This is a genomic window from Pseudomonas sp. NFACC46-3 (genome assembly GCF_900114515.1).
Lineage (GTDB): Bacteria > Pseudomonadota > Gammaproteobacteria > Pseudomonadales > Pseudomonadaceae > Aquipseudomonas > Aquipseudomonas fluorescens_Q.
In genome coordinates this window covers 1-51,435 of record NZ_FOTH01000037.1, presented here as the reverse complement: position 1 = coordinate 51,435, position 51,435 = coordinate 1, and the positions used below count along the sequence as shown (strand labels likewise).

The window sequence follows — 51,435 nt, the reverse complement described above, 5'->3', positions numbered from 1 at the left end:
GATCTCCCAGGGTAATTCGCGCGACCTTCCTGCTTATGCCTGTCGGATCTACGTCACAGCGTTCCGTGCAAGTATTGGGCTTTGGCAATTTTGGCTACCTTACCCCGCTGCACCGCCTAATCCGCTTCCTGTTCGTCAGGCCAGCATTTTGCCTCGGGCTTCCTTCAGATTCGCAGTCACCCGCGACACCCTTGCCTCTGGCTAACACTTCCCCTTGCCGGGTGTGTAGAGGACTTTCACCTCCAAGTCACCAGCGTGACCACCACAGCCAAGCTGGTTGCGCTTGCGCGCAACGCGCCATGCCTGGCGCACCAAAAAAAGCCCCGCGTCCAAATGAACGCGGGGCAAAGAATTGGTTGGTTGCGGCCAACCAAAGGAGCTCGGTTGAGCAGGGCGGGTCAGTTGCTGGCAACGGTTTCCGGTTTCCAGCCGCCGCCCAGGGCCTTGTAGATCGCGACGATGCCGCGGTACAGGTCCACTTCGGCCTGGGCCTGGGTGTCTTCGGCGGCCAGGCGTTCGCGCTGGGCGTCGAGCAGCACGAGGAAGTCCACAGTGCCTTCGCGGTAGCGAATCTCGGCCAGGTCGGCGGCGGCACGGCTCGATTCACTCTGGCGGATCAGCGAGATCAGCCGTTGTTGGCGCTTGCCGTAGTCACTGAAGGCGTTCTCCGATTCTTCCAGGGCCAGCAGTACTTGCTGTTCGTAGGTCGCCAAGGCGCCGTCCGCCTCGGCGTCGGCACCGCGCAAGCGAGCCCGCACGCTGCCCAGGTCGAAAGCGGCCCAGGTAATGCTCGGGCCCAGCGCCCAGGCGTTGGCCGCCGAGGAGCCGATCTGCGAACCGCGTCCAGCCGTGAAACCGAGGAAACCGCTCAGGCTGACCCGTGGGAACAGGTCGGCCTTGGCCACGCCGATGCGCGCCGTGGCAGCGGCCAGTTGGCGTTCGGCACTGAGAATGTCCGGGCGTCGTTGCAGCAGTTCACCCGGGTCGCCGATGGGCAGGGCCTTGGCGATGGCTGGCAACTGTTTCGGGCTCAGGTCCACGCTGAGTTTGTCCGGGCGCTCGCCCAGCAACGTGGCGATGCGATTGCGTTGGCGCACCTGTTCGGCCTGCAACTGCGGCACGCTGGCTTCCACCGAGGCCAGGCGCGCATCGGCGCGAACCACGTCGAGCTGATCACCGACGCCGGCATCGCGCAGGCTTTCGGTGATCTTGCGCGAATCCTGCTGGTTCTTCAGGTTCGCCAGGGCGATCTTTTCCCGTAGTTGGGCGCCGCGCAGTTGACCGTAGGCATCCACCAGCTCGGCGATCATCGTCACCTGCAACTGATAGAGATCGGCTTCGGCCGCCTGCTGATCGGCGTCGCTGGCTTCCAGGTTGCGCTGGATGCGCCCGAACAAGTCCAGCTCCCAGGCCATGTCCAGGCCAAGGTCGTAACGCTCGGTGTTGACTCGTTCGTCTGTCTGCCCCGTTGGGATCTGGCCTTTGCCCAAGTTGCTGCTGGCACGGCTGGTGATGGTCGGCATGGCGTCATTGCTGGCGTCATCGCGAATCGCCCGGGCGGCCCGCAAACGGGCGAAGGCCACGCGCAACTCGCGGTTGCCTTCCAGGGAGCGGGTCACCAACGCGTTAAGGGTCGGGTCATCGAACTGCTGCCACCAGATGCCTTCGAACCGGGCACGGTCGAAATTCTTCTGGCCGGCGGCGCCGTCGGTGGCGGTGGTGATATTCGCCGCCTCCGTTTGCGGGGCCTTGTAGTCCGGGCCCACGGCGCAGGCACTCAAGGCCAATACCAGCAAGCTCGGCACGAACGCTTTCAAACTCATTGTTGCGCCTCCAGTTTCAAAGCCCGGGCCGCCTTGCGGGCCTCGCTGCGCTCGACGAAGTTGCGGATCAGTACATAGAACACAGGGGTGAGCAGCAGGCCGAAGAAGGTCACGCCGAGCATCCCGGAGAACACCGCCACACCCATGGCATGGCGCATTTCCGCACCTGCGCCGCTGGAGAACACCAGGGGCACCACGCCCATGATGAAGGCGAAGGAGGTCATCAGGATCGGCCGCAGACGCAGGCGGCACGCTTCGAGGACCGCCGCCAGCGGGTTCATGCCTTCGAGCTGTTTATCCTTGGCGAACTCGACGATCAGGATCGCGTTCTTGCAGGCAAGCCCCACCAGTACGATCAAGCCGATCTGGGTAAAGATGTTGTTGTCGCCGCCGGAGAGAATCACCCCGGTAATGGCCGACAGCAGGGTCATCGGTACGATCAGGATCACCGCCAATGGCAGGCTCCAGCTTTCGTACTGTGCCGCGAGCACCAGGAACGCCAGCAGTACGCAGAGCGGGAACACGAACAGCGCGGTGTTGCCCGAGAGGATCTGCTGGTACGTCAGGTCGGTCCACTCGTACGTCATGCCGTTGGGCAATTCGTCCTTGAGCAGCTTCTCGATGGCTTTTTCAGCCTGGCCGGAGCTGTAGCCCGGGGCGGCGGCACCGTTGATTTCAGCGGTGATGAAGCCGTTGTAGTGCATCACGCGATCTGGCCCCGAGGTGTCGCTGACCTTGATGAAGGTCGCCAGCGGGATCATTTCGCCACGGTTGTTGCGCACCTTGAGCTGGCCGATCTGGTCCGACTCGAGACGGAATTGCTGCTCGGCCTGGACGTTGACCTGGTAGGTGCGACCGAAGCGGTTGAAGTCGTTGGCATACAGCGAACCCAGGTAGATCTGCAGGGTGTCGAAGATGCCGCTGACGGCCACGCCGTGAGTCTTGGCTTTTTCACGGTCGATGGCGGCATCGACCTGGGGCACGTTCACGGTGTAGCTGGTGAACAACCCGGCCAGTTCCGGCACGCTGCGGCTCTTGGTGATGATGTTCATGGTTTCTTTGTACAGCTCGTCGTAGCCCAGGTTGCCCCGGTCTTCGATTTGCAGGCGGAAACCACCGATCGTGCCCAGGCCCTGTACCGGCGGTGGCGGGAAGATCGCCATGTAGGCTTCCTGGATCCCGGCGTACTGGCCGTTCAAGGCGCCGGCGATGGCACCGGCCGACATGCTCGGGTCCTTGCGCTCATCGAAAGGCTTGAGGGTCACGAACACGATGCCGGCGTTCGGGCTGTTGGTGAAACCGTTGATCGACAGGCCCGGGAAGGCCACGGCGCTTTCCACGCCCGGTTGCTTGAGGGCCAGGTCGGACATGCGCTTGATCACGTCTTCGGTACGGTCCAGGCTCGCGGCGTCCGGCAGTTGGGCGAAGGCCACCAGGTACTGTTTGTCCTGGCCGGGCACGAAACCGGTCGGGGTGGTGGAGAAACCGAAGAAGGTCAACACCATCAGGCCTGCATAGAGCACCAGGGCGATGCCGCTGCTGCGAATCACTCGAGCGACGGTGCCCACATAACCATGACTGGCGCGCTCGAAGAAACGGTTGAACGGACGGAACAGCCAGCCACCGAAGACCTTGTCCAGGAACTTGGAGAAACGGTCCTTGGGCGCGTCATGGCCCTTGAGCAACACCGCGGCCAAGGCTGGCGACAGGGTCAGGGAGTTGATCGCCGAAATCACCGTGGAGATGGCAATGGTCAGGGCGAACTGTTTATAGAACTGCCCGGTCAGGCCGCTGATGAATGCCGCCGGAACGAACACCGCGCACAGCACCAGGGCGGTGGCGATGATCGGGCCGGTCACTTCGCCCATGGCGCGCTTGGTCGCTTCCACCGGGGTAAGCCCCAGTTCGATGTTTCGCTCGACGTTCTCCACCACCACGATCGCGTCGTCCACCACGATACCGATCGCCAGTACCAGGCCGAACAGCGAGAGGGCGTTCAACGAGAAGCCGAACAGGTGCATCACCGCAAATGTACCGATCAGCGAAACCGGCACCGCCACCAATGGAATGATCGAGGCGCGCCAGGTCTGCAGGAACAGGATCACCACCAGCACCACGAGAATCAGTGCTTCGAACAGGGTATGTACCACCGCCTCGATGGAACCGCGGACGAAGATCGTCGGGTCATAGACGATGCTGTAGTCCATTCCCGCCGGGAAGCCTTTCTTCAGTTCTTCCATCTTGGCGCGAACGTCGTTGGAGATCTGGATAGCGTTGGAACCCGGGCGCTGGAAGATCGGGATCGCCACTGCCGGCTGGTTGTCCAGCAGCGAACGCAGGGCGTATTGGCTGGAACCCAGTTCGACCCGGGCGATGTCCTTCAGACGAGTGATCTCACCGTTGGCACCGGAACGAATGATGATGTTCTCGAACTCTTCCTCATTTACCAGGCGCCCCTGGGTGTTGATAGACAGCTGGAAAGCCTGGGCATTGGGCGCTGGCGGTGCGCCCAGGGCGCCGGCAGCCACCTGGCGGTTCTGTTCACGGATCGCGGTGACCACGTCGGTGGCGGTCAGGTTGCGTGAAGCGGTCTTGTTCGGATCCAGCCAGACCCGCAGGGAGTAGTCACCCATGCCGAACAGTTGCACATCACCCACGCCGCCCAGGCGCGCCAGCTCATCCTTGATGTTGAGCAGGGCGTAGTTGGACAGGTAGAGCATGTCGTAGCGTTTGTCCGGCGAGGTCAAGTGCACGACCATGGTCAGGTCGGGCGACGCCTTGTCCACCGTGATGCCGATCCGGGTCACTTCTTCCGGCAGCTTGGGCTCGGTTCGGGTGACGCGGTTCTGCACCTGCACCTGGGCGTTGTCCAGGTCGGTGCCCAGGGCGAAGGTGATGGTCAGGGTGATCTTGCCGTCAGCGGTGGATTGCGAGGACATGTACAGCATGTTCTCGACACCGGTGATGGCCTGCTCCAGGGGGGCGGCCACGGTTTCGCCGATGACCTTGGGGTTGGCGCCCGGGAAGTTGGCGCGCACGACCACGGTCGGCGGCACGACTTCCGGGTATTCGCTGATCGGCAATTGGAACAGCGAGATGGCGCCGGCGATCAGGATCAGCAGCGAAAGCACTGCTGCGAAGATCGGCCGCGAAATGAAGAACTGGGAAAATTTCATCTTGGATTCAGTCCCTTAACCGCGTGGGGTCGCAGCGGCCAATTTGCCAGCCGCCCCTGACGCGTCCTTGGATGGCGCGACTTGGGGCAGGTTGCTGGCTTCGAGCGCTTTACGTTGTTGTGCCAGGGCGGCAATGGTTTCGTCGCTGGCCATCGGCACGGTTTCAGGCGTGACCGGTGCCCCCGGACGAGCCCGTTGCAGCCCCTTGACGATGATGGTGTCGTTCTTGCTCAGGCCGCTGCGCACGATACGCAGGCCTTCGATTTTCGGACCCAGCTCGACGGCGCGGTAGGCCGGCTTGTTCTCGGCGTCCATCACCAGCACGAATTTCTTGCCCAGGTCGGTGCCGACGGCTTCGTCGTTGATCAGCACGGCGGCGTAAGTACCGCTGCCCACCAGCTTCAGACGGGCATAGAGGCCTGGGGTGTAGGCGCCGTCCTTGTTGTCGAACACGGCACGACCACGGATGGTGCCGGTCTGCGGATTGACCTGGTTGTCGACGAAGTTCATCTGGCCCTGGTGCGGGTTGCCGTCTTCGTTGGACAGGCCCATGTAGACCGGCGTGGCCTGGCCGCGCTGGCCCTGGCGGGCGAGTTGGGTGTACTTGAGGAAGACACGTTCGTCGGCGTCGAAGTAGGCGTAGACCTTGTCCGTGGAGACCACGCTGGTGAGCGGGGTGACGTCGGCGGTCACCAGGTTGCCGGCGGTGATGGCCGCCCGGCTGACGCGACCGCTGATGGGCGAGGTCACCCGGGTGAAGCTCAGGTTCAGCTTGGCCAGGTCCAGTTGCGCCTGGATGGCCGCGGCGGCGGCGCGGGCTTCCTGGGCGGCGCTGGTGCGCGAGTCTGCCAGTTCGGCGGAAATGGCGTTGCTCAAGCGCAGGCGTTCGCCACGCTGGGCTTCGTTTTCGCTGCGGGTGGCAGTGGCGCGGGCCTGGGCCAGTTGGGCTTCGAGACGACGTACTTCAGCCTGGAAAGGGCGCGGGTCGATCTGGAACAACAGGTCGCCTTTCTTGACCAGCGCGCCTTCGGTGAAGGCCACTTCGTCGATCTGCCCGGAAACCCGTGGGCGGATCTCGACGGTTTCCGGCGCCTCGAGTCGGCCGGTGAACTCATCCCATTCGTTGACAGGTTGCTCCAATACCTTGGCCACACTGACTTTGGCCGGCGGCATGGACGCTGCCGTGTCGGGAGTCTTGCCGCAGGCGCTCATCACCAGCACCGCCAGCAGCGCGAGGGGAAAACGCAGTTTTGAAAGTGAATGTTCCATGGATAGCATCCGCCAATGTATTGAGAATGGGCGGATGATGCGTGGCGCAAGGCAGAGGAACGAATCGAATGAAGCAAAGGTAACTATCATTCGGAATGATATAAGCCATCGATGAGGGCTCTAGTTCAGCGATGCTATTCATTCGATGTTGAACTGCATGTGGCGAGGGGATTTATCCCCGCTGGGTTGCGAAGCAACCCTGAATCCAGCCACCGCGTCATCTCAGGTTGGTTGCACCCTGCCTTTGGGGCTGCTACAGCCCAGCGGGGATAAATCCCCTCGCCACAGCCTACTGCGGCAAATAGAGGTCATGGATATGCTTGACCGTCCCATCCGCGCGAAGCGCTTCAACCGCCTCGCGCAAATCCTCGACCATTTTTGGTGAGCATTGCTTCGAGCAGGCCAGGTAGAGATCGGCGCTGCTGCCGACCGAGCTCATGAGCAGTTTGCGTTTAGACACCTTCGGCCAGATGTAACGACTCTCCGGCACTCCGTTGAACCAGGCATCGATACGCCCCATCAACAGCATCTGGGCGGGATTGTCGCCGATGGCCAACGGATAGATCTGTTCATCGCTGAAGCCTTCGCTGCGCAGGATATCTTCCTGTGCACTGCCCAGGCCGACGCCGATCTTGCGGTAGGTCTCTTTCGCTTGGGCGAAGCTGCTCACCCGTCGTTCGAGGCTGAAAAAGGCACGTTCCATGGGCATGATCGAGGCAATCCAGGTGAAGCGATCTTCACGAGTTGGGATGCGCGACAGGGGGGTGATCAAGTGGTCATGTTCTTCACTGACATGCTTTTGTGCCCGGGCCCAGGGAAGTACATGGACCTTTACGGTGTACCCGGCCCTGGTCATCGCCGCCACGGCGACATCGCCCACGATTCCGTGACCCCTGGGGTCGTTGACGAACGTCAGCGGCGGTGCGTCAGGAAAGTGCAGTTCAATGACCGGAGATTCGGCGCTCGCTCCATGGCTAGCCAGCAGCGGCAGTAACAGGCAAAGCCGGTAAAGCGCTTTGGTTGATGCGTTCAAAACGCGTGTAGTCGGGCTCATGGACGATACTTCAGGCATTGAAAGGGGGGCGCCAATTCCGGCGTACGAGGCGCCGGAAACAACGTCTACAGGCCAGCTTTTTTTATGATGCGGCGCATGATGCAGCGATCCGGCAGGATTCGCCAGAACCGTTCCATCCCATCATGTCAGTGCCGCCTTGGTCTGACTGTGTGCTTCTGAAGGTATAGTTCATTTGCTCGGCTAAAGCGGCTAATTTGGATGTGTACCTGCACGACGGGCCTGCGGTGCATGAGCCAGCCGCGAAAACTCGTCGCTCCCGGTGTCGCTTGGACACGGTCTGTAGGGTTTTCTTGCCGCAAGCGCGGCGCTACGATGGCCCAACCTCACACGTTAAGAGGATTCTCGATGAGCCTTTCTCCATTCCACCTGGCGATTCCGGTCTACGATCTTGCCGCCGCCCGTACGTTCTACCGTGAAGTGTTTGGCCTGGAAGAAGGCCGTTCCAGCAGTCAGTGGGTCGACTTCAATTTCTACGGTCACCAACTGGTGATTCATGAGCAACCCAAGACCGCTTTCCAGGAAAGCGCCCAGAGCAATCCGGTGGACGGGCATGATGTGCCGGTCCCGCACTTTGGTGTTGTTTTGGCTTGGGAGGCGTGGGAGGCACTGGCTGAACGATTGAGATCTTTCGGCACGGAGTTTGTGATTGAACCCTACGTCCGCTTCAAAGGGCAGGTTGGCGAGCAAGCCACGATGTTCCTGTTCGATCCTTGTGGCAATGCCCTTGAATTCAAGGCGTTCAAGGATATGAGTCAGCTTTTTGCCAAATGACACGGACAAATCGGAGCCCTCGTGACGAGGGAGCAAGGTGCGTGTAACGGACGAACGGCTGTTTTGTGACTATATTCATTGGTGGTCACAAGTTGTCATCCCTCGCAGGGATGCGTAAGCTGCTCCCATGAATCAGCCAACATCACCTTCGCCCAGCACTCGCGGCCCAGCCGATCATGACATTCGCGACCAGATTGTCGCGGCGGCCAACGAGCATTTCAGTCAATACGGCTACGCCAAGACCACCGTGTCTGACCTGGCCAAGGCCATCGGCTTTTCCAAGGCGTACATCTACAAGTTCTTCGATTCCAAGCAGGCGATTGGCGAAGCCATTTGCTCCGGCTGTCTTGCGAAGATCGTTGCGGCCGTGGAGGAGGCCATCGGCGAGGAAGGGCTCTCTTCGACCGAGCGCTTTCGCCGCCTGGTCAAGACCCTGATTACCACGGGGGTCGACCTGTTCTTCAATGATCGCAAGCTCTACGACATTGCCGCATTCTCCGCGTCGGAGCACTGGCCCAGCTCCCTGGTGTATGACGCACGGATCAAGCAATTCGTGGTGCAGGTCGTACGGGAAGGGCGCGAAAGCGGTGAGTTCGAACGCAAGACGCCCTTGGATGAAACCGTCGAAGCGATACACCTGACCCTTCGACCTTTCGTCAATCCTCTATTGCTGCAGTACAGCCTCGATCATGTCGAGGTGGCGCCGACGCTGACCGCCAACCTCATCCTGCGTAGCCTGATGCCCTGAGGGACGGCTGCGACGAGCGGCCGCCCCGATTCAGAAACGACTTCCTTGCCTTCGGGTTGTACCTGACCGAGCGGTCTCTTTTTGCCTATTTAGTGACTGTTGACAATAATGGTCACATGAATGAGTATGGCGTCGACTTTCAAGTGATCCTTCTTGCGATGCTTCTGCGGGTTCACGTTCAGGCCGTCGGAGGACGTCTAAATGACCAGTTTTGCTCAGGTGCTGGCGCAGTTTGATCCGAGCGTGCCGTTCGTTGCTCCAGCCAATTGGCAGCAGGGCCGGACGATCTTCGGTGGTCTTTCGGCGGCGTTGTCGTTGGAAACGGTTCTGCGCGAGCGCCCACAGGGCTTTCCTCCGTTCAAGTCTGCGCAGGTTTCATTCATAGGTCCGGTCACGCAAGCCCAGACATTCGATACAAGCGTGTTGCGCGAAGGGCGATCCGTGACTTCGGTGTCTGTCGACTGCAAGTCGGGCGATGAGCTGGCGTTGCGCACGACCTTGCTGTTCGCTCAGCCACGCGCCAGCAGGATTACCCATGAGGCATGGGGATGCCCGTTGGTGGAGCAGGCGTCGCGGTACGCCACGCTGGCGCTGGACAACACCATTGCGCCTGCCTGCGCCTTCAACTTCGAAATGCGCCCTGCGGGTGGGTCATTGCCGGTGTCCGGGGCTACAGATCCCGAGTTGCTGATGTGGGTACGTCACCTGGATGCCCAGGGGGTAGACCCGGCGGTGGCTTTGATCGCCCTCGCTGACAGTCTGCCGCCCGCCGCGATGACCTGCTTCACAGAGCCGGCAGCCATCAGCTCGGCTTCCTGGACAATCGATCTGCCGCAGCCCGCCGTGGCCGGCGAATGGTTTCTCATCAGCGCCTTCAGCCAGCAGGCTTCGGAGGGCTACTCCTTGCAAGATATGGAAATCTGGGACGAAAGCGGTCGGCGAGTGCTTTGGGCGCGCCAGACCGTGGCGATTTTTACCTAATAGAAAAACAAACCGTTCCATCCCCCAGCAATTGTTCCTAGAGTCCTAATAATGAAAAGAATCTTGCTCAAGACCCCCATGAGTCTCGCCGTTGCGCTTGCAACGTCCCAAGTGTTTGCCAGCGGCTTCGCGCTGAACGAACAAAGTATCAGTGGGATGGGCGCGGGTTTTGCCGGGCGGTCCTCTTCCGCTGAAGATGCCAGTACTGTCTTCGGCAACCCGGCGGGCATGTCTCGCTTGAAGAAAGAGCAGGTCAGCCTGGGCGCTGCGACACTGTTTACCCAGAGCGATATCAGCCAGACCCGCAGCACTTTCGGTGGCCGAGAGGACGGTGACATGGTGCCGACCACCACGGTGCCGATGGGTTACTACGTCAAGCCGGTGGATGAGCATTGGGCTGTCGGCGTTGGCTTTTATGTGCCATTTGGTTTGATCACCGATTATGGCAGCGACTTTGCCGGGCGTTATTACGGCAATAAAAGCGAAGTGACGACGCTGACTTTCCAGCCTACCGTCAGCTATGCCTTCAACGACAAGGTGTCGATCGGGTTTGGTCCGACCATCAACCGGATCAGCGGTGAGATCTCCGGGATGGTGCCCAATCCCCTCAGTCCCGGCAGCAACGATGGGAAGCTGAAAAGCAACGGCGACGATACGGCGCTCGGCTTCAACGCCGGCATCCTGGTGCAGGCGACGGACCAGACTCGCCTGGGGCTGACTTACCACTCCAAGGTCAGTTACCACCTGGATGCCAAGTCCAAGCTCACGGGTGGCATTTTCAGTGTGTTGGGGGTAAGTGGCCGCAGCTATGACGCGTCGTTGGACGTGGATACTCCGGAGTCAGTGGACATCTCGCTCACTCATCAGCTCAATGACGACTGGACGATGTACCTGGGAAGTACCTGGACGCGCTGGAGCCGCTTCAAGGAGCTGACCATCGAGAACTCCGGCTTGCCTGCGCTGCTGAGCGGCGCGCTGGGCACCGTCAGCGAAGAACAGGACTGGCATGACACTTGGGCCCATGCCATCGGTGCCGCGTATAAACTCAACGATCAATGGGTCTTGCGCGCGGGCTTGTCGGTCGACCAGTCGCCCGCCAACAACACCAACCGTGGGCCTCGGATACCAACCGGCGACCGCACGGTGCTCAGCTTCGGTGCCGGCTGGACGCCTGTGGAAGAGGTGACGATCGACGTGGCTTACTCCTACTTGCAGGAAGAGAGCGTGCGCATCAACGAAACCTCGTCGACCCGTGGCGCATACAGTTCCAAATACCGGAACAGTGCCAGCGGTTTTGGTACTTCAGTCAGCTATCGCTTCTAGCGCAATAGGGCGTGTGCCGGGAGCCCTTGCAGCTCCCGGTCCTTCACCGCATCGCATTCATCCCCCCATGACATTCGCCATGAGACGCTGGTGAAATCGGCGTGGTGTGGCCCAGGTCAACACCGTGAGCGCCTTGTTGCCGAAGCCGGGCACCACACTCATGCGCCCGGCTTGCAGCGCGCGGATGCCTGCGCGAACCACTGGTTGGGGTTGCATCATCACCATTTTCAGCGCTGGGGTGAGGGTCTGGTTGGCACTCTGCGCAAACCCGGTATCCGACATGCCTGGGCACAGCGCGGTCACGACGACACCGTCGCCCTTGAGTTCCTGGTGCAGCGCCTCGGAGAAGCGAAGCACGTAGGCCTTGGCCGCTGAATAGACCGCGAAATTTTTCACGCCTTGATAGGAAAGCAAGCTGGCGACCTGCAAGATGTGGCCGCGGCGGCGGATGCGCATGTCCTGGGCAAAGAGGCGAGTCATGGTGGTCAGGCTGGCGATGTCCAGATCGATCATTGCCAGGGATTGGTCAATGGCGTGGTCCAGGAACGGGCCCTGCAATCCATGGCCGGCGTTGTTGATGAGCACATCGACTGCAATACCCTGTTGAACCAGTCGCTTGTGCAGGTCGATGACTGCCGGAATCGACGACAGGTCGACTTGTTCGGTGATCACCTCGGTGCCGAAACGCTCGCGCAGTTCTTTTGACAGCGCTTCCAGTTTGTCCAGCCTGCGGGCTACCAGAACGAGGGATTTTCCCTGTGCTGCGTATTGCCGGGCGAACTCCTCGCCAAAGCCGCTTGAAGCACCCGTGATGAGCACCCAGGAATTCTCGTTGGTTTTCATGTGGCTGGACTCCGGTTGTAAAGATTGAAAATAGTGGTGATTGCCTGATCATCGGCTCGCTACCGGCTGCGGTGGCTGTGGCGCTTGCCAGCCGCCACCGAGGGCTCTGAATGCTGCGACCGCCGCCCGTGCCGATTCCGTCCGTGCTTGTGCCCGGGCATCGGATGCCTGGAGCAGTGTCTGGTCGGCGTTGAGGACATCGATCAGGCTGGCCGTGCCTTTCTGATAGGCAATAAAGGATGATCGACGCGCCTCGCTCAATGACGCTTCGCCTGTGGTGAGTGTCGTGGCCTGGGCTTCTCGGTTGACCAAGGCGGAGAAGGCATTCTCGACATCCTCGGTGGCGCGCAACGCGGACTGGCGATAAGCAGCCAGCGCTTCGGCTTCCTGTCCCTTGGCCTGGTCGATCTGGGCGTTGATCCGGCCAAAATCGAACAGCCTCCAGCGCAGTCCCAGCGCGCCCGACGCCTGGCTGGCGCCGCCGGAGAAAAGGTGCCCGGCAGAGACCGCAGTGGCGCTGCCGAGCAACGCGCTGAGGGAAAATTTCGGATAGTACTCGGCGACGGCTTCGCCGATACGGGCATTGGAGGCGGCGAGACGGCGCTCGGCGACGATGAGGTCTGGCCGGCGGCGCAGTAGATCAGCCGGCGTACCCATCTCGCTGATTTGTGGGGGCAGGGGGATGCTACCCGTCTCGGTCAGTTGCGGGCGGTGAGTGCCTGGCGGCGTGCCGAGCATGACATCCAGCGCATTCATGGCGGCGTCCAGCCCGGTTTGCAGGACCGGTACCGTTGCCTGGACCTGGGCAAGCGCGCCTTCGGTCTGGCGGACCTGATAGCTGGCGGCGAGCCCTTTGCTGTAGAGCAACTGGACTTTTTCCAGCAGGTCCTGCTGGGTCTTGACCTGGTGGTTCGCAATATCCAGCCGCGCTTGCAAGCCGCGCAGGGTGATGTAGATGTCAGCGGTCTGCGCGGCCACGGCCAGCCTTGTCGCCGCGGCTCCGGCCTCGGAGGCCTGGTATTCGGCCAATGCAGCTTCGCGTCCGCGTCGCAGGCCGCCAAAGACATCCAGTTCCCAGCTCGCGCCGAGGTCCAGCTCGTAGCTGTTCCCGTACCGATCAAAACCAGGGTTCGAGTTGAGCAATTGGCCCTGCGGCGTCTCGACGGATTGATAGGCGCGTGCGGCCTGGCCACTGATATTTCCCGAGGGCAACAAGGCGGCGTTGGCTGCACCAAGGCCGGCCCGCGCCTGAGCAACGCGCGCCGACGCCTGGGCGAGGTCAAGGTTCTGCTCCAGGGCTTTGGCGATAAAGTCGCTCAGCACCGGGTCGCCAAACCCCTCCCACCAGGTGGTGAGGCTGGCCTGTGTTGTACCGCTCCTTTGCTCGACAGAAGGCTGGCCCAGGAAACGATCCGACAGGACAGCGTTGGGACGCTGATAGTCCGGACCGACCGCGCAGCCGGCCATCAAGCTGACGCTTACTAATAAAGCAAGGGGGCGGAGGGGAGGCATTGCGGTTTCCTCGGGATCGACATTTGTGACCATATTATATAATGGTCACAGTCTGTCAATTGGTTATGAAGTCCGCTTCGTGGATCCAAGGCCCTTTGTTTATCAAGGATTATCCGTGAGCCAAAAGGGCCAAAAACAAAACTTCAATTGGTGACCATTGACAGTATTGGTCACGAGCGCAAGAATGGGTTCCCCATCCTCTGTCCAGTAAAGGGAACCTATGCTCCGGCTCCGACCTGTCACCCTTGCCGCTTGCTTGTTGCCTCTTGTCCTCACGGCGTGCGGCGACTCATCCACTGCCACCGATCCGCGCACGCTTGCTCCTCTGGTGAGGGTTGCGCAGGTGCAGGGTTCCTCCGTCGGCGCTCGCTCTTTCACTGGCGTCGTGGCGGCCCGCGTCCAGAGCGACCTGGGTTTTCGTGTGTCAGGCAAGGTCCTGGAGCGGTTGGTGGATGCCGGTCAGGCGGTCAAGAAAGGCCAGCCGCTGATGCGTCTGGACCCCATCGACCTGGGCTTGCAGGCGCGAGCCCAGCAAGAGGCTGTCACGGCCGCGCGCGCCCGGGCCAAGCAGACCGCGGACGATGAAGCTCGATATCGCGAACTGGTGGCCGCCGGGGCGATTTCGGCGTCGGGCTATGACCAGATCAAAGCCGCCGCCGATACCGCGAAGGCGCAGCTCCGCGCCGCCGAGGCGCAAGCCGACGTGGCCCGCAATGCGTCCGGCTATGCAGTGCTCCTCGCCGACGCCGATGGTGTGGTGATGGAAACGCTCGCCGAGCCGGGGCAAGTCGTCAGTCCGGGTCAACCGGTGGTCCGACTGGCGCGAGCCGGGCAGCGCGAAGCCGTCGTGCAACTGCCCGAGACCCTGCGACCAGCCGTCGGGTCCAGCGCCCAGGCGACGCTGTATGGCAGCACCAGCGGGGCGGTCACCGCCAGGCTCAGACTGCTTTCCGATTCGGCTGACCGGGTGACCCGTACCTTTGAAGCGCGCTATGTCCTGGAGGGCGCCCTGGCTAATGCACCGCTGGGCTCGACCGTCACACTGCGTATCGCCGAGGGCGTGGCCCAGGGGCCGGTGCTGCAAGTGCCGATTGCGGCGCTGTACGACCCCGGCAATGGCACTGGCGTGTGGGTCATCGACGGCGAGCCGGCAAAAGTGACTTGGCGTCCCGTCCAGGTCTTGGGCTTGAGCGACGACGCGGCGCGCGTTGCAGGCCGTCTCAACGTCGGTGAGCGGATTGTCGCCCTGGGTGCACATCTGTTGCGTGAAGGCGAACCCGTCCGGCTGCTTGCACCGGGCGATGTGAACATCGCGGGGACCCGCCAATGAGCTTCAATCTTTCGGCGCTCGCCGTGCGCGAGCGCGCCATCACGGTATTTCTGATTTTCCTGATCGCCGTCGCCGGGACCTTGGCGTTCTTCAAGCTTGGCCGCGCGGAGGATCCGCCGTTCACGGTCAAGCAACTGACCGTCATTACTGCATGGCCGGGGGCGACGGCGCGGGAGATGCAGGACCAGGTCGCCGAGCCCCTGGAAAAACGCCTGCAGGAGTTGAAATGGTACGACCGCTCGGAAACCTACACTCGTCCCGGCCTGGCTTTCACCATGGTTTCGCTACTGGACCGCACGCCGCCTTCACAGGTGCAGGAAGAGTTCTACCAGGCGCGCAAGAAGCTCGACGACGAAGCCACCAAGTTGCCGGCGGGGGTGATCGGGCCACTGGTCAACGACGAGTACTCGGACGTGACGTTTGCGCTGTTTGCCCTCAAGGCCAAGGGTGAGCCGCAGCGCCTGCTGGTGCGCGATGCCGAGGTGTTGCGCCAGCGCCTGTTGCATGTGGCGGGGGTGAAGAAGGTCAACATCATCGGCGAACAGGCCGAGCGCATTTTCATTTCCTTTTCCCATGACCGGCTGGCGACCTTGGGGGTCTCCCCCCAGGACATCTTCGCCGCACTGAACAGCCAGAACGTACTGACACCCGCCGGCTCCATCGAAACCAAAGGGCCACAGGTTTTCCTGCGGGTGGAGGGGGCCTTCGATACCTTGGAGAAAGTCCGCGACACGCCGCTGACAATCCAGGGGCGCACGTTGAAGCTCTCGGACGTGGCGACGGTTGAACGTGGCTATGAAGACCCGGCCACCTTCCTGGTGCGCAACAACGGCGAAGAGGCGTTGTTGCTGGGCGTGATCATGCGCGAGGGTTGGAACGGCCTCGATCTGGGCAAGGCGCTCGATGCCGAGACGAGCAAGATCAATGAAGACATGCCGCTGGGCATGACGCTGACCAAGGTGACCGATCAAGCCGTGAACATCGATTCGGCCGTCGGCGAGTTCATGGTCAAGTTTTTTGTCGCGCTGCTGGTTGTGATGCTCGTGTGCTTTCTCAGCATGGGCTGGCGTGTAGGCGTTGTGGTCGCAGCGGCCGTACCGTTGACACTGGCCATCGTGTTTGTGGTGATGGCGGCTACCGGAAAGAACTTTGACCGGATCACCTTGGGTTCGCTGATCCTGGCGCTCGGGCTGCTGGTGGACGACGCGATCATCGCGATCGAAATGATGGTGGTGAAAATGGAGGAGGGCTACGACCGGATCAAAGCCTCCGCCTATGCCTGGAGTCACACGGCCGCACCGATGCTGTCCGGTACGCTGGTGACCGCGATTGGCTTCATGCCCAACGGTTTTGCCCAATCGACCGCTGGCGAATACACCAGCAACATGTTCTGGATCGTCGGCATCGCCCTGATCGCCTCCTGGGTGGTCGCGGTGGCTTTTACCCCTTACCTGGGGGTGAAAATGTTGCCGGACATCAAACCGGTCGAGGGCGGACATGCCGCCATTTACAACACCCGCCACTACAATCGCTTCCGCCAGGTCCTGACGCGGGTCATCAGCCACAAATGGCTGGTGGCCGGTACGGTGATCACGCTGTTTGTCGTGGCCGTCCTGGGCATGGGCCTGGTGAAAAAGCAGTTCTTTCCAACTTCTGACCGTCCCGAGGTCATGGTCGAGGTGCAAATGCCCTATGGAACTTCCATCGAGCAGACCAGCGCCGCCACGGCCAAGGTCGAAGCCTGGCTGCAAAAACAGGCGGAAGCGAAAATCGTCACCGCCTATATCGGACAGGGCGCGCCGCGTTTCTTCCTGGCAATGGCGCCAGAACTCCCAGATCCGTCGTTCGCCAAGATCGTCGTGCTGACGGACAGCCAGGAGGCACGGGAAACCCTCAAGTTCCGTCTTCGCGAAGCGGTTGCCGCAGGGCTTGCCCCAGAGGCCCGTGTCAGGGCGACCCAGATTGTGTTCGGTCCGTATTCACCGTTTCCGGTGGCCTACCGGGTGATGGGGCCTGATCCGACGAAACTGCGGGAGATTGCCGCACGCGTACAGGACGTCATGCAAGCCGGCCCGATGATGAGGACGGTCAACACCGATTGGGGGCCGCTGGTGCCGACGCTGCATTTCAACTTGGATCAGGATCGCCTGCAGGCGGTCGGACTGACATCCAGTGCCGTCGCCGAGCAACTGCAATTCCTGCTGGCCGGGGTGCCGATCACGGCGGTTCGTGAGGACATCCGTTCGGTGCAGGTCGTTGGTCGAGCCGCCGGTGACATCCGTCTTGACCCCGCCCGGATCGAAGGCTTTACGCTGGTAGGGGCCGCCGGGCAGCGTATCCCGCTGTCCCAGGTCGGCGAGGTGGATGTACGCATGGAGGATCCGATCCTTCGGCGGCGCGATCGTACGCCGACCATCACCGTGCGCGGCGACATCGCCGAAGGCTTGCAGCCACCAGACGTATCGAGCGCGATGCTCGTGCTATTGCAGCCGATCCTCGACACGCTTCCTGACGGCTACCGGATCGAGCAGGCAGGGGCTATCGAGGAGTCGGGCAAGGCCAACCAAGCAATCCTGCCCCTGCTGCCGATCATGGTGGCGCTGACGCTGCTGATCATCATTGTCCAGGTGCGTTCGATCTCGGCGATGCTCATGGTGTTCTTAACCGCGCCCTTGGGACTGATTGGCGTGGTGCCTATGCTGCTGATATTCCAACAGCCGTTCGGCATCAATGCCCTGGTCGGCCTGATCGCACTGTCGGGCATCCTGATGCGCAACACGCTGATCCTGATCGGGCAGATCCATCACAACGCCCAAGAAGGGCTGGATCCGTTCAATGCTGTCATCGAAGCCACCGTACAGCGGGCCCGCCCCGTGCTGTTGACGGCGCTGGCGGCGATCCTGGCGTTCATTCCCCTGACGCACTCGGTGTTCTGGGGTACGTTGGCCTACACGCTGATCGGCGGTACGTTCGTCGGCACCCTCATGACCCTGGTGTTCCTGCCGGCAATGTATTCCATCTGGTTCAAGATCCGTCCAGTCCAGCCTGCTCCAATGGAAACAGTACGGCTGGTATAAGCGAGTGTTCGCGCGTGGCTGCCAGTGAGCGCCCACCGAAATGAAGAGGTTCTTATGAGTACTCCCGAAGGTCAAAAGCGAATCGTCGTCACGGGTGTCGGCATTGTCGGCCCCCTGGGCTGCGGTGTAGAAGAGGTATGGCAGCGGTTGCTGGCCGGCCGCTCCGGCATTCGTATCCTGCCTGGCGATATCACCGAGGGTACCGGTGTGGCCGTAGGCGGCCAGGTGCCGTCGTTGGAGGAAGACGCCAGCGCTGGCTACGACCCCGAGCGCGTCATCCCGCCCAAGGATCGCAAGAAAATGGATCGCTTCATCGAGTTTGCGCTGGTGGCCGCCCATGAGGCCCTGGAGCAGGCGGGCTGGCATCCGACTGAAGCCGTCGACCAGGAACGCACCGCGACGATCATTTCATCGGGCGTGGGTGGGTTTGGCGCCATTGCCGATGCCGTACGCACCACCGACTCGCGGGGGCCGCGTCGGCTGTCACCGTTCTCTGCACCGGCGTTTCTCGCCAACATGGCGGCCGGCCACGTGTCCATCCGGCATGGCCTCAAAGGCCCGCTCGGCGCACCGGTAACCGCCTGTGCCGCCGGCGTCCAGGCCATCGGCGATGCGGCCCGGCTGATCCGGAGCGGGGAGGCGGACATTGCCATTTGTGGCGGTACCGAGGCGGCGATCGATCGCGTGACCCTGGGTTGTTTCGCGGCGGCCAGGGCGCTCTCCACCGGTTTTGCCGAACGCCCGCAGGAAGCGTCGCGCCCCTTCGACCGTGATCGCGACGGCTTTGTCATGGCCGAAGGCGCGGGGTTGTTGGTGATCGAGTCGCTGGAACACGCGTTGGCGCGTGGGGCCAAGCCCCTGGCGGAACTGGTCGGCTATGGCACCAGCGCCGATGCCTACCACCTGACGGCCGGCCCGGAAGACGGCAACGGCGCCCGCCGCGCAATGGAACAGGCGCTGCGCCAGGCTGCTGTCAGTCCGGCCGACGTGCAGCATATCAATGCCCACGCGACCTCTACCCAGGTCGGCGACAGCGGGGAGCTGGCGGCGATTCGTTCGGTGTTCGGCACGGAATCCGGGGTGGCGATTACCTCGACTAAATCGGCTACCGGCCACCTGCTGGGCGCGGCCGGGGGCATTGAAGCGGTTTTCACGGTATTGGCGCTGCGTGACCAGATCGTGCCGCCGACCCTGAACCTGGTTAGTCCTGACGAAGCCGCCGCTGGGCTTGATCTGGTTGGCCTGAAGGCCAGGAAGATGCCGATTACCCACGCGCTTTCCAATGGGTTCGGGTTCGGTGGCGTCAATGCCAGTGTGTTGTTTCGTCGTTGGGAGGCTGAGGCTTGAGCATTTGATCTGGTGTCGCCCGCCGCGAAGGGCCATCCCGCGCGGCGTATCACCCGTCACGCCAATTTCGATTTTTCCTTAAGAACTGCAAAACCGTGCCGATACAGCGCGGTAGATCCGATTGTGCGGGCGCTCCAGTGGTGTCCCGCCGAACGATATTCCAGGCGTTCGTGCGCCTGTGCCCTTGTGATTTTTCAGGTTTGACCAGAATCGGACCTCAGGTGATGAACCATGTCAGCCCACGCCAGGACCGAACTGGAAGGCGCCCTTGCAGTCTGCAAAGGTAGTTTTCTTGCCGTTGGTTTTTTCAGTTTTTTCGTCAACTTGCTGATGCTGGTTCCTTCGTTCTACATGCTGCAGGTGTATGACCGCGCGGTAGGCAGCGCCAGCCTGTCGACCCTGTTGATGCTGACGCTGATCATGTTGCTGTTGATGATCACCCTGGGTGGTTTGGAGTGGGTCCGTTCGCGAATCATGGTGCGGATCAGCACTCGCTTGGACACGCTGCTGAGCCAGCGTCTGTTCGACGCCAGTTTCAAGCAGGCGCTCAATACCAGTGGCATGAATGCCACGGCCCAGCCTTTGAGCGACTTGAATGGTTTGCGCCAGTTCCTGACAGGCAACGGCCTGTTTGCATTTTTTGACGCGCCGTGGATCCCGATCTACCTGGCTGTCATGTTCATGTTTCATCCCTGGTACGGCTGGATGGGGGTCGTGAGTGCAGCGTTGTTGGGCGCGCTGGCCTTTGCCAACGAAAAGCTTACCCACTCACCGCTGCAGGCCGCCAACCGCGAACAGGTGGCGGCCACCGCCTTCACCAACAAGAGCTTGCGCAACGCTGAAGTGGTGCAATCCATGGGCATGCTTGCCAGCCTGCGCCAGCACTGGAGCGGGCGAGCCCACAAGGTCCTTGCGCTGCAAAGCCTGGCCAGCGACCGCGCCGCAACCATGACATCGGTGTCCAGGACATTCCGGCAGATCGTCCAGTCGCTGGTGCTGGGCCTGGGCGCCTATCTGACGATCAATCACGAGATTTCGTCCGGGCTGATGATTGCCGGCTCGATTTTGCTAGGGCGCGCGCTGGCGCCCATCGATCAGTTGATCGGCGTATGGAAAGGCTTTCTGGGGGCCCGCTCGCAATATGCCCGGCTGCACGAATTGCTGCTCAAGATTGCCGCCGAGCCTGAACGCATGTCGCTACCGGCACCTGAGGGGGCGATTCGCGTCGAGGGCCTTTCGGCCGGATCCCCCGATGCTCGCAAGCCGATTATTCGCGGCGTGGGCTTTCAGGTCGCCGCGGGTGAAGCAGTGGGCATCATTGGTCCCAGCGGCGCTGGGAAGTCGACCCTGGCCAGGGCACTGCTCGGCGTCTGGCCAAGCCTGGCCGGCACCGTACGCCTGGATGGCGCGGACATCAGCCAATGGCGTAGGGAGGAGTTGGGCCCGTACATCGGCTATCTGCCGCAGGACATCGAGTTGTTCGAGGGCACCATCAGCCAGAACATTTCCCGCTTCGGCCCGGTGAACGCACCTGCCGTGGTCGCTGCCGCGCGCATGGCGGGTGTGCATGAGCTGGTGCTGCAATTGCCCGATGGCTACGACACGGTGATCGGCGCCAATGGCGGTGGATTGTCCGGCGGTCAGCGGCAACGTATCGGCCTGGCGCGCGCCTTGTACGGTGAGCCGCGCCTGGTGGTGCTCGATGAACCCAACTCCAACTTGGATGAGACCGGCGAAAAAATGCTCGCCGAGGCGCTGCAAAAACTCAGGCAGAGCAGGGCCACGGTGTTTGTCATTACCCATCGACCTGGGGTATTGGCGCAGGTGGATAAATTGTTGGTGCTCAATCATGGCGAACTGAGTCTGTTCGGGCCGCGGGACCAGGTCCTGGCCCGCTTGCGCGATGCGACGCCCGCGGCCCGCCAGGCTGCCGCGATTCAACCGTAGGAAGCGGATGAGCGATTTCATGCAAAACAGCAAACACTCGTCCACCGCGTTGCTTGTCGATGACACGCCGGTAAGGCGCGTCGGCTACCTCATGCTGCTGGTCACCTTTGGCCTGTTCGGTGGCTGGGCTGCGTTGGCCCCGCTCGACAGCTCGGCACTCGCGCCGGGCGTGGTCACGGTCAAAAGCTACCGCAAGACGGTGCAGCACCTTGAGGGCGGCATCGTGCGCGAACTGCGCGTGCATGATGGTGACTTGGTCAAAACCGGCGATGTGTTGCTGGTGCTCGACAACACCCAGGCCCGTTCGGAAATGGAAACGACGCGCAGCCAGTTGATTGCCGCGCTTCAATTGCAGGCCCGGTTGGAGGCTGAGCGTGACGCATTGCCCGAGCCTCTGGCGGTGCCTGCCCTGGATCCCGCGGACCCACGGGTGCAAGAAGCCCGCGACAGTGAGGCCCGGATCTTCCAGACCCGACGGACCTCGTTGCTGGGCGAAATCGGCTTGCAAGAGAAGACCATCGGACAAATCGAAGAACAGATTCGCGGATTCAAGGCCATCATCGCCAGCAAGCAAGCGCTGGCGGCTTCCTATCAAGAAGAAATAGTCGATTTGCGGGCACTGCTTGCCGAAGGCTTCGTGGACAAACAGCGACTGCGCGAGCAGGAGCGCAGCCTCTCTCGCCTGCAAACCGAAATAGCTGAAAGCCAGTCCGAGATTGCGCAAGCGCATGTCCATATCGACGAGGCGAGATTGAAGATACTGCAGTTGAAAAAGACCTTCGCCAGTGAAGTCGCCGGCCTGTTGGGCGATGCACGGACCAAAGTGTACGAACTGCGCGAGCGACTGGCCACCCTGCGGGACCGCGATCAACGTACCGATATCCTCGCGCCCGAGTCCGGAATGGTCATGGGCATGACGGTCCATACCCTCGGCGCGGTGGTCAGCCCAGGCACTGCGCTACTGGACATCGTCCCGGCCAACGAAGAGCTGATCATCGAGGCGCAGGTGTCGCCGATGGACATCGACCGCATCGCGTTGGGCAAGCTGGCGGACATTCGCTTCAGCGCGTTCAAGAGCAGCACCACGCCTGTCATCGAGGGGCAGCTGGTGCAGATTTCCGCCGACCGTCTGATCAACAAGGACACAGGCACGGCTTATTACCTGGCACGCGTGGCCTTGACGGACAAAGGGCGCCAGACATTGGGCAACCTTACCCTGGTGCCGGGAATGCCGGTCGAAGTGCTGGTCAATACGGGCGCGCGGACGCTGTTGCAATACTTGATACAGCCGGCGAGCAATGTGTTCGCCCGTTCGTTGATCGAGGACTGAGATGAAGTTCCTGATCACGATGTGCCTGGCCCTCCTGCCGCTGGGAGCGCTCGCTGATGATACTTATGTCGACCTGTGGCAACTGCACCAGGAAGCGCAGGGGGCTGATCCGCGTGTCCTGCGGGCACAAGCCCTGGTTCGAAGCGGCGAGGGCAAGGAACGCGCGGCCTTTGGTCAACTATTGCCACAGCTCAACGCCAGCGGCAGTGTCAACCGCAGCCGGCGCGACGACGACCTGGACCGTATCCAGTACAACGGCAAACGCATGGCCGTGATGCTCAATCAGGTGATCTACGATCCCCAGGTCTGGCGCAGTTACCAGAAGTACCTTGAGTTGGCCCGGCAGAGTGGCTACGAGTCGGTCGATACGCGGGTGCAGGCCAGCATTGATTTGTCCGAGCGTTATTTCGCCGTTCTTGCTGCGGAGGACGAGTTGTCGCTGGTGCGCAGCGAGCTGGAGGCGACCGAGCGTAACCTCAAGCGAGTCAAGGCCTTGTACGCGCGGCAGATGGCGATGGTGACCGACACACTCGACCTTGAGGCGCGAGTGGATGCGCTCAAGGCTGACGAGATCGAAGCCAGCAACAAAGTCCTGGTCAGTCGTGAAGCGATTTCCGAACTGGTGGGGCGCGATGTCAGCGAGCGGTTCAAGCGCATCGGCGACAATCCAGCCTTCATCCTGCCAGCGCAAGCGCAGGACTACTGGGTGCAGACGGCGCTCGACAGCAACCCGGCGCTGCACGCCCGGGAGCACAGTGTTCGCGCCGCCGAGGCGGCCATCGCTGAAAACAAGGCAGGGCATCTTCCCCGGCTGGGCCTGAATTTGACGGCGCAGCGCAGTGACATTGGCTACGAAGGCGCCGTGACGCCTCGCTCGGACAACCTAGTTGCCTCCCTGGATTTGCAGATGCCGCTCTACAGCGGCGGTTCCACCCGTGCACGGGTATCGAGTTCCGAAAGTGACAAGGAAGCCGCCCAGCAGGAGCTGGAAGCCTTGCGTCGCCAGGTCATCAAGGAAACCCGCACTGCTTATCTCGGCATGACGGCCGAGCTCAGCCGGATCAAGGCTACACGGCGGGCGCTGGAGTCGGCTGAAAAGTCTCGGGTCGCCACGGAAAAAGCCTTCGGCTATGGCGTCAAGAACGCAGTCGATGTGCTGGACAGTATCAAGGACGAGTTTCGTGCGCGGCGTGATTTCTATCAGTCCCAATACAAGTTCGTGACCAGCTTGCTGGTGCTGCATCGCTGGAGCGGAAGATTGGGAGAAGGGGATATTCGCCGGGCCAATGAGTGGTTGGTTGCGCCATAGCTGGTTGGATTCAAGCTTGAAGAGAGTGGCTATGTGATATCACTTTTTCTGTTTCTAATGCAAAATAACCCATTGTAGCGGCCGCATTTCGGAAGGCCGCAGATTGCTCACAGGAGATTTCATATGCCCACTCCGGTTGGTTATTCATACACTTCGTCGGCAACGCTGACCGGCAATGCACAAGTCGACAGCTTGCTGGTTGGTACCTATTGGATGGGCAATACCTGGAGTACCGGTACGTTCACCACACCCCTGACGTACAGTTTCATGACTGAGACTTCGCGTTTTGCCCGCTACTACAGCAGTGACAATGAGTATGAAGCCAGCTACGTCCTGACGTCAGCCCAGCAAAGTGGTATTACCAGTGCGCTCGACCTGTGGGGCTCGGTTGCCAATATCAAATTCACCCAGGTCAGTGAATCCACCACCACCGTAGGCGACCTGCGGTTCGGCGGCTATCTGAATATGGAAAGCGACACCGCAGCCTGGGGCTATTTCCCTGCCGATACCCCCAGCGGCGGTGATGTCTGGCTCGGGCCAGTGACGAACAACCCAACCCCGGACAAGGGCACTTACGACTACCTGGTTTTTATGCATGAGATCGGCCATGCACTTGGTCTCAAGCATCCGTTCTCCCAAAGTCTGTCAAACACCACGGTGCTTGCAGCTCAGTTCGATGACGTTCGCAATACGATCATGAGTTACAACACCTCGTATTCTTATGAGCCCACCACTCCCATGGTGCTGGATATTGCCGCCATCCAAAGTCTCTATGGGGCCAACACTCAATGGCAGACCGGCAATAACACGTATCGCTGGGAGCCCAGCCAATCGGTTTTCGAGACGATCTGGGACGCGGGTGGTATTGACACGATCGACGCGAGCAATCAGCTGGCAGCGGTCCGCATCAACCTGAATGAAGGCCAGTTCAGTAAGATCGGCCAATCGTTTCTGGAGCTCGACACTCAAACGGCCTTCAGCGAAGGATTGGCGATCGCCTACGGTGCCAAAATTGAAAACGCATTCGGCTCGGCCAATGACGACACACTGATCGGCAATGCATTGGCCAACGTTCTGAACGGTCGCGCGGGCGAGGATACGATGATCGGCGGGGCTGGCAACGACACTTACGTCGTCGATAACATCGGTGACAGCGTGCAGGAAAGCAGCACCTTGGCCAGCGAAATCGATGCTGTCATTTCGTCCGTCAGCTACGTCCTGGGTGCCAACATCGAGACGTTGAGGCTGGGCGCAAGCGCCAATATCAACGGCACGGGCAACACGTTGAACAATCGCATCGACGGTAATGCCGGCGCCAATACCCTGGATGGCGGCAGCGGTATCGATAACTTGACTGGTGGTGCAGGCAATGACACTTACGTGGTCGACAACCTCAAGGATGTCGTCAGCGAAACCAGCGCCCTGGCCAGCGAAATCGACACCGTGCGCTCTTCAGTGAGCTGGACGCTGGGCGCCAACGTGGAAAACCTGATCCTGGCCGGTTCCGCCCCTATTAACGGCATTGGCAATGCCCTGAACAATGTGCTGACTGGTAACGCCGCCAACAACGTGCTGAACGGTGGAGTCGGACAGGACACACTGATCGGTGGCGCGGGGAATGACACCTACTTGGTCGACGACCTCAAGGATATTGTCAGCGAAACCAGCACCCTGGCTGGCGAAACCGATACCGTGCGTTCCTCACTGAAATGGAGCCTGGGCGCCAATCTGGAGAACCTCACGTTGACCGGCAGCGCTCACCTCAATGGCGGTGGTAACGCCCTGAACAACGTGCTGATCGGCAACGATGGCAACAACGTGCTGAGCGGTTGGGGGGGCAGCGACACGTTGGACGGCGGTAGCGGTATCGACACGCTTGTTGGTGGTACCGGCAACGACACTTATGTGGTCGACAACCTCAAGGATATCGTCAGCGAAACCAGCACCCTGGCCGGTGAAATCGATACCGTGCGCTCCTCACTGAAATGGAGCCTGGGCGCCAATCTGGAGAACCTCACGTTGACCGGCAGCGCTCACCTCAATGGCGGCGGTAACGCCCTGAACAACGTGCTGATCGGCAACGACGGCAACAACGTGCTGAGCGGTTGGGGGGGCAGCGACACGTTGGACGGCGGCAGCGGTATCGACACGCTTGTTGGTGGTACCGGCAACGACACTTATGTGGTCGACAACCTCAAGGATATCGTCAGCGAAACCAGCACCCTGGCCGGTGAAATCGATACCGTGCGCTCCTCACTGAAATGGAGCCTGGGCGCCAATCTGGAGAACCTCACGCTGACCGGCAGCGCTCACCTCAAGGGCGGCGGTAACGCCCTGGACAACGTGCTGATCGGCAACGACGGCAACAACGTGCTGAGCGGTTGGGGGGGCAATGACACACTGAGCGGCGGTCTGGGCATTGACAGCCTCACCGGTGGAGCTGGAAGCGACCGCTTTGTCTTTAATACGCTGGGTGAGCTGGGCATGGGGTCCACCCGTGACACTATTTCCGACTTCAGCAGCCTACAGGGCGACAAGTTGGATCTGTCGAAACTCGATGCCAATCTCTTGACCTCGTTTGCCGACACGTTCAGCTTCGTAAATTCGAATGACTTCACGGCAGCAGGACAACTGCGCTTCGTCGATCAGGTGCTGTACGGCAACGTCAATGGCGATCTGGGCGCGGATTTTGAAATCCAACTGGTGGGTGTCAATACCCTTAATGTCACCGATCTGATCGCCTGATAGAGCAGTTCGGGGGGCCGAGGGAATGATCAGGGCCCTGAACCATTGAGCGCTCAGTGTCCCGACGGGCGCTCACTCAAGAACAACCATGAACCCCATGGCGAGGAAGCACGCCCCCTCGCCACCTGTTTTGTCTTCTGCCTAATCAGTTCATTGATTTCATGAGCGCTGATCTATTTAAGCGCCGGGAGAAACGCTGGCCGCATCATCAACATCGGCTCTATCCTTGGTGTCGTGCCGGTTCCTTATGCTGCCCTCTATTCAGCCAGCAAGCATGCGGTGGAAGGTTATTCTCAAGCGCTGGATCCCGAATTGCGTACACACGGCATCAGGGGCACGGTCGTCGAGCCCGGCTATACCAAGACTCGATTCGAGAGCAACACCCTCCAACCCCACGCTAGACTCGACGTGTACGAAGACGTTCGGGTAAAAGTGACGAAAGTGGTGAGCCAGGCCATGGCTCCGGCGCACTTGCTGGACACGGGCATTCGCAGAGCGCTGCAGCTCGAAACCAGATGGCCTGCTCAGGCACGCTGACAGCGATGACCATCCGTTTGAACGAACAGGACAAAAACCATGACCTTCAAAGCGCTGCTCACGACCAAAACCGGCGAAGCGATCTCGACCCAGCTGGTTGACTTCAAGGACGAGGACCTGATGCCCGGTGATGTCACTGTCGCGATCGAGTTCTCGACCGTGAACTACAAGGACGCCATGGCCCTCAGCGGACGCTCCCCCGTCATTCGCCAGTTTCCGCTGATTCCGGGCATCGACTTCGCCGGCATCGTCGAGACGTCCAGCCACCCGGGGTTCGAGGCCGGCGACCGTGTGCTGGTCAACGGCTGGGGGCTGAGCCAGACCCACCACGGGGGCTTTGCGCAGAAGGCGCGGGTGAGCGGTGACTGGCTGGTAAAGATCCCGGAAGTATTCTCGACCCAGGCGGCCATGGCCATCGGCACCGCGGGCTATACGGCGATGCTCAGCGTCCTGGCATTGGAGCATGGCGGGCTGACCCCTGATCGAGGCGATATCCTGGTCACCGGCGCCAGCGGTGGCGCCGGCTCGGTGGCTATCGCACTGCTGTCGGGCCTGGGTTATCGAGTGATCGCCTCGACCGGACGACTAGAGGAGGGTGACTACCTGCGCGACCTTGGTGCGACGCAGGTTATCGACCGCAACACCTTGTCGCAGCCGGGCGCACCGATCGCCAAGGAACGCTGGGCTGGCGTCATTGATTCGGTGGGCAGTCACACCCTGGCCAATGCTTTGGCACAGACCCAATATCGCGGTGTTGTCGCTGCCTTCGGCCTGGCTCAGGGCGCGGATCTGCCTGGCTCGGTGCTGCCCTTCATCCTGCGCAACGTGACCCTGGCCGGTATCGATTCGGTCAACGCTCCGCAAGCGGTGCGCCTGCAGGCATGGTTGCGACTCGCCCAGGACCTTGATTTGAGCAAGCTGACCCGCACCACCCAGATGGTTGGCTTGGCAGAGGTGCCGGCCGTTGCCGCTCGGGTACTGGAAGGCAAGGTGCGCGGGCGCACTGTGGTGGACGTGAATGCATGAGCAACCACTTGTGGACCACCACGTGGATGTCACGCTCGCGCAGGTATCGGGTCAGCACAGTGCGGTCGGCGTCGCTCCAGTCGATGTCCTGTTGGACGAACCAGCCGTCGACAAAGGCGCCGAATTCGCCGCACAGCTAGATGAACTCATTGGCCAGCGACAGCACGCGTAGGTCCGGGTTTCTATGCGTTATCGGTCTGGTCGATGGTGATCGGTGTCGTGGCTGACCAGATCGTCTCCACGCTCCAGGCCCAGCAGGATCCCACGACGTTTATCTAGGGCCTGTCCGACACGTTGTCGGCTCGCACCTGACTCAGGTCTCATCCCCGCAGCGCTGCTGGTTGGCGTGTTCCTCGCGGCGCGACTGCGCAAGGCGGCACCGCAGCGGTATTTGGTGCTGGGTAGTCACAAGCTATAGGAGCGGCGCAGTATCGATGACGCATGAAAAGGATAAGGCTAAGCTCATTGGATCCCCGCGTTCCAGAGCCTCGGCGGCCGGTGTGCCAGGCTGGACCTAAATAGCAGAGGAGTCTTGCGATGGCGCTTGCACGAGCGTTGGCATTCGATGTGTTCGGTACGGTGGTTGACTGGCATTCAGGCATCGCACGTGAGGCGAGTCCATTCGTGTCGACCTACCTGCCCGCTGTCAGCCCCGCGGAATTTGCCATGCAATGGCGCCGGTTGTATGCGCCAGCGTTGCGCGAGTGCATCAAGGGGCATGGAGGCTTTGTTGTCCTGGACACATTGCACTACGAGACGCTGGTCCAATTGTTGACGGCTTACGGCCTGGAAGTCGACCAGGTTGACCCCGGGGTATTGCACACGCTTGCCCATGCCTGGCGTCGCCTGGACCCTTGGCCTGACGTAGCCGAGGGCCTGGCCCTGCTGCGTCGGCGCTTTACGGTGGTGACTTTGTCCAATGCCAATGTGGCCTTGATGATCGCTATGAACCGCTACAACGGTTTGCAATGGGACGCGCTACTGGGAGCGGAGTTCGCGCAAACCTACAAACCGGATCCTGCGGCGTACCTGTCCACGGCCAGGGCATTGGCCATCAAACCCGCTGAACTCTGCCTGGTGGCCTGCCACCACAGCGATCTTGCGGCAGCCAGGGATTGCGGCCTGATGACGGCCTATATCGACCGGGCCATGGAGTATGGCGGAGCGCCTGCACCCGATGCAGCCCAAGCCCAGGATTGGGATTGGCAGGCCGATGGTTTCATTGACCTGGATCGCAAGCTTCAGGCGTTGTCTACCTGATCAAACGCCGGGCGACGCCATGGTGCACCACCAGCCCTTTCCAGCGTGCATGAGTTGCCGGATGTCTGGCTGACGAAGGGACTTGATATATATCAACGCCAAGGTTGCTCTGACAGAGGATGGTGAATCTGCAACGGAGGTGCCCGTTGTAACGCAACGACGGCGACCCGCCGCAGCGTACTAGCCATCTGGCGCGACCAGGATCGTCCATCACATCAATGCCTCAGGAGGTTCCCCATGATTCAGAGCCCCTCATTGCAAACCACGTTGCCGAACCGCACCGAGGCCGGTCGGCGATTGGTCGAGCCCTTGCTCAAATACACCAACAGAGCTGACGTCATCATCCTTGCCTTGCCTCGTGGTGGTGTCCCGGTGGCTTACGAAGTCGCTACGGCCCTGGACGTTCGCCTGGACCTGATGCTGGTGCGCAAGCTTGGCGTCCCTTCGCATCCGGAGTTTGCCATGGGCGCCATTGCCAGCGGCGGCATACAAATCCTCAATGACGACGCACTGCGGGTACACCCGATCGACCGTGCCAGTTTCGAGGCCGTAGTCGCGCGGGAAACGCAGGAGTTGTCGCGGCGCGAACAGGTGTATCGGGGAAACCGTCCGCCATTGCAGCTCAAGGACCAGATCGTGATCCTGGTCGACGACGGCTTGGCAACCGGTTCCTCCATGATGGCCGCGGTCCATGCGGTGCGCGTGCAGTCCCCGGCGCGCATTGTTGTCGCGGTGCCGGTTGGTCCGCTGGAAACGGTCGAGGCTTTGCGCAGCGAAGTGAATGAAGTGATTTGCCCACTCATTCCCGAGTGGATGATGTCGATCGGTTATTGGTATTTGGATTTTGCCCAGACGTCGGACGCAGAAGTCATTGAGCTCATGCGCCAGGCCTGGCAGCGGGAAGCTTTGAGTGGTGGCAGGAAGGAGTGGACACGAACCTGCGATTACATTGGACCACTTGAAGAGTGGCTCGGTGTACGGCGCTCTCCAGCTTTCCAGGAATTACGCCCAGTTTGAGGATGAGAAGACTAAGCGATTTCAGGACGTTGTACTCACGGTCACGGAGGGCCCTGACAAGATGCCAACCGCCAAAGCTCTTGAGGCAGCAGCTGAGAGCAAGGATAAAGTCAACGCCTACCTGATCGAGAAGCTGACGGAGAAGATGGGGCCCAAGAAGAATAACGATCCGGGTAACTGACACCTTTCAATGAGATAAATCCATTAAATTGTGCCTAAGACCAGAAATTAAGCAATAAGACACAGTTTTAGGGAATTAAGTCGCTTGATGGGGCTGAGCGTTAATTCTATAATTTTGTGCACTAACTGGCACAGAATGGGCTTGGTACACGTTATGTTGGATTTAAGCTTCAGCAAGCCGAGCGAGGTCGTCAAGCGCCTCTGCGATCGCTTGCGCACAGAGCGCTTGGCGCGGGATATGACACAAGCCGACTTGGCCGGGCGTGCCGGCATCGGCACAAATACAGTGTCCAACCTTGAAGCCGGGCGCAATGTCGGATTCGAGAACGTCGTTCGGGTGGCGATGGCTCTTGGCCGAACCAAGGAACTGGAAGGCCTGTTCCTGCCAAAGCTGGACAGCATCGAGGATATTCGGCGCTACGAAAACAGCGCCAATCGTCTGCGTACAAAGAGGAAGTCCGGCAATGCTTGAGCAGGTCAACGTCTTCTACGAGGGATGGGGTGAGCGATGGCAATGGGGCACGCTGGTCTCCACGACTGCCCTGACCGGTCGCCCGCTGATCGTGTTCGAGTACAGCAATGAAGCCAGGCAAAGGGGCTTGGAACTGTCCTCCTACACGCTGCCGTTGGAGGGGGCTCACTTGCGCCGAGATTTTCCGGACCACCAACTGTACCTGCCAGGGCCTGTTTACGACTCCTTGCCGGATGGGTGGGGCATGTTGCTGATGGACCGTATGTTCAGGCGCCGCGGGCTCACCACGGCGCGCATCGGCTCACTGGAACGGCTGGCCTACATCGGTAGCAATGCAATGGGGGCCATGACGTTTGAGCCCGTGGCACCCGAAGGGCAGGAATCTGATGTCCACATCCCGCTGGAGCAGCTTGCCGCCGAAGTGCGGGAAGTGCTCCATGGAGACGGTGGCGAGTTCCTGCAGACGTTGCTGTTGGTGGGCGGCTCGCCTCAAGGTGCAAGGCCTAAGGCCCTCGTCTATCGCGATCCCGAAACTGGCCGGTTTACCACTGCCGTCACGCCGGGTTTTGAAGCCTGGTTGATCAAGTTCCCGGCCAAAGAAGAACAGGCCGAGGTTTGCGCAATCGAAATGGTCTACGCCGAGTGCCTGCGCATGTGCGGTATCGAAACCCCTGACACGCAGTATTTCAGTCTGCCTGACGGGTTGGCAGCGTTTGCCAGTAAGCGATTTGACCGCCGGGATGGTCTGCGCGTACCCATGCAAAGCCTCGCGGCCTTTACGGGGGAAAATTACCAATCTCCGGGGGTGTTGGACTACGTCAATTTTTTGCGGGCAACGCAGATGTGTACCAACGACGTGCGAGAGATGGCGGTGGCCTTCGAACGTGCAGTCTTCAATGTTGCGTTCAACAACAGAGACGATCATCCCAAGAACTTTGCCTACATCATGTCGCAAGACGGTCAGTGGAGACTGTCGCCGGCTTACGACGTGACCTTCTGCGAGGGGCCAAGTGGATATCACCAGATGGATGTGATGGGGGAAGCCCTGTCGATTTCCCGCACGCAAATGCTTCGGCTTGCCGAGGAAGCCGAGGTGCCCCCGGACGTCGCAGGCAGAATGATTGACGGCATTTGTGATGTGGCGAGCCAGTTTGCAAGCATTGCCGAGAATCTATACCCACAGGTTATTACTCGAGACACCTTGCGCACGATCCAAGACCGCATCGATCAGAACGTAGCTCGGTTACACCGTGGTCATGCGGTCGGCGGTTGCCGTTGAAGATCGGAGGAGCAGACGCTCATCGGCTGCATGTTCACCGTTGCGCTGAAAGTCTCATATCTGTCTAGCGACTCGCAGAGAGTCCGGTCGGAGCTATCACATCAATATGGGCTAAGGAAAGGCAGGATGATCAGATGAACAGCCTGCCAGAAGACGCTTAGAGACTCTCAGGGAATATTTTCAGTGAACGGAGGAGGCCCTCCTACCAAGGGACTCACTTAGTCCCTTGCAGGTTTAAACCCTATAACCAACCCTTGATCTGTGCGCACACAGCCTGGGTGGAAATACCATAGCGATCGTGCAACGTCGGAAGCGCACCAGCATCGAGAAACGCGTCCGGCAACGCTATTTGCCGGAACGTCGGCGTAACGCCATTGCGCAACAGCACGGTCGCCACCGCTTCGCCCAATCCGCCGATGATGGAGTGATTCTCGGCAGTCACTACCAGTCGTCCCGGCTTTCTGGCTTCCGCCAGAATAGTCTGCTCATCCAAAGGTTTGATGGTGGGAACGTGAAGCACCGCGACATCCACGCCGTCAGCCTGAAGTTCCTTGGCGGCTTCCAGGGCGCGCATGGTCATCAAACCGGTGGAAATGATTAAAACCTCATTGCCCGTGCGCAGGGTCTTGGCTTTGCCGATCTCGAATTCATAGCCATATTCGTCGAGCACCAGCGGTACGTTGCCGCGCAGTAACCGCATGTAGACTGGCCCTTGGTGCGCGGCTATGGCGGGCACGACTTGTTCGATTTCCAGGGCATCGCAAGGGTCGACGATCATCAGGTTGGGCATGGCGCGGAAGATCGCCAGATCATCCGTTGCCTGGTGGCTGGGGCCGTATCCGGTGGTCAGGCCCGGCAGACCGCAGACGATTTTAACGTTGAGGTTTTCCTCAGCAATCGCCATGCAGATGAAGTCATAGGCCCGGCGCGACGCAAACACCGCGTAAGTGGTGGCGAAGGGCACGAACCCCTCCCGAGCCATGCCGGCTGCCGCGCTCATCAACAGCTGCTCAGCCATGCCCATCTGGTAGAAGCGCTCTGGGTGCGCCTTCGCAAAAATGTGCAGGTCGGTGTATTTGGACAAGTCAGCCGATAAACCCACGATGTCCTGGCGCTGGTCCGCGAGTGCGGCCAGTGCGTGACCGAATGGCGCTGGTTTTGTGGCCTGGCCTTCAGCGGCAATCGAGGCAATCATCGCCGAGGTGGTCAGCTTTTTCTTCGGCGCTACAGGCGCCTGAGCCGTCATGTTGGTTGCGTTGCTCATACTGTTTTGCCTTCTTCCAGGTTGTTCAAGGCCACATCCCATTCATGCTCGTCGACGCGGATGAAGTGAGTCTTTTCGCGGTTTTCCAGGAACGGCACGCCTTTGCCCATCCTGGTATCGCAGATGATGACGCGCGGTTGTGCGCCAGGATGGCTGCGGGCAGCGTCGAACGCCTTGACCAAGGCGTCCAGGTCATTGCCGTCTACCCGCTGGGTGAACCAGCCAAAGGCTTGCCATCGGTCAACGATGGGTTCAAATGCCAGCACTTCACTGGAATGTCCGTCGGCTTGCTGGTTATTCACGTCGACGATGGCGATCAGGTTGTCGAGTTTCCAGTGCGAAGCGGACATGACCGCTTCCCAGGTGGATCCCTCATTCAGCTCGCCGTCCGACAGCAGGTTGTAGACGAATGAGGTGGACTGTTTGCGCTTCAAACCCAGGCAGGCACCCACTGCTATACCCAGTCCCTGGCCTAGCGAACCGCCGGTGATCTCCATGCCGGGGGTATAGGCGGCCATGCCGGACATGGGCAGGCGGCTGTCATCCGAACCGTAGGTTTCAAGCTCATCCAGTGGAATGATTTGCGCCTCGATCAGCGCGGCATACAGCGCAATCGCGTAGTGACCGATGGAGAGGTAGAAGCGATCACGCTGTTCCCACTCAGGGTCTTCGGGCTTGTAGTTCAAGGCGTGGAAGTACGACACGGCCAGCAAGTCTGCCGCGCCCAGCGCCTGGCCCACATAGCCCTGGCCCTGGACTTGGCCCATGCGCAAGGCATGGCGGCGAATGTTATGGGCGCGCTGCACCAGTGTGATGGAGGACGCGCGCGATAAGGTGGAAGTCATGGAAATTCTCCGTTAACTCAACGATTGACCGAAGCGGCAGGAATACGCAGCACCAAACAGGCACCGATGCACAGCACACCGGTAATCAGGTACATGCCGATGGCGCTCGAACCGGTCGTGGTAGTGATCCAACCAATCAGGTAGGGCGAGCAGAAACCCGCCAGATTGGCAAAGCTGTTGATTCCAGCGATCCCGGCAGCGGCGGAGACACCACCGAGCAAGGTGGTCGGCAGCATCCAGAACAGTGACGACGCCGACAGCACCCCTGCTGCTGCAAGGCAGAGGCACAACACCGACAACGTCAGGTTGGCTCCGAACACCGCCGCCAACGTGAGGCCCAGCGCACCGGCAATCATCGGCGCCACCAGATGCCAGCGGCGCTCCTGGTGCTTGTCGCCGCTGCGCCCCATCAGCACCATCGCGACGATGGCGCACAGGTAGGGGAGGCTGGTGAGCAAGCCGATGAGCATCGGATCGGCAACACCGGCATTACGGATAAGTGTCGGCAGCCAGAAGGTGATCGCGTATTGGCCCATGACCACGCAAAAGTAGATGCAGGCGAGAATCCACAGGCGGCGGTCGCGCAGGAATGCGCCGACCGATGCATGGGTGACTTTGCGGCTGTTGTCCTCGGCCAGTTCTTTGCTGACCAGCGCTTTTTCTTCATCGGTGAGCCAGGTCGCCTGGTGCACGCCGTCCTTGAGGTAGGCCAGCACCATCAGGCCAACGATGACGGTCGGAATGGCTTCGATCACGAACATCCACTGCCAGCCCGCCCAGCCATGCACGCCGGCGAACTGGGTCATGATATAGCCTGAGAGCGGCCCGCCGATCATGCCGGAGAGCGGGATGGCGATGAACCACAGCACGGTCATTTTGGCGCGGCGGTAGGAGGGGAACCAGTAGGTGAGGTAGAGCAGCAGGCCCGGTGCGAGACCGGCTTCGGCGATGCCGAGCAGGAAGCGCAGCGCATAGAACTGCCAAGCCGTTTCCACGAAGGCGAAGAGGGCGGAGATAATGCCCCACGAAATCATGATGCGCGCGATCCAGCGACGGGCACCGACCTTGTGGAGAATGAGGTTGCTCGGCACTTCGCAGAGGAAATAGCCAAGAAAGAACACGCCCGCGCCGAGCCCGTAGACGGTTTCGCTCAGGGACAGGTCGTTCATCATCTGCAGCTTTGCAAACCCGACATTTACCCGGTCCAGATAGGCGCACAGGTAGCACAACATCAGGAAAGGCATCAGTCGCCAGGCAGTTTTGTGATACGCGCTTGCGCGCACTGTGGATACAGTGTCGAGCGTCATGGTGGTCATCATGAGGGTCTGATCTCTTGTTTTTATAGAACGCCGCGCTTGAAGCCCGGCGTATCCTCGATCCTGAACTTAATGAACTGCGGGGGCTGACACCTGTGGTCAGTGGATCAACATGCCGCCGTTTACATCCAACGTGATGCCGGTGAGGTAAGAGGACAAGTCGCTGGCGAGAAACAGTGCCGCATTGGCAACATCCTGCGCTGCGCCAAGCCGACCCAGCGGGATGCTTTCGATGATTGCGTGGCGGCGTTCATCCTGCATCAGGCCTCCGGTGATGTCGGTATGGATCAGGCCTGGCGTAATGGAGTTGACGCGAATGTTGTCCGCGCCAAATTCGCGTGCCATGGCCTTGCCCAGTCCGAGCACGCCGGCCTTGGCGGCGCTGTAGTGCGGGCCGCCGAAAATACCACCGCCGCGCTGGGCCGATACGGATGACATGCAGACGATGCTGCCCGAAGCCTGAGCGCGCATCACCGGAATCACTGCCTGGGACATCAACAGCGTGCCGCGCAGGCTGACATCCAGGACCTTGTCGTAATCGCTCGGGCGAATATCCAGGGTCTTGATGGGCTGGGTGATGCCGGCATTGTTGACGAGTATGTCGATACGGCCGTAGTGCTCCACCACCTTGGCGACCGCAGCCTGGACTTGTGTCTCATCGGCGACGTTGGCAGCCAGGCCCAGGTGGCCTTCGCCGAGGGTGGCTGCGGCGTCACGGGCGGCGGATTCGTCGAGATCCAGGATTACAACGCGGGCGCCGTGTTGGGCGAAGGTGAGCGCGGTTGCGCGGCCGATGCCGCGTGCGGATGCGGCGCCAGTAATAATCGCGACTTTGCCTTGAAGAAGCATGAGGGATACCTCTGATTGTTTTTATGGTTCGATTCAACGATCGATGGCTCAGAGTGGTCCCCGTCGACAGGCCGAGCAATAACGCAAACGTCACTGCTACATGAATAAAATTCAGCACTCGTCAATGCGGACCGCAAATGCTTGAATGGCACGATCCGCTCGCGACCCAAAAACAATAGGCTGAATACCGATGCGCCAGGACGATCTCCCTTCATCCCATCTGCCACCGCTGAGAGCCATTCAAGCCTTCGAGCAGACTGCCCGTTTTGGCAACCTGGCAAGAGCCGCCGAAGTGCTCGACCTCACGCCGTCAGCGATCAGCCACCAATTGGCCAAGCTAGAGGTGATGATTGGTCGACAGTTGTTTGTGCGGGCAGCGCGTGGGGTGACCCTGACGCCAGTGGGTGAGCAGTACTTGAAGGACATTTCCGGTCTGTTGCAGAGCCTTGAGGTCGCCACCGAGCGGGCAGCGAGTGACGTCAGCATGGATTGCCTGCGGCTGCATTCCTCCCCCAGCTTTGGCTTACTCTGGTTGATGCCGCGGTTGGAGTCGTTTCGCTTGAGCAATCCGGACATCCAGATCAATTTGTCCTGTTCTTATGAATCGCTGCACTTCAGTCAGGACAAGATCGATGTCGATATTCGTCACGGCCGGCCTAATTGGCCCAGCTATGAAGTGCGCACCGTGCGTAACGAAAGTTTCGCTGTGCTGGCCTCGCCCAAGCTGATCGCGCGCTGCGCGGTAAAAAACGCAGCAGATCTTCTGGCGCAAGAGCTGATCCTTTCCGAAGCAACCTTGCTCAAGTGGCCTGAGTGGTTCGCCCAGCATGGTCTGGCGCGCCCCGAAAAGCCCTACGCCTTGAGTTTTGACCGGTCCTACATGAGCCTGGAAGCCGCTAGCCACGGCTTGGGCTTCGCCCTTGAAAGCACGCTGCTGGCGCAAAAATACCTCGCCAACGGTTCGCTGGTTGAAGTCGCCCCCGAAGCCTTGAGCTCTGCGGTCGCCGCCCACCATTTGGTGTTCCCCAAGGCTCACTCCAGTTTCCCCAGGGTCAGGCGGTTCTTGGGTTGGATGGAAGTGGAGTTAGGGCATAGCTTTGTGTTCTAGCGCAGCCCCCGCGGGCACCATTGCTGATCGAATCAGATAGGAGGTAGATCATGTCCGCCCCGGGCCTGATCATTGGAATCGCCTCTGACGTAGCAAATAGAACCAAGGTCGTGAAAGAAATATCCAGGGGGAGTTCCAGATCAATCAGAGGAGAATGATGAGGAACTCTTCTACATAGTCGATAGGATCGGATTACTCATCGCGTCGCGATGGGACCGGCGACGCTCAGGGTGGCCACCGGGCCCAGCAATGGCCATCCAACGTCGTGTCAGGGGGGCTAGAGGGTGATGGGAGTGCCGCCGAGGCGGTCTGACTCATAGGCCGCCTCGATGATGCGCATGACGTGGTGCATGGTTGCAAGTCCGGCACCGGTATAGGCTGTGTCACGGCCGGGGGTGAGGACATCGGTTACGAAGTTATCGTAATACACGTCAGAGTTCAGGCTCATGGTCAGGTCACTTGCCTCTCCAACCGTGTCGATCAGCCGCAAGCCATCCGGGGTCGAGCGCACGTAGAACTGATCGGTTGACAATGAAAACGAGTACTCCCGTTGCTCGGGTGTGTTAGCCGGGTAATTGTAGCCAGTTTCGATGGTGCAGATGCAGCCGCTCTCGGTCACCAGGGTCATCATTGAGGCTATCTCTACGGCGGTCAGCTGCGGGTCGCGATGCATGACGGCGGACACGCTGCATATGCGCTCTCCGGACATTTGCTGCGCCAGATCGACGAAATGAGGGGCAAGGTTGATCGTGCATCCACCACCCGAGCGTTTCGGGTCAAGCATCCAGGAGCAACTGTTCGTCAAGTAGCGTCCGGGCGGGCCGGCGTTGAATCGAAACGACAGGGTTCTCCATCTGGCACCACGCTGCAACGCCGCATGCTTGACGCGGTTCAGTAATTCACTGTGCCTCCAAACCAACGGCACCGCCGCGAACACGCCGGCAGCTTCGGCGCGTTGGTGCAGGTCCAGTACTTCATGCTGGGTAAGTCCGCAGGGCTTCTCCATCGCGAACGGAATGTTGCGCTCGACCAGTGCCTTGCCCATGGCATACAACTCGTCGTGCGGGCCAAAGGCGAAGGCGAAATCAGCCTCTTCGTTATCGAGCAGGGTTTTCCAGTGATCGTAGCGTCGCGCTCCGAAGCGCTGGGCGAGGGCGGGACCACGGGACCCGGTGGCGTCGGATACCGCCGTGACGCTCACATCAGGCAGGCGCTCAAGGGCATCAAGGTAGAGCGGAGTGTGCCAGTGGCTTACTTCAAGAAGAACGACTTTCAAGCACTCATTCCTTATAAATAAGTATGTTTGACGAGCTTGCCGGTGCCCTCGGGTGCGATCAAGCCCGAACATAACAGCGCGCGAGCCACGCTGTTAAGCGTTTCGGTTCGGGTTATGAAGAGGGGAGCCGGGGCAGGTTGTACGGGACCTCTTATAATCCGGTCGAGTAGCGACGCTCGATATCTTCGAAACCTAGAAAACTCAATGCCAGCAGGGCTTGACCTACGTGCATAGGCTCGCCATTGAGGGTTTGACAGCCGCGCGATTGCGCCTCGAGCAGCAAGGCAGTCGGCTCTGACCTGGTGATGATATCGACCACCACCGTCGCTGGGTCCAGTCGCGTTGCGTCTATAGGCATTGGATCATCAGGGTTCATGCCGAGCGGGGTAGCATTGATAACGATGTCGTGACCTGCGGGGGCTGCCGGGCCTGCATACACAGCACACGGACCCTCTTTGGCAACGCGGTGCGCAAGGTCCGAGGCGCGGTGCGGATCCAGGTCTGCAATGACCAGTGATCGTGCGCCAGCAGCGGCAACGGCAAACGCGATTGCCCGTCCCGAGCCGCCAGCGCCTATAAGCAGAACAGATTTTCCCTCCAGGGAAACTCCGTGGCGCTGCATGCCAGCTACGCAGCCAAGTCCGTCGAACACAGCGCCCACCCAGCGCCCGTCATTGTCACAACGAACGACGTTGATTGCGCCGATCTGGCGCGCAGTAGGGTGGAGCTCATCCACGATGTCCAGCATGCTCTGCTTGTGCGGCATGGTGACCAGAAGTCCAGCGAGGTTGCGCACGGCTCGCACGCCTTTGACAAACTCAGCCAGGCCCCCCGCGCCGATTTCCAAAGGAATGCAGACGGCGTCAGCCTGTGCTTCGGCAAACAGCTTATTCAACAGCATTGGAGACTTGGCGCTCTTGAGTGGATCGCCTATCAATCCATATATTCGCGTGGTGCCTGTGATGCGTGGATGCATGTCAACCTACTTGTATTGGCTATTGCACGCCAGTTGCCGGTATGTAGATATCGGAATCCACCCCTGACGGGCGTGCGTATCACTGCCGTGCTGCTCGAAATCCTGTGCAAAAAATTGAGCAGCATGGCGGTGGTGAAAGGGCGGCCGTCAGGAGCGCATCACTGGCTCTGCTTTTTTGAACGCTTGATCGGAGGCTTTGGCGTTCAACTTGGTATTGGATTTTTCCCGCACCTCTTCGTATTCCTCCTTTGACATCGGGACAGCATTGGGGTCACCGAGGTCTTTCAGACGAATCCGGAAGGTTTCCCGGGTAGTAATAGCGGCGATAGCGGAGATTACACAGATACCAAAAGTCAGTGCCCCAATTTTCAGAGGGATATTGTCGCTACCGGGAGGCGCTACGGATACAAAAAGGGCCGGCAGAAACGCTGTGCATGCCACGCCTATGTTCTGTCCAATGGCCATGCCGGTAACTCGTACCCGTGTACGGAACAGTTCCGGGAACAAACTTGGGAACACACCATTAAAGCCTTGGTAAGCCACACCCCACATGAGCAGCGATAGAACCAGCGAAAGCCACATATTGTGAATGCTGATCGCATAGAGGTAGCCAAATGACAATATACCGCCGCACAGAACGCCAACGATCACCGGAGGCTTGCGGCCAATTCTATCGGAGAGCTTACCGACGAAGGGGATAAGGATAACTGCGCATATATTGCCTAGCACCGGTATCCACATGAATAAGCCGGAAGGAAATCCAATGCCATAGGCGGGTTGCACGGCATAGGTCGCACCGAATACAGAGGCGACGATTGCAAGTACCGCAGAGAGCGCCATGCAGATGACACGTAGCAGATCGCCCCAACTCTGCGTGAGCACTTCGATCACAGGTAGCTTGCGGGGCTTGGTCTGTGTCTGCGCCTCAGTAAAGATCGGAGCCTCATGAACCTGACGCCGGATGATCCACCCCATGACGAGCACCCCTGCGCTGAGCAGGAATGGAATCCGCCAGCCCCAAGAAGCAAACTGATCGGCTGGCATGAACTGGGCAAGAGGCAGGAAAACCGCAGCGGCTAGCAGTTGCCCGGCTTGGACGCCTTGAAGGGTAAAACTTGCGAAGTAACCGCGACGCCCATCAGGCGCATGTTCCAGGATCATGGAACTGGCGCAAGACATTTCACCCGCGACCGCAAAACCTTGAATCAGGCGCAACAGTATCAATAGGGCAGGTGCCCAGATACCAATCTGTGCATAGGTAGGAAGCAGACCGATGCACATCGTCGACGCGCCCATCAGGAACATGCAGTAGACGAGCACCGTCTTGCGTCCATGGCGGTCGCCCATGTGCCCCAGGACTACAGCGCCTAGCGGCCGGGCGATATAACCAACGCCGAAGCTGGCCAGCGAAATGATGATCCCAACCGTCGGGTTGTCTGACGGGAAGAACAGCTGTGGGAAAAGTAGCGCTGCCGCAGTGGCATAGATAAAAAAGTCGTAGTACTCCAGCGCTGAGCCTATCCAGCCGCTCGCTGCGGCCTTTTTAGACTGACGCTTGGAGTGTGGATCGCCTTGAATGCTTTGGCTCATGACATGTCTCCGGATTCTCGATTGTTGTTATTGTAACGTCGTTCCATCAGTAATTCTGTTACCAGAATCGCCGCCTTGTCAAGGGAGTTCCTTTGGTCGATCAAGGTATGGCGCTGGTTTTCTGCGGGTGCGTCGCCACGCCGAGCGAGCACGCTGGAGCCCGCCCATGCGATAGAGCGAATGGTTGTTAGGAGGGTGAACTACAAGCGATCTCTCGAAAGACAGCCGTCGACGAGCCTCGAAATGTTCAACGGATTCGCGTTCTTGAGCGCATCGGGAAGCAACGCGTCGGGGTAGTTCTGGAAGCAGACGGGCCTCAGGAAGCGGTCGATGGCCAAGGTGCCGACCGAAGTGCCGCGGCTATCGGAAGTGGCAGGATAAGGGCCACCGTGCACCATTGAATCGCAGACCTCGACACCTGTTGGGTAGCCATTGATGAGGATGCGGCCAACCTTCATCTCCAGCAAAGCCGTCAACTCCATGAACTGCGCAAGGTCTTCTGGCTCGCCGATCAAGGTTGCAGTCAATTGTCCGTGAAGGGCATTGATTGCCGAGTTGAGTTGGACCTGGTCAGCGACCTCGATGAAGATGGACGTGGGGCCGAAGATTTCTTCTTGAAGAACCTTGTCGCCGTTAAGCAGCAACGCAACGTCAGCCTTGAACAGCTGTGGCTGGGCCTGGTGACCCTGCTGGTTGCTGCCAGCCAGGTGCGCGATGCCGGGGTGCGCGTGCAGGTTCTGCAAGCCAGCCGCGTAGCTGCGCAGGGTGCCCGCATTGAGCATTGTCTGTGGCGGTTGGTCGTTGATCAACGCTGCCACTCGGTCCTGAAAAGCAGTGAAAGCATCCGAACGAATGCCAACCACCAGTCCGGGATTGGTGCAAAACTGCCCACACCCTTGAACCACCGAGGCGACAAGATCGTGAGCGATACTGTCGCCTCGAAGCGCGAGCGCTTGAGGCAGGATCACGACCGGGTTGATGCTCGACATCTCAGCGAAGACTGGAATGGGCTCGGGGCGAGCGGCGGCCATATCGCACAACGCTCGACCACCCTTGAGCGAGCCGGTAAAGCCAACGCCCTTGATGAGCGGGTGTTTTACCAGGGCTTCGCCTACGCCACTGCCATAAATCATGTTGAAGACACCGGCGGGCATGCCGCTGCGCTCGGCCGCGCGGATGATCGCGTTGGCGACCTGTTCTGCAGTGGCCATATGGCCGCTGTGGGCTTTGAATACCACCGGACAACCCGCCGCGAGGGCCGAAGCGGTGTCGCCGCCAGCCGTGGAGAAAGCCAACGGGAAATTACTTGCACCAAACACTGCAACCGGACCGATTGCGGTGCGGTACTGGCGAAGGTCAGGGCGCGGCAACGGTTTGCGAAGGGGTAACGCCAGGTCGATGCGGGCCCCATAGAAGTCACCACGCCGCAGTACGTTTGCAAACAAGCGCATCTGACCGCTGGTACGTGCGCGTTCGCCCTGGATGCGAGCGACAGGCAGTGCTGTTTCACGGCAAACCAGCGCAATGAACTCATCGTCCAAAGCCTCTAGCTCTTGCGCAATGGCATCGAGAAATTCAGCCCGTTTGCTCGCGCTCAGGGTGCGGTAGCTGGAAAAAGCATGGTGGGCTGCATGAGCCGCGTTCTCGACTTCTTGCGCAGTCGCCTGGTGGAACGCATAGGGTAAGGTTTCCCCTGTGCTGGCATCCACGCTCTTGACGATGATGGTGCCGGCGGCGCTACGCTGACCGCCGATAAAGTTCTGGCCGGTGATGAGGGACATGGTTGTCTCCAGGTTGAATGTGCATGTGATAGAAGGGCAAGGCGTCCCCAGGACTGAAAATCAGGTGACGGCGCCGATCTGCCAAGGCACGAACTCGTTTTGTCCGTATCCGTGTTGTTCGCTCATGCTGCGTTCGCCCGAGGCAATGCGCAGCATGGTTTCAAAGATCGCTGCACCGCATGCCTCGATGGTCAAAGTGTCTTCGGCTATTTCGCCGCAGTTGATGTCCATGTCTTCTCGCTGACGTGTCCATAAGGCGCTATTGGTCGCCAGCTTGATTGATGGGGCAGGAGCACAGCCATAGGCCGATCCACGACCGGTGGTAAACGCAATCAGGTTCGCACCACCGGCGACCTGACCGGTTGCCGAGACCGGGTCATAGCCAGGGGTGTCCATGAAAACCAGCCCGTTGGCCGTAACGGCCTGGGCGTATTCGTAAACATCCATCAGGTTGCTCGAACCCGCCTTTGCCACCGCGCCCAGTGATTTTTCCAGGATGGTGGTCAAGCCACCTGCCTTGTTGCCGGCAGAGGGGTTATTGTTCAGTTCGGCTCCCATACGCTCGCAGTACTGTTCCCACCAATGAATGCGAGCGATAAGTTTTTCGCCGACTTCACGGCTCACAGCCCGTCGTGTCAGCAAATGTTCGGCACCGTAAATTTCCGGGGTTTCGGAGAGAATCGCGGTACCGCCGCAGGCGACCAGGCGATCCACCGCGTTGCCCAGCGCTGGGTTGGCAGTAATGCCGGAGTAGCCATCCGAGCCGCCGCACTGAAGCCCGACGGTCAAATGGCGAGCGCTGACCGGTTCACGCTGAATTTGATTGGCCTCGCCAAGCAATTGCTTCACGTGGTCAATGCCACTGGCGATAGCCTTGGATGTACCGCCACTGTCCTGGATGTTGAACGTGCGTAGGGTATTGCTACGGGTGAGTCCTTGCGTTGTGAGTAATGAGTCGATTTGGTTCGTCTCGCAGCCCAACCCGATCACCAGCACGGCCGCAAAGTTGGCGTGGGTCGCATAGCCGGCCAATGTCCGGCGCAACATGCTCAAGCCGTCGCCTGCGGGATCAACGGCGCAGCCGGCGGAATGCGTGAGAGCGACAACACCGTCGACGTTTGGAAACGCTTGCAGTGCGGCGGGATTGATGTCCCGACGAAAATGGTCGGCGATGGCCCGGGCGACTGTGGCAGAGCAATTCACTGATGTAAGAATGCCGATGTAGTTGCGTGTCGCGACGCGTCCATCCGGGCGTACGATACCCATGAACGACGGGGCTTCACTCGACTTGACGTTGGGCTTCGCATCGACGCTGAAAGCATAATCTCGAGTGAATTCCCCCATCGCCAGGTTGTGCACATGGATATGCTCGCCTGCTTCTATGTCGACAACAGCAAAACCAATGATTTGCCCATAGCGCCTCACCGGTTGACCGGCTTCGATACGGCGGGAGGCAACTTTATGGCCTGGGACAATCGCTTGCCGGACAGTCACGCCTTCTTGATCGAGGACTTCGCCAGCGAGTAGCGGTCGGCGTGCAATCAGCACATCGTCCAGCGGGTTCAAGCGCAGCACAGCTGCTGCGCCGGTTTTCGTGATCAGTTCCATCGCATCCTCACGGGCTGCTGGGTGGTGGGCGGTCGCTAATAGCGCCGCACTTTTGTGTCGGCACTATAGGATTCATGGAAATGGCTGCCTAATGAGAGCTTTCGATTGCTCGATAACTTTGCCTCATCGACTTTTTTTGAAATGGCTGCGGTCTCTCTTCTCTGTAGCCGTTTGCCGCTGTTTGGCGAACGCCAGCAAGGTCGCAATAAACGTCCGTGTCGGCTCTGACAGGGGCTCATCCTTGCGAGTGATAACTCCGTAATCCTGGGATTCAACTTTGAAGGGCGTGTTGAGGATTTGAAGCTGCCCGTTTTGTAGCTGTGACTGGACCATGGACTCGGGGAGCATGGCGAGCATTGGCCCGGACTGAAGCAACTGCAGGAAGGTCTGCATCGAAATGGTTTCCACCGTGTTGGTCGGCGGGGCGATCTTGAACGTCCTGAACGCGCGCTCCATGCGTTGTCGGATCGGCGTATTGAAGGGATACATGACCCATGGCCATTCACTGATTGCTTCAGTGGGGACCTCCTCAAGCCCGCACAGAGGGTGTGTGCTGTTCACGACAAGGCAAAAGGGTTCGGGTCCCAGCGACGTAAATTCGAACGGCTGACAATCCTCATCCGTGAAGCGCGCGATGATCAAATCGAGTTTCTTTTGTTCGAGCATCTCCAGCAGATGGTTACTGGTTTGTTCGATCACCTCGATAGAAAGGAGGGGGCGCTCCCGTTTTATGCTGGCAATGGCTTCAGGCAGCACCACGGATGTGGCGGCGAAAATGGTGCCGACTTTTAAATGACCATGCCCGCCTTTACGCAGTTTGTTGACTTGGTCGACGAACGACTCTGTGTCCTCCAAGGTAATACGCGCATAGCGGGCTACGAACTCCCCTAGTTCGGTAAGAACCAGACTACGCGTTTGACGCTCAAACAGCGGAAAACCGAGGAGAACTTCCAGATCGCGCAGCAATTTACTGATGGCCGGTTGCGTGACATTCATATGCTCGGCGGTTGTGTGCATGTTGCGGGTCTTGGCCAAGCTATTGACCAGTACCAAATGTTTGATCTTCAGCCATCGGGAGACACTGGCAAAAGTAATTTGATCATTTTCCATCGGATAAGGCCTTGTCTGTCGATAACGAAACAGCATTGATGGGTGAGTTTCTTTCATTGGGATTTACGGGGGAGGTCCATTAGTTTTACGGCTCTGATGGCCAACTGATCTGGAAGCTCCATGGCGAATTTGAAACTGACGCGCGAAAACACCCTGCCAGTGGATGGCCTGGCCGGAACGCTGATCGGCCGTGCCTGGATCCCGGGTGCGATTGCCGGCCCCTCGCCGGTGGTGCTGCGCGATGAAGGTGTGTTCGATCTTGCTGAAACCTTTTCGACAATCAGCGAACTGCTGGAACACACCTCGCCGTTGTTGGCGGTTCGTCAGGCGCCAGGCAGGTACATCGGGACTGTCGAGGCGTTGCTTGGGAACACCGGCAGCCATGCCGATCCCGGCAAGGCATCGCTGCTGCCTCCAGCAGATCTGCAAGTCATCAAGGCGGCCGGGGTGACGTTCGCGTCCAGCATGATTGAGCGGGTCATCGAGGAGCAGGCCCGAGGCGATGCAGCCAAAGCTGAAAGTGTTCGCCGCTTGGTGCACGAAGCAATAGGCGACAACTTGCGGGCAATCAAACCGGGTTCGCCAGAAGCGATGCGTCTTAAAGCGGTGCTGATCAAGCAGGGTATGTGGTCGCAATACCTGGAGGTCGGTATCGGCCCGGATGCGGAGATTTTCACGAAGGCACCGGTTCTGGCCGCAGTGGGCAGTGGCAGCGAAATCGGCATTCATCGCAAGTCTGAATGGAACAACCCGGAACCGGAAATCGTGCTGGCGGTGAACAGTCGAGGCCAAGTGCATGGCGTTACCCTGGGCAACGACGTCAATTTGCGTGATTTCGAAGGCCGCAGCGCACTGCTGTTGAGCAAGGCCAAGGACAACAATGCGTCCTGTGCGATCGGCCCGTTTATTCGTCTGTTCGATGAAGCGTTTACGCTCGATGACGTGCGCAATTGCGTCGTGGATTTGCACGTCCAGGGCGACGACGGCTTTACGCTTGAAGGCAGCAGTTCCATGGCCCTGATCAGCCGTGACCCGTTGGATCTCGTGGCCCAGACGGTCGGCGGTGATCACCAGTACCCGGATGGCTTCATGCTTTTTCTCGGGACATTGTTTGCACCTACCCAGGACCGTGAGGAGCCAGGAAGCGGCTTCACTCATAAGCAGGGTGATGAGGTCAGCATCGGCAGTCCGTTGCTGGGCACACTGCGCAACACCGTCACCTACAGCCATGAAGCTGCGCCCTGGACTTTCGGCTTGCGAGCCATGATGCACAATCTTGCTGCCCGCGGATTGCTGTAGGTAAGGCAGGGTGGTGAGAGGCATTGGGCGTTCTTCCGCAAAGATTGAACATGCACAGGCGCTTGTCTATGGATAAGGAGCCGTACCCGAAGGGTTCGGTTTTTATCTCAGTCCAGCGTCCCACGTCCCGGAAACCCGGCTGCGTGGCCCGCTCTGTCTCGATAGGGCCAACCCGATGCAAGCGGGTTTGACTTATCCGGGGGCGCCTGCATACTATTGGAACGCGGTTCCAGTACGAACAATGTTGCTCGAATCCACCTCATTGTCAAAGATAAGTCGAGAAAAATATGAGAGTCGTTAAAGGTGCTGTTGACCGTTGCCTGGAGGCGATTGAACTGCTGGCCCGTGAGGCTCGCTGGATGCGGATGTCCGATATTGCAGCCGAGCTGGGCTTGGAGAAGGGCCCCGCCCATCGAGTGCTTGCTCAGTTAGTCGAGCAAGGGTGGGCGGAGCAGGATGAAGCCACGTCGCAGTACCGCTTGACGCTGAAGCTGGCACTGCTGGGGCAGCGCTATTTACATGGCATCGGCTTGCCTGAATTGGTCCAGCCGATCATCGAGCAAGTGGCTGTTCAATGTCATGAGTTGGTGCGGTTGACGGTGGTCAACGAGGGCACCTTGTCCTGGTTGTCTTCGGCCCAAGGCGCCGCGCCGGGGCTTATGTATTCGCCGGCCATGGATAAACCGATCAATCTCTATGCAACCGCCAATGGCAAAGCCTGGCTGGCAACGATGTCTGATGAGCTGGCCATTGAGCATGCGTTGCGCAGCGGGCTGGGGAAAGCTGATGCCGGGATTGGGCAGGGGCCGAAAGCGATCAACAGCATCGAAGGCTTGTTGGCCGAGCTGGCACTGACCCGAAAGCGCGGGTATGGCTTGGTCATTGAAGAAGCCGAGGCGGGTGTCTGGGCGATTGCGGTACCGGTCAAGCTGGTTCCGTCCGGCACTGTGGTCGGCACGATGAGTATCGCCGGCCCGGTATTGCGCATGCAGCCCGAACGCTATGAAGAATTGCATGCCCTGCTGGAAGAGGCCGCCAACAAGCTGGGTACGGTTTGGCCGCGCCAGAACAACGTGCATTCGGAGAGCGTATGAGCCAACTCGCTCCTCTAGGGGCCGAGTCGGGGGCAGGGCTGGAAGTCGCCGCTGCCGCTTTGGCCCGTGCACGGCTGGAGGGGGTTCGGCTGGCATCCTTGCCTGGCCCGAACCTGCCAAGCAGCCTCGCAGAAGGTTTTGCCATTCAGCAACACGTGGGCCCATTGGCTGGAAAAACCGTGGGGGGCTGGAAGTGCGCGGTGCCGCCGGCTGGCAAGTGGATCGTCGCCCCGATCTACAGCGACAGCATCGTAGAAGGTGAACGTTATCGACTGGCCGCTGACGCCGATAAGGCGCGCATCGAGCCCGAACTGGCGTGCGTCCTGGCCCATGATTTGCCGGCACGTGTCGAGCCTTATACCGCTGAACAGATCGCTGCTGCGATCAGCGACGTGCGCTTGGCATTGGAAGTGATCGACTGCCGTTATACCGATCCACACACACTGCCGTTCGAGCAATTGCTCGCGGATGGTCTATTCAATCATGGCCTGGTACTGGGGGCGCCAATCACGCTGTCGAACACTGCCAGCATGCCCTCTGAACTGGCTATCACCCTGAGCGATGCAACGTCGGAGCTCGTGAGTATCAAGGGCCGCCATCCGGACGGGGATCCGTTGTTGCCGATCGTCTGGCTGGCCAATTTTCTGTCTACACAAGGGATAGGGCTGCAAGCAGGGCAGGTGATTATCACAGGGTCCTATGCAGGTGTTCTCGATGTGCCCGTTAACCAGCCACTGCAGGTTCAGTTCGGCGAAGCAGGCTCATTGTCTGTCCATTTCTCAACGCTGGAGGAGTAACAAATGCGCTTAGTTCGTTTTGGTTTACCGGGGCAGGAACAGCCGGGAATCTTGGATTCGCAAGGGATCGTTCGGGACCTCTCGGGCATTGTCGATGACATCGATGCGTCGGCCCTGAGCCCGTCAGTGCTTGAAAAGCTGCGCGCGGTCGACGTTGAAAAGCTGCCCGTGGTGGCGCCTGGCACGCGTCTTGGTCCGTGCGTGGGCAGCGTACCGAACCTGATTTGCATTGGTCTGAACTACTCCGATCACGCGGCTGAAACGAATACGCCGATCCCGAGCCAACCGGTGGTCTTCAATAAACACACCGCATCCATCAGCGGACCCAATGACCCGGTCATCTTGCCAACGGGCGCTCAGAAGCTGGATTGGGAAGTCGAATTGGCCATTGTCATCGGTACCCCTGCCTGGCAGATCGATGAGTCGCGGGCATTGGATCATATTGCCGGTTATTGCCTGGCCAATGATGTTTCCGAGCGGGCTTATCAGCTTGAGTACGAAGGCCAGTGGACCAAGGGCAAAAGCGGTTTTTCTTTCGCGCCTCTGGGACCTTGGCTGGTCACCCGTGACGAAATTGCCGATCCGCAGGCACTTGACCTCTGGCTCGACGTGAATGGCAAACGTCTCCAGACCGGCAATACCCGCACGATGATCTTCAGCGTTGCCCATATTGTCGCGTACCTCAGTCGCTTCATGCCGCTAATGCCGGGTGACGTCATCATTACCGGTACGCCGCCAGGTGTGGGGCTCGGGCAGAAACCACCGGTATTCCTCAAGGCAGGGGACACCATGCGTGTCGGTGGCCAGGGATTGGGTGAGCAATTTCAGACCGTGGTTCCTTACGTTGCTGAAATGGGGGCTGCATGGGGCGCGGGCCGCCACCCCAATGTTGACTGACTATCGCTAAAGGAAAAACGCTATGAGCTTTGCAGGAACAGGTGTAGTCGCGATCTGGCATGATCTTTTGCCCGAAGCGCGGGACGAGTTCTATGAGTGGCATAACCGTGAGCACATGCCTGAGCGGGCTGGAATTCCGGGCTTTTTGCGCGGGCGCCGGTACATCGCCTTGGATGCCGGACCGACCTATTTCAACCTCTATGAGGCTGATTCCGTGCAGGTGTTGGGCGGGCAGGATTATTTATCGCGTCTCAACACGCCGACGGCGTGGACCCAGCAGTCGGTGAAATCCTATCGCAATGTCGCGCGATCCATTTGCGAAGTCACTTACTCCAGCGGTGTGGGGCAGGGCGCGTATTTGTTAACGGTCCGTTTCGATGTTGTCGAAGGGCAACATAAATCGGTATCAGATGCACTGCGTCAGCGCGTGCTGCCTCCCCTGGCGGATAAACAGGGTATTACAGGCGTGCACTTGTGTGTGGCTGATGAGGCCGTGAGCAAGGTTGAAACCGCAGAGAAAAAGGCCCGCGCCGAAGGGACCCAGATACCGGCCTGGATCGTCATGATCGAAGGTTGTGCGCCTGACTACGTTCGCGTCGCCGGCGAGTCTTTTGTGGCCGAGCTGCAACGGCTGTTGGAGGGGCAATCGACGGGACCGGAAACCACGCTTTATCAATTGGAATACACACGTTGCAAAACGCCGGGGAGTGCGGGTTGATCGCCGAGCGTTCGAGTACGTTTTAACTTTCAGTCGTTGTTCTCATGCAATTCCTCACGAGCGTGCCAATACAGGCATTGAGTTTAGCTCGCGTCTGCGCACGCTCGGGTTTTGCTTACGGCGATATTAGACAATTATCAAGTTGCTCAATAACGGGCTAGATAAATAACTTCTTCGGTCGCTCGGAAGTTAGCTCTTCGGGCTGTCTGTGCATGCGTTGCCACGAGCTAAAAATCGCAACAAAAAACAATAATAATTCATTGTGAGGAAACATCATGCGCTACCCGGTTACTCTCCGCGGCGTGCCTGCACATCCATCGCTCATCAGTCTGACTCTTGCGTTATGCGCGGGTTCGTCAGCTGTTGTTCAAGCCGATCAAAATAGCGGTTTTGTCGATGGCGCTACGGCCACCCTCAATTTGCGCAACGCTTACATCAACCGCAACTTCACCAACCCGAACAACGCCCAGGGCAAGGCCGAGGAATGGACCCAGAGTTTCATCCTCGACGCCAAGTCCGGGTTCACCCAG

Annotated in this window: 40 protein-coding genes; 24 read left to right on the top strand and 16 right to left on the bottom strand. The window is 59.8% G+C overall.

The window, feature by feature from the left end; genetic code table 11:
* Positions 1 to 398: 398 nt before the first annotated feature.
* The 4 genes from BM300_RS25965 to BM300_RS25950 all read right to left on the bottom strand — a co-directional run bounded on the left by BM300_RS25965 (position 399) and on the right by BM300_RS25950 (position 7,322).
* Positions 399 to 1,823, bottom strand: a complete 1,425-nt coding sequence (locus BM300_RS25965) for an efflux transporter outer membrane subunit (protein WP_092142925.1) — start codon at positions 1,821 to 1,823, stop codon at positions 399 to 401.
* Positions 1,820 to 4,999: an efflux RND transporter permease subunit gene (locus BM300_RS25960; RefSeq protein ID WP_092464387.1), complete on the bottom strand. Its 3,180-nt coding sequence runs from the start codon at positions 4,997 to 4,999 to the stop codon at positions 1,820 to 1,822. The genes BM300_RS25965 and BM300_RS25960 overlap by 4 nt, the downstream gene beginning before the upstream one ends.
* 15 nt (positions 5,000 to 5,014) lie before the next feature.
* Complete coding sequence (gene mexE / locus BM300_RS25955) at positions 5,015 to 6,268, bottom strand: multidrug efflux RND transporter periplasmic adaptor subunit MexE (RefSeq protein ID WP_092142931.1); 1,254 nt, start codon at positions 6,266 to 6,268, stop codon at positions 5,015 to 5,017.
* Between the two features lie 289 nt (positions 6,269 to 6,557).
* Positions 6,558 to 7,322 (bottom strand): substrate-binding periplasmic protein, encoded by a 765-nt coding sequence (locus BM300_RS25950; RefSeq protein WP_092142934.1) that lies wholly within the window; start codon positions 7,320 to 7,322, stop codon positions 6,558 to 6,560.
* Positions 7,323 to 7,688: 366 nt separating this feature from the next.
* Between BM300_RS25950 and BM300_RS25945 the strand changes: the two genes are divergently transcribed.
* The 4 genes from BM300_RS25945 to BM300_RS25930 all read left to right on the top strand — a co-directional run bounded on the left by BM300_RS25945 (position 7,689) and on the right by BM300_RS25930 (position 11,166).
* On the top strand, positions 7,689 to 8,114 hold the full coding sequence (locus BM300_RS25945) for a VOC family protein (protein ID WP_063320942.1): 426 nt from the start codon (positions 7,689 to 7,691) through the stop codon (positions 8,112 to 8,114).
* Between the two features lie 127 nt (positions 8,115 to 8,241).
* A complete protein-coding gene (locus tag BM300_RS25940) occupies positions 8,242 to 8,862 on the top strand; it encodes a TetR/AcrR family transcriptional regulator (protein ID WP_092349187.1) in 621 nt (206 codons plus the stop codon).
* A 201-nt stretch (positions 8,863 to 9,063) separates the two neighbouring features.
* Positions 9,064 to 9,843 carry a thioesterase family protein gene (locus BM300_RS25935; protein WP_063320944.1) on the top strand — a complete coding sequence of 260 codons (780 nt, stop codon included), beginning with the start codon at positions 9,064 to 9,066 and terminating at the stop codon, positions 9,841 to 9,843.
* 51 nt (positions 9,844 to 9,894) lie between these two features.
* Entirely contained in the window at positions 9,895 to 11,166 is a 1,272-nt protein-coding gene (locus BM300_RS25930; protein ID WP_092142941.1) for an OmpP1/FadL family transporter, read from the top strand.
* Between the two features lie 57 nt (positions 11,167 to 11,223).
* Here BM300_RS25930 and BM300_RS25925 read toward each other — a convergent pair whose 3' ends face one another.
* Both BM300_RS25925 and BM300_RS25920 read right to left on the bottom strand, forming a co-directional pair.
* Positions 11,224 to 12,009, bottom strand: a complete 786-nt coding sequence (locus tag BM300_RS25925) for an SDR family NAD(P)-dependent oxidoreductase (RefSeq protein ID WP_092464385.1) — start codon at positions 12,007 to 12,009, stop codon at positions 11,224 to 11,226.
* 48 nt (positions 12,010 to 12,057) lie between these two features.
* Complete coding sequence (locus tag BM300_RS25920; protein ID WP_092464383.1) at positions 12,058 to 13,521, bottom strand: efflux transporter outer membrane subunit; 1,464 nt, start codon at positions 13,519 to 13,521, stop codon at positions 12,058 to 12,060.
* A gap of 220 nt (positions 13,522 to 13,741) precedes the next feature.
* Here BM300_RS25920 and BM300_RS25915 point away from each other — a divergent pair, with 220 nt between their 5' ends.
* From BM300_RS25915 to BM300_RS25845, 13 genes are all read left to right on the top strand, one after another.
* A complete protein-coding gene (locus BM300_RS25915) occupies positions 13,742 to 14,851 on the top strand; it encodes an efflux RND transporter periplasmic adaptor subunit (protein ID WP_092464381.1) in 1,110 nt (369 codons plus the stop codon).
* Positions 14,848 to 17,928 (top strand): efflux RND transporter permease subunit, encoded by a 3,081-nt coding sequence (locus tag BM300_RS25910; RefSeq protein WP_092464378.1) that lies wholly within the window; start codon positions 14,848 to 14,850, stop codon positions 17,926 to 17,928. The genes BM300_RS25915 and BM300_RS25910 overlap by 4 nt, the downstream gene beginning before the upstream one ends.
* A gap of 54 nt (positions 17,929 to 17,982) precedes the next feature.
* Positions 17,983 to 19,275 carry a beta-ketoacyl-ACP synthase II gene (gene fabF / locus BM300_RS25905; RefSeq protein ID WP_092464376.1) on the top strand — a complete coding sequence of 431 codons (1,293 nt, stop codon included), beginning with the start codon at positions 17,983 to 17,985 and terminating at the stop codon, positions 19,273 to 19,275.
* Between the two features lie 231 nt (positions 19,276 to 19,506).
* Entirely contained in the window at positions 19,507 to 21,222 is a 1,716-nt protein-coding gene (locus BM300_RS25900) for a type I secretion system permease/ATPase (protein ID WP_092464374.1), read from the top strand.
* Positions 21,223 to 21,241: 19 nt separating this feature from the next.
* Positions 21,242 to 22,552 carry an HlyD family type I secretion periplasmic adaptor subunit gene (locus tag BM300_RS25895; RefSeq protein ID WP_256572687.1) on the top strand — a complete coding sequence of 437 codons (1,311 nt, stop codon included), beginning with the start codon at positions 21,242 to 21,244 and terminating at the stop codon, positions 22,550 to 22,552.
* Between the two features lies 1 nt (position 22,553).
* A complete protein-coding gene (locus BM300_RS25890) occupies positions 22,554 to 23,861 on the top strand; it encodes a TolC family protein (RefSeq protein WP_092464372.1) in 1,308 nt (435 codons plus the stop codon).
* Between the two features lie 123 nt (positions 23,862 to 23,984).
* Entirely contained in the window at positions 23,985 to 26,606 is a 2,622-nt protein-coding gene (locus BM300_RS25885) for a M10 family metallopeptidase (RefSeq protein WP_063320954.1), read from the top strand.
* A 168-nt stretch (positions 26,607 to 26,774) separates the two neighbouring features.
* Positions 26,775 to 27,143 (top strand): SDR family NAD(P)-dependent oxidoreductase, encoded by a 369-nt coding sequence (locus tag BM300_RS25880; RefSeq protein ID WP_371914672.1) that lies wholly within the window; start codon positions 26,775 to 26,777, stop codon positions 27,141 to 27,143.
* Between the two features lie 39 nt (positions 27,144 to 27,182).
* Entirely contained in the window at positions 27,183 to 28,169 is a 987-nt protein-coding gene (locus BM300_RS25875; protein WP_092464370.1) for an acrylyl-CoA reductase (NADPH), read from the top strand.
* 537 nt (positions 28,170 to 28,706) lie between these two features.
* Entirely contained in the window at positions 28,707 to 29,429 is a 723-nt protein-coding gene (locus tag BM300_RS25865; RefSeq protein ID WP_092464368.1) for a haloacid dehalogenase type II, read from the top strand.
* A gap of 237 nt (positions 29,430 to 29,666) precedes the next feature.
* Positions 29,667 to 30,446 carry a phosphoribosyltransferase gene (locus BM300_RS25860; RefSeq protein ID WP_256575859.1) on the top strand — a complete coding sequence of 260 codons (780 nt, stop codon included), beginning with the start codon at positions 29,667 to 29,669 and terminating at the stop codon, positions 30,444 to 30,446.
* A gap of 334 nt (positions 30,447 to 30,780) precedes the next feature.
* Positions 30,781 to 31,098, top strand: a complete 318-nt coding sequence (locus BM300_RS25850) for a helix-turn-helix domain-containing protein (protein ID WP_072346046.1) — start codon at positions 30,781 to 30,783, stop codon at positions 31,096 to 31,098.
* A complete protein-coding gene (locus BM300_RS25845) occupies positions 31,091 to 32,377 on the top strand; it encodes a type II toxin-antitoxin system HipA family toxin (RefSeq protein ID WP_092464364.1) in 1,287 nt (428 codons plus the stop codon). The genes BM300_RS25850 and BM300_RS25845 overlap by 8 nt, the downstream gene beginning before the upstream one ends.
* 241 nt (positions 32,378 to 32,618) lie before the next feature.
* Here BM300_RS25845 and BM300_RS25840 read toward each other — a convergent pair whose 3' ends face one another.
* From BM300_RS25840 to BM300_RS25825, 4 genes are all read right to left on the bottom strand, one after another.
* Positions 32,619 to 33,641 carry a transketolase family protein gene (locus BM300_RS25840; RefSeq protein ID WP_092349159.1) on the bottom strand — a complete coding sequence of 341 codons (1,023 nt, stop codon included), beginning with the start codon at positions 33,639 to 33,641 and terminating at the stop codon, positions 32,619 to 32,621.
* Positions 33,638 to 34,486 (bottom strand): transketolase, encoded by an 849-nt coding sequence (locus BM300_RS25835; protein ID WP_092349156.1) that lies wholly within the window; start codon positions 34,484 to 34,486, stop codon positions 33,638 to 33,640. Before BM300_RS25835 ends, BM300_RS25840 begins: the two co-directional genes overlap by 4 nt.
* A 17-nt stretch (positions 34,487 to 34,503) precedes the next feature.
* Complete coding sequence (locus BM300_RS25830) at positions 34,504 to 35,805, bottom strand: MFS transporter (RefSeq protein WP_092142989.1); 1,302 nt, start codon at positions 35,803 to 35,805, stop codon at positions 34,504 to 34,506.
* 96 nt (positions 35,806 to 35,901) lie between these two features.
* On the bottom strand, positions 35,902 to 36,651 hold the full coding sequence (locus BM300_RS25825) for an SDR family NAD(P)-dependent oxidoreductase (protein ID WP_072346036.1): 750 nt from the start codon (positions 36,649 to 36,651) through the stop codon (positions 35,902 to 35,904).
* A 190-nt stretch (positions 36,652 to 36,841) separates the two neighbouring features.
* Here BM300_RS25825 and BM300_RS25820 point away from each other — a divergent pair, with 190 nt between their 5' ends.
* Complete coding sequence (locus tag BM300_RS25820; protein ID WP_092142995.1) at positions 36,842 to 37,759, top strand: LysR substrate-binding domain-containing protein; 918 nt, start codon at positions 36,842 to 36,844, stop codon at positions 37,757 to 37,759.
* A gap of 277 nt (positions 37,760 to 38,036) precedes the next feature.
* Here BM300_RS25820 and BM300_RS25815 read toward each other — a convergent pair whose 3' ends face one another.
* The 6 genes from BM300_RS25815 to BM300_RS25790 all read right to left on the bottom strand — a co-directional run bounded on the left by BM300_RS25815 (position 38,037) and on the right by BM300_RS25790 (position 46,100).
* Entirely contained in the window at positions 38,037 to 39,035 is a 999-nt protein-coding gene (locus tag BM300_RS25815; RefSeq protein WP_092349153.1) for a Gfo/Idh/MocA family protein, read from the bottom strand.
* Between the two features lie 151 nt (positions 39,036 to 39,186).
* Positions 39,187 to 40,011, bottom strand: a complete 825-nt coding sequence (locus BM300_RS25810) for a shikimate dehydrogenase family protein (RefSeq protein WP_092464362.1) — start codon at positions 40,009 to 40,011, stop codon at positions 39,187 to 39,189.
* A gap of 147 nt (positions 40,012 to 40,158) precedes the next feature.
* Positions 40,159 to 41,601, bottom strand: coding sequence for an MFS transporter (locus tag BM300_RS25805; protein ID WP_092143004.1), 1,443 nt, complete (start codon positions 41,599 to 41,601; stop codon positions 40,159 to 40,161).
* Between the two features lie 200 nt (positions 41,602 to 41,801).
* Positions 41,802 to 43,382 carry an aldehyde dehydrogenase (NADP(+)) gene (locus BM300_RS25800; RefSeq protein ID WP_092464360.1) on the bottom strand — a complete coding sequence of 527 codons (1,581 nt, stop codon included), beginning with the start codon at positions 43,380 to 43,382 and terminating at the stop codon, positions 41,802 to 41,804.
* Positions 43,383 to 43,442: 60 nt separating this feature from the next.
* Positions 43,443 to 44,990, bottom strand: a complete 1,548-nt coding sequence (locus tag BM300_RS25795; RefSeq protein WP_092464358.1) for a UxaA family hydrolase — start codon at positions 44,988 to 44,990, stop codon at positions 43,443 to 43,445.
* 123 nt (positions 44,991 to 45,113) lie between these two features.
* The gene (locus tag BM300_RS25790; RefSeq protein WP_092224106.1) at positions 45,114 to 46,100 is read right to left on the bottom strand and encodes a LysR family transcriptional regulator; all 987 of its coding nucleotides are present in this window, start codon (positions 46,098 to 46,100) and stop codon (positions 45,114 to 45,116) included.
* 120 nt (positions 46,101 to 46,220) lie between these two features.
* Between BM300_RS25790 and BM300_RS25785 the strand changes: the two genes are divergently transcribed.
* From BM300_RS25785 to BM300_RS25760, 6 genes are all read left to right on the top strand, one after another.
* Positions 46,221 to 47,399 carry a fumarylacetoacetate hydrolase family protein gene (locus BM300_RS25785; protein WP_092464356.1) on the top strand — a complete coding sequence of 393 codons (1,179 nt, stop codon included), beginning with the start codon at positions 46,221 to 46,223 and terminating at the stop codon, positions 47,397 to 47,399.
* Between the two features lie 287 nt (positions 47,400 to 47,686).
* Entirely contained in the window at positions 47,687 to 48,493 is an 807-nt protein-coding gene (locus BM300_RS25780; RefSeq protein ID WP_063320977.1) for an IclR family transcriptional regulator, read from the top strand.
* Positions 48,490 to 49,290: a fumarylacetoacetate hydrolase family protein gene (locus tag BM300_RS25775; protein ID WP_092464353.1), complete on the top strand. Its 801-nt coding sequence runs from the start codon at positions 48,490 to 48,492 to the stop codon at positions 49,288 to 49,290. Before BM300_RS25780 ends, BM300_RS25775 begins: the two co-directional genes overlap by 4 nt.
* Before the next feature lie 3 nt (positions 49,291 to 49,293).
* The gene (locus BM300_RS25770; protein WP_092143025.1) at positions 49,294 to 50,187 is read left to right on the top strand and encodes a fumarylacetoacetate hydrolase family protein; all 894 of its coding nucleotides are present in this window, start codon (positions 49,294 to 49,296) and stop codon (positions 50,185 to 50,187) included.
* 22 nt (positions 50,188 to 50,209) lie between these two features.
* Positions 50,210 to 50,905 (top strand): DUF4286 family protein, encoded by a 696-nt coding sequence (locus tag BM300_RS25765; protein ID WP_057400013.1) that lies wholly within the window; start codon positions 50,210 to 50,212, stop codon positions 50,903 to 50,905.
* A 275-nt stretch (positions 50,906 to 51,180) separates the two neighbouring features.
* Positions 51,181 to 51,435: OprD family outer membrane porin (locus tag BM300_RS25760; protein ID WP_139232389.1), on the top strand; the 255-nt coding region annotated here is incomplete at its 3' end.

Bases quoted from the DNA above. Each gene is read 5' to 3' on its own strand.
- BM300_RS25965 (WP_092142925.1), bottom strand. From the start codon at position 1,823: ATGAGTTTGAAAGCGTTCGTGCCGAGCTTGCTGGTATTGGCCTTGAGT.
- BM300_RS25960 (WP_092464387.1), bottom strand. From the start codon at position 4,999: ATGAAATTTTCCCAGTTCTTCATTTCGCGGCCGATCTTCGCAGCAGTG.
- mexE (WP_092142931.1), bottom strand. From the start codon at position 6,268: ATGGAACATTCACTTTCAAAACTGCGTTTTCCCCTCGCGCTGCTGGCG.
- BM300_RS25950 (WP_092142934.1), bottom strand. From the start codon at position 7,322: ATGAGCCCGACTACACGCGTTTTGAACGCATCAACCAAAGCGCTTTAC.
- BM300_RS25945 (WP_063320942.1), top strand. From the start codon at position 7,689: ATGAGCCTTTCTCCATTCCACCTGGCGATTCCGGTCTACGATCTTGCC.
- BM300_RS25940 (WP_092349187.1), top strand. From the start codon at position 8,242: ATGAATCAGCCAACATCACCTTCGCCCAGCACTCGCGGCCCAGCCGAT.
- BM300_RS25935 (WP_063320944.1), top strand. From the start codon at position 9,064: ATGACCAGTTTTGCTCAGGTGCTGGCGCAGTTTGATCCGAGCGTGCCG.
- BM300_RS25930 (WP_092142941.1), top strand. From the start codon at position 9,895: ATGAAAAGAATCTTGCTCAAGACCCCCATGAGTCTCGCCGTTGCGCTT.
- BM300_RS25925 (WP_092464385.1), bottom strand. From the start codon at position 12,009: ATGAAAACCAACGAGAATTCCTGGGTGCTCATCACGGGTGCTTCAAGC.
- BM300_RS25920 (WP_092464383.1), bottom strand. From the start codon at position 13,521: ATGCCTCCCCTCCGCCCCCTTGCTTTATTAGTAAGCGTCAGCTTGATG.
- BM300_RS25915 (WP_092464381.1), top strand. From the start codon at position 13,742: ATGCTCCGGCTCCGACCTGTCACCCTTGCCGCTTGCTTGTTGCCTCTT.
- BM300_RS25910 (WP_092464378.1), top strand. From the start codon at position 14,848: ATGAGCTTCAATCTTTCGGCGCTCGCCGTGCGCGAGCGCGCCATCACG.
- fabF (WP_092464376.1), top strand. From the start codon at position 17,983: ATGAGTACTCCCGAAGGTCAAAAGCGAATCGTCGTCACGGGTGTCGGC.
- BM300_RS25900 (WP_092464374.1), top strand. From the start codon at position 19,507: ATGTCAGCCCACGCCAGGACCGAACTGGAAGGCGCCCTTGCAGTCTGC.
- BM300_RS25895 (WP_256572687.1), top strand. From the start codon at position 21,242: ATGCAAAACAGCAAACACTCGTCCACCGCGTTGCTTGTCGATGACACG.
- BM300_RS25890 (WP_092464372.1), top strand. From the start codon at position 22,554: ATGAAGTTCCTGATCACGATGTGCCTGGCCCTCCTGCCGCTGGGAGCG.
- BM300_RS25885 (WP_063320954.1), top strand. From the start codon at position 23,985: ATGCCCACTCCGGTTGGTTATTCATACACTTCGTCGGCAACGCTGACC.
- BM300_RS25875 (WP_092464370.1), top strand. From the start codon at position 27,183: ATGACCTTCAAAGCGCTGCTCACGACCAAAACCGGCGAAGCGATCTCG.
- BM300_RS25865 (WP_092464368.1), top strand. From the start codon at position 28,707: ATGGCGCTTGCACGAGCGTTGGCATTCGATGTGTTCGGTACGGTGGTT.
- BM300_RS25860 (WP_256575859.1), top strand. From the start codon at position 29,667: ATGATTCAGAGCCCCTCATTGCAAACCACGTTGCCGAACCGCACCGAG.
- BM300_RS25850 (WP_072346046.1), top strand. From the start codon at position 30,781: ATGTTGGATTTAAGCTTCAGCAAGCCGAGCGAGGTCGTCAAGCGCCTC.
- BM300_RS25845 (WP_092464364.1), top strand. From the start codon at position 31,091: ATGCTTGAGCAGGTCAACGTCTTCTACGAGGGATGGGGTGAGCGATGG.
- BM300_RS25840 (WP_092349159.1), bottom strand. From the start codon at position 33,641: ATGAGCAACGCAACCAACATGACGGCTCAGGCGCCTGTAGCGCCGAAG.
- BM300_RS25835 (WP_092349156.1), bottom strand. From the start codon at position 34,486: ATGACTTCCACCTTATCGCGCGCGTCCTCCATCACACTGGTGCAGCGC.
- BM300_RS25830 (WP_092142989.1), bottom strand. From the start codon at position 35,805: ATGATGACCACCATGACGCTCGACACTGTATCCACAGTGCGCGCAAGC.
- BM300_RS25825 (WP_072346036.1), bottom strand. From the start codon at position 36,651: ATGCTTCTTCAAGGCAAAGTCGCGATTATTACTGGCGCCGCATCCGCA.
- BM300_RS25820 (WP_092142995.1), top strand. From the start codon at position 36,842: ATGCGCCAGGACGATCTCCCTTCATCCCATCTGCCACCGCTGAGAGCC.
- BM300_RS25810 (WP_092464362.1), bottom strand. From the start codon at position 40,011: ATGCATCCACGCATCACAGGCACCACGCGAATATATGGATTGATAGGC.
- BM300_RS25805 (WP_092143004.1), bottom strand. From the start codon at position 41,601: ATGAGCCAAAGCATTCAAGGCGATCCACACTCCAAGCGTCAGTCTAAA.
- BM300_RS25800 (WP_092464360.1), bottom strand. From the start codon at position 43,382: ATGTCCCTCATCACCGGCCAGAACTTTATCGGCGGTCAGCGTAGCGCC.
- BM300_RS25795 (WP_092464358.1), bottom strand. From the start codon at position 44,990: ATGGAACTGATCACGAAAACCGGCGCAGCAGCTGTGCTGCGCTTGAAC.
- BM300_RS25790 (WP_092224106.1), bottom strand. From the start codon at position 46,100: ATGGAAAATGATCAAATTACTTTTGCCAGTGTCTCCCGATGGCTGAAG.
- BM300_RS25785 (WP_092464356.1), top strand. From the start codon at position 46,221: ATGGCGAATTTGAAACTGACGCGCGAAAACACCCTGCCAGTGGATGGC.
- BM300_RS25780 (WP_063320977.1), top strand. From the start codon at position 47,687: ATGAGAGTCGTTAAAGGTGCTGTTGACCGTTGCCTGGAGGCGATTGAA.
- BM300_RS25775 (WP_092464353.1), top strand. From the start codon at position 48,490: ATGAGCCAACTCGCTCCTCTAGGGGCCGAGTCGGGGGCAGGGCTGGAA.
- BM300_RS25770 (WP_092143025.1), top strand. From the start codon at position 49,294: ATGCGCTTAGTTCGTTTTGGTTTACCGGGGCAGGAACAGCCGGGAATC.
- BM300_RS25765 (WP_057400013.1), top strand. From the start codon at position 50,210: ATGAGCTTTGCAGGAACAGGTGTAGTCGCGATCTGGCATGATCTTTTG.